The 55140-nt window shown below is 59.5% G+C and carries 55 protein-coding genes, 3 tRNA genes and 1 pseudogene; 35 read left to right on the top strand and 24 right to left on the bottom strand.

What is annotated here, in order from left to right; all coding sequences use genetic code 11:
- Positions 1 to 390: 390 nt before the first annotated feature.
- From AC1MEK_RS07705 to AC1MEK_RS07625, 17 genes are all read left to right on the top strand, one after another.
- Positions 391 to 687 (top strand): integrative conjugative element protein, RAQPRD family, encoded by a 297-nt coding sequence (locus AC1MEK_RS07705; protein WP_480395675.1) that lies wholly within the window; start codon positions 391 to 393, stop codon positions 685 to 687.
- On the top strand, positions 684 to 923 hold the full coding sequence (locus AC1MEK_RS07700; RefSeq protein WP_480395655.1) for a TIGR03758 family integrating conjugative element protein: 240 nt from the start codon (positions 684 to 686) through the stop codon (positions 921 to 923). Before AC1MEK_RS07705 ends, AC1MEK_RS07700 begins: the two co-directional genes overlap by 4 nt.
- Before the next feature lie 17 nt (positions 924 to 940).
- Positions 941 to 1279 carry a TIGR03745 family integrating conjugative element membrane protein gene (locus AC1MEK_RS07695; protein ID WP_480395654.1) on the top strand — a complete coding sequence of 113 codons (339 nt, stop codon included), beginning with the start codon at positions 941 to 943 and terminating at the stop codon, positions 1277 to 1279.
- Positions 1280 to 1291: 12 nt separating this feature from the next.
- Positions 1292 to 1672 (top strand): TIGR03750 family conjugal transfer protein, encoded by a 381-nt coding sequence (locus AC1MEK_RS07690; RefSeq protein ID WP_480395653.1) that lies wholly within the window; start codon positions 1292 to 1294, stop codon positions 1670 to 1672.
- Positions 1669 to 2325 carry a PFL_4703 family integrating conjugative element protein gene (locus AC1MEK_RS07685; protein WP_480395652.1) on the top strand — a complete coding sequence of 219 codons (657 nt, stop codon included), beginning with the start codon at positions 1669 to 1671 and terminating at the stop codon, positions 2323 to 2325. Before AC1MEK_RS07690 ends, AC1MEK_RS07685 begins: the two co-directional genes overlap by 4 nt.
- Complete coding sequence (locus AC1MEK_RS07680; RefSeq protein WP_480395651.1) at positions 2322 to 3188, top strand: TIGR03749 family integrating conjugative element protein; 867 nt, start codon at positions 2322 to 2324, stop codon at positions 3186 to 3188. The genes AC1MEK_RS07685 and AC1MEK_RS07680 overlap by 4 nt, the downstream gene beginning before the upstream one ends.
- The gene (locus AC1MEK_RS07675; protein ID WP_480395674.1) at positions 3178 to 4647 is read left to right on the top strand and encodes a TIGR03752 family integrating conjugative element protein; all 1470 of its coding nucleotides are present in this window, start codon (positions 3178 to 3180) and stop codon (positions 4645 to 4647) included. The genes AC1MEK_RS07680 and AC1MEK_RS07675 overlap by 11 nt, the downstream gene beginning before the upstream one ends.
- Positions 4625 to 5068: a TIGR03751 family conjugal transfer lipoprotein gene (locus tag AC1MEK_RS07670; protein ID WP_480395650.1), complete on the top strand. Its 444-nt coding sequence runs from the start codon at positions 4625 to 4627 to the stop codon at positions 5066 to 5068. The genes AC1MEK_RS07675 and AC1MEK_RS07670 overlap by 23 nt, the downstream gene beginning before the upstream one ends.
- A complete protein-coding gene (locus AC1MEK_RS07665; RefSeq protein WP_480395649.1) occupies positions 5068 to 7998 on the top strand; it encodes a conjugative transfer ATPase in 2931 nt (976 codons plus the stop codon). Before AC1MEK_RS07670 ends, AC1MEK_RS07665 begins: the two co-directional genes overlap by 1 nt.
- 11 nt (positions 7999 to 8009) lie before the next feature.
- Positions 8010 to 8315, top strand: a complete 306-nt coding sequence (locus AC1MEK_RS07660; RefSeq protein ID WP_480395648.1) for a hypothetical protein — start codon at positions 8010 to 8012, stop codon at positions 8313 to 8315.
- A 156-nt stretch (positions 8316 to 8471) separates the two neighbouring features.
- Positions 8472 to 9425, top strand: coding sequence for a hypothetical protein (locus tag AC1MEK_RS07655; RefSeq protein ID WP_480395647.1), 954 nt, complete (start codon positions 8472 to 8474; stop codon positions 9423 to 9425).
- Between the two features lie 20 nt (positions 9426 to 9445).
- Positions 9446 to 9772: a hypothetical protein gene (locus AC1MEK_RS07650; protein ID WP_480395646.1), complete on the top strand. Its 327-nt coding sequence runs from the start codon at positions 9446 to 9448 to the stop codon at positions 9770 to 9772.
- A 125-nt stretch (positions 9773 to 9897) separates the two neighbouring features.
- Positions 9898 to 10329 carry a TIGR03757 family integrating conjugative element protein gene (locus AC1MEK_RS07645; protein WP_480395645.1) on the top strand — a complete coding sequence of 144 codons (432 nt, stop codon included), beginning with the start codon at positions 9898 to 9900 and terminating at the stop codon, positions 10327 to 10329.
- 38 nt (positions 10330 to 10367) lie between these two features.
- The gene (locus AC1MEK_RS07640) at positions 10368 to 11267 is read left to right on the top strand and encodes a TIGR03756 family integrating conjugative element protein (protein WP_480395644.1); all 900 of its coding nucleotides are present in this window, start codon (positions 10368 to 10370) and stop codon (positions 11265 to 11267) included.
- A 22-nt stretch (positions 11268 to 11289) separates the two neighbouring features.
- The gene (locus AC1MEK_RS07635; RefSeq protein ID WP_480395643.1) at positions 11290 to 12648 is read left to right on the top strand and encodes an integrating conjugative element protein; all 1359 of its coding nucleotides are present in this window, start codon (positions 11290 to 11292) and stop codon (positions 12646 to 12648) included.
- Between the two features lie 10 nt (positions 12649 to 12658).
- A complete protein-coding gene (locus tag AC1MEK_RS07630; protein ID WP_480395642.1) occupies positions 12659 to 13039 on the top strand; it encodes a hypothetical protein in 381 nt (126 codons plus the stop codon).
- The gene (locus tag AC1MEK_RS07625; protein WP_480395641.1) at positions 13036 to 14571 is read left to right on the top strand and encodes a conjugal transfer protein TraG N-terminal domain-containing protein; all 1536 of its coding nucleotides are present in this window, start codon (positions 13036 to 13038) and stop codon (positions 14569 to 14571) included. Before AC1MEK_RS07630 ends, AC1MEK_RS07625 begins: the two co-directional genes overlap by 4 nt.
- Positions 14572 to 14599: 28 nt before the next feature.
- Here AC1MEK_RS07625 and AC1MEK_RS07620 read toward each other — a convergent pair whose 3' ends face one another.
- Positions 14600 to 14977 carry a hypothetical protein gene (locus AC1MEK_RS07620; protein ID WP_480395640.1) on the bottom strand — a complete coding sequence of 126 codons (378 nt, stop codon included), beginning with the start codon at positions 14975 to 14977 and terminating at the stop codon, positions 14600 to 14602.
- 460 nt (positions 14978 to 15437) lie between these two features.
- Here AC1MEK_RS07620 and AC1MEK_RS07615 point away from each other — a divergent pair, with 460 nt between their 5' ends.
- Positions 15438 to 15728, top strand: a complete 291-nt coding sequence (locus AC1MEK_RS07615; RefSeq protein WP_480395639.1) for a type II toxin-antitoxin system ParD family antitoxin — start codon at positions 15438 to 15440, stop codon at positions 15726 to 15728.
- 2 nt (positions 15729 to 15730) lie between these two features.
- Positions 15731 to 16087: a type II toxin-antitoxin system RelE/ParE family toxin gene (locus AC1MEK_RS07610; RefSeq protein WP_480395673.1), complete on the top strand. Its 357-nt coding sequence runs from the start codon at positions 15731 to 15733 to the stop codon at positions 16085 to 16087.
- A gap of 114 nt (positions 16088 to 16201) precedes the next feature.
- On the opposite strand, the gene AC1MEK_RS07605 is transcribed toward AC1MEK_RS07610, so the two are convergent.
- Entirely contained in the window at positions 16202 to 16462 is a 261-nt protein-coding gene (locus AC1MEK_RS07605; RefSeq protein WP_480395638.1) for a hypothetical protein, read from the bottom strand.
- Between AC1MEK_RS07605 and mobH the strand changes: the two genes are divergently transcribed.
- Together mobH and AC1MEK_RS07595 are read left to right on the top strand one after the other, a co-directional pair.
- Positions 16461 to 18317 (top strand): MobH family relaxase, encoded by a 1857-nt coding sequence (mobH, locus tag AC1MEK_RS07600; protein ID WP_480395637.1) that lies wholly within the window; start codon positions 16461 to 16463, stop codon positions 18315 to 18317. The two genes, AC1MEK_RS07605 and mobH, sit on opposite strands and share 2 nt — an antisense overlap.
- On the top strand, positions 18314 to 19630 hold the full coding sequence (locus AC1MEK_RS07595) for a site-specific integrase (RefSeq protein ID WP_480395636.1): 1317 nt from the start codon (positions 18314 to 18316) through the stop codon (positions 19628 to 19630). The genes mobH and AC1MEK_RS07595 overlap by 4 nt, the downstream gene beginning before the upstream one ends.
- 375 nt (positions 19631 to 20005) lie before the next feature.
- On the opposite strand, the gene AC1MEK_RS07590 is transcribed toward AC1MEK_RS07595, so the two are convergent.
- From AC1MEK_RS07590 to AC1MEK_RS07510, 17 genes are all read right to left on the bottom strand, one after another.
- A tRNA-Lys gene (locus AC1MEK_RS07590) sits at positions 20006 to 20081 on the bottom strand.
- 63 nt (positions 20082 to 20144) lie between these two features.
- Positions 20145 to 20819 carry a 7-cyano-7-deazaguanine synthase QueC gene (queC, locus tag AC1MEK_RS07585; RefSeq protein WP_480395635.1) on the bottom strand — a complete coding sequence of 225 codons (675 nt, stop codon included), beginning with the start codon at positions 20817 to 20819 and terminating at the stop codon, positions 20145 to 20147.
- A gap of 16 nt (positions 20820 to 20835) precedes the next feature.
- Positions 20836 to 21483, bottom strand: coding sequence for a 7-carboxy-7-deazaguanine synthase QueE (gene queE / locus AC1MEK_RS07580; protein WP_480395634.1), 648 nt, complete (start codon positions 21481 to 21483; stop codon positions 20836 to 20838).
- Between the two features lie 179 nt (positions 21484 to 21662).
- A complete protein-coding gene (gene ybgF, locus AC1MEK_RS07575; protein WP_480395633.1) occupies positions 21663 to 22493 on the bottom strand; it encodes a tol-pal system protein YbgF in 831 nt (276 codons plus the stop codon).
- A 6-nt stretch (positions 22494 to 22499) separates the two neighbouring features.
- On the bottom strand, positions 22500 to 23000 hold the full coding sequence (gene pal / locus AC1MEK_RS07570; RefSeq protein ID WP_074752666.1) for a peptidoglycan-associated lipoprotein Pal: 501 nt from the start codon (positions 22998 to 23000) through the stop codon (positions 22500 to 22502).
- Positions 23001 to 23053: 53 nt separating this feature from the next.
- Positions 23054 to 24355, bottom strand: a complete 1302-nt coding sequence (gene tolB, locus AC1MEK_RS07565; protein WP_480395632.1) for a Tol-Pal system beta propeller repeat protein TolB — start codon at positions 24353 to 24355, stop codon at positions 23054 to 23056.
- The gene (gene tolA / locus AC1MEK_RS07560) at positions 24352 to 25422 is read right to left on the bottom strand and encodes a cell envelope integrity protein TolA (RefSeq protein WP_480395631.1); all 1071 of its coding nucleotides are present in this window, start codon (positions 25420 to 25422) and stop codon (positions 24352 to 24354) included. The genes tolB and tolA overlap by 4 nt, the downstream gene beginning before the upstream one ends.
- Positions 25422 to 25877 carry a protein TolR gene (gene tolR, locus AC1MEK_RS07555; RefSeq protein ID WP_274134464.1) on the bottom strand — a complete coding sequence of 152 codons (456 nt, stop codon included), beginning with the start codon at positions 25875 to 25877 and terminating at the stop codon, positions 25422 to 25424. The genes tolA and tolR overlap by 1 nt, the downstream gene beginning before the upstream one ends.
- 23 nt (positions 25878 to 25900) lie before the next feature.
- Positions 25901 to 26596 (bottom strand): protein TolQ, encoded by a 696-nt coding sequence (gene tolQ / locus AC1MEK_RS07550; protein WP_480395630.1) that lies wholly within the window; start codon positions 26594 to 26596, stop codon positions 25901 to 25903.
- On the bottom strand, positions 26586 to 27056 hold the full coding sequence (gene ybgC, locus AC1MEK_RS07545) for a tol-pal system-associated acyl-CoA thioesterase (RefSeq protein ID WP_480395629.1): 471 nt from the start codon (positions 27054 to 27056) through the stop codon (positions 26586 to 26588). Before ybgC ends, tolQ begins: the two co-directional genes overlap by 11 nt.
- 137 nt (positions 27057 to 27193) lie before the next feature.
- Positions 27194 to 28249, bottom strand: a complete 1056-nt coding sequence (ruvB, locus tag AC1MEK_RS07540; protein WP_480395628.1) for a Holliday junction branch migration DNA helicase RuvB — start codon at positions 28247 to 28249, stop codon at positions 27194 to 27196.
- Positions 28250 to 28858 (bottom strand): Holliday junction branch migration protein RuvA, encoded by a 609-nt coding sequence (ruvA, locus tag AC1MEK_RS07535; RefSeq protein ID WP_480395627.1) that lies wholly within the window; start codon positions 28856 to 28858, stop codon positions 28250 to 28252.
- Between the two features lie 113 nt (positions 28859 to 28971).
- Positions 28972 to 29496 carry a crossover junction endodeoxyribonuclease RuvC gene (gene ruvC / locus AC1MEK_RS07530; protein ID WP_480395626.1) on the bottom strand — a complete coding sequence of 175 codons (525 nt, stop codon included), beginning with the start codon at positions 29494 to 29496 and terminating at the stop codon, positions 28972 to 28974.
- A gap of 126 nt (positions 29497 to 29622) precedes the next feature.
- The gene (locus AC1MEK_RS07525) at positions 29623 to 30369 is read right to left on the bottom strand and encodes a YebC/PmpR family DNA-binding transcriptional regulator (RefSeq protein WP_480395625.1); all 747 of its coding nucleotides are present in this window, start codon (positions 30367 to 30369) and stop codon (positions 29623 to 29625) included.
- A gap of 132 nt (positions 30370 to 30501) precedes the next feature.
- Positions 30502 to 32277, bottom strand: a complete 1776-nt coding sequence (aspS, locus tag AC1MEK_RS07520) for an aspartate--tRNA ligase (RefSeq protein ID WP_480395624.1) — start codon at positions 32275 to 32277, stop codon at positions 30502 to 30504.
- A gap of 276 nt (positions 32278 to 32553) precedes the next feature.
- Positions 32554 to 32895, bottom strand: coding sequence for a ribbon-helix-helix domain-containing protein (locus AC1MEK_RS07515; protein ID WP_480395623.1), 342 nt, complete (start codon positions 32893 to 32895; stop codon positions 32554 to 32556).
- 406 nt (positions 32896 to 33301) lie between these two features.
- Positions 33302 to 33775: a Dps family protein gene (locus AC1MEK_RS07510; protein WP_480395622.1), complete on the bottom strand. Its 474-nt coding sequence runs from the start codon at positions 33773 to 33775 to the stop codon at positions 33302 to 33304.
- Positions 33776 to 34242: 467 nt separating this feature from the next.
- Here AC1MEK_RS07510 and AC1MEK_RS07505 point away from each other — a divergent pair.
- Positions 34243 to 34566: pseudogene (locus tag AC1MEK_RS07505) on the top strand (cold shock domain-containing protein membrane protein); the annotation flags it as partial.
- Between the two features lie 48 nt (positions 34567 to 34614).
- Positions 34615 to 34848 (top strand): cold shock domain-containing protein, encoded by a 234-nt coding sequence (locus AC1MEK_RS07500; protein ID WP_480395672.1) that lies wholly within the window; start codon positions 34615 to 34617, stop codon positions 34846 to 34848.
- 51 nt (positions 34849 to 34899) lie between these two features.
- Here AC1MEK_RS07500 and AC1MEK_RS07495 read toward each other — a convergent pair whose 3' ends face one another.
- Together AC1MEK_RS07495 and AC1MEK_RS07490 are read right to left on the bottom strand one after the other, a co-directional pair.
- The gene (locus tag AC1MEK_RS07495; protein WP_480395621.1) at positions 34900 to 35106 is read right to left on the bottom strand and encodes a SlyX family protein; all 207 of its coding nucleotides are present in this window, start codon (positions 35104 to 35106) and stop codon (positions 34900 to 34902) included.
- 2 nt (positions 35107 to 35108) lie between these two features.
- Entirely contained in the window at positions 35109 to 35534 is a 426-nt protein-coding gene (locus tag AC1MEK_RS07490; protein ID WP_480395620.1) for an HIT family protein, read from the bottom strand.
- A gap of 983 nt (positions 35535 to 36517) precedes the next feature.
- Between AC1MEK_RS07490 and AC1MEK_RS07485 the strand changes: the two genes are divergently transcribed.
- The 3 genes from AC1MEK_RS07485 (at position 36518) to AC1MEK_RS07475 (ending at position 40774) form a co-directional block, all read left to right on the top strand.
- Entirely contained in the window at positions 36518 to 37840 is a 1323-nt protein-coding gene (locus AC1MEK_RS07485; protein ID WP_480395619.1) for an OprD family porin, read from the top strand.
- 172 nt (positions 37841 to 38012) lie between these two features.
- Entirely contained in the window at positions 38013 to 39728 is a 1716-nt protein-coding gene (locus tag AC1MEK_RS07480) for a proline--tRNA ligase (RefSeq protein ID WP_480395618.1), read from the top strand.
- 95 nt (positions 39729 to 39823) lie between these two features.
- Positions 39824 to 40774: a hypothetical protein gene (locus AC1MEK_RS07475; protein WP_480395617.1), complete on the top strand. Its 951-nt coding sequence runs from the start codon at positions 39824 to 39826 to the stop codon at positions 40772 to 40774.
- Between the two features lie 6 nt (positions 40775 to 40780).
- On the opposite strand, the gene dinB is transcribed toward AC1MEK_RS07475, so the two are convergent.
- Positions 40781 to 41839 (bottom strand): DNA polymerase IV, encoded by a 1059-nt coding sequence (gene dinB / locus AC1MEK_RS07470; RefSeq protein ID WP_480395616.1) that lies wholly within the window; start codon positions 41837 to 41839, stop codon positions 40781 to 40783.
- A 240-nt stretch (positions 41840 to 42079) separates the two neighbouring features.
- Here dinB and AC1MEK_RS07465 point away from each other — a divergent pair.
- The 4 genes from AC1MEK_RS07465 (at position 42080) to AC1MEK_RS07450 (ending at position 46764) form a co-directional block, all read left to right on the top strand.
- Positions 42080 to 42156: transfer RNA gene (locus AC1MEK_RS07465), tRNA-Met, on the top strand.
- Between the two features lie 254 nt (positions 42157 to 42410).
- A tRNA-Met gene (locus AC1MEK_RS07460) sits at positions 42411 to 42487 on the top strand.
- 333 nt (positions 42488 to 42820) lie between these two features.
- Positions 42821 to 45463, top strand: a complete 2643-nt coding sequence (mprF, locus tag AC1MEK_RS07455) for a bifunctional lysylphosphatidylglycerol flippase/synthetase MprF (RefSeq protein ID WP_480395615.1) — start codon at positions 42821 to 42823, stop codon at positions 45461 to 45463.
- A complete protein-coding gene (locus AC1MEK_RS07450; protein ID WP_480395614.1) occupies positions 45463 to 46764 on the top strand; it encodes a virulence factor family protein in 1302 nt (433 codons plus the stop codon). Before mprF ends, AC1MEK_RS07450 begins: the two co-directional genes overlap by 1 nt.
- An 830-nt stretch (positions 46765 to 47594) precedes the next feature.
- On the opposite strand, the gene AC1MEK_RS07445 is transcribed toward AC1MEK_RS07450, so the two are convergent.
- Positions 47595 to 49493, bottom strand: a complete 1899-nt coding sequence (locus AC1MEK_RS07445; RefSeq protein ID WP_480395613.1) for a potassium transporter Kup — start codon at positions 49491 to 49493, stop codon at positions 47595 to 47597.
- A gap of 271 nt (positions 49494 to 49764) precedes the next feature.
- Here AC1MEK_RS07445 and rimO point away from each other — a divergent pair, with 271 nt between their 5' ends.
- Positions 49765 to 51102: a 30S ribosomal protein S12 methylthiotransferase RimO gene (gene rimO, locus AC1MEK_RS07440; RefSeq protein WP_480395612.1), complete on the top strand. Its 1338-nt coding sequence runs from the start codon at positions 49765 to 49767 to the stop codon at positions 51100 to 51102.
- A gap of 164 nt (positions 51103 to 51266) precedes the next feature.
- Positions 51267 to 51722, top strand: coding sequence for a GNAT family N-acetyltransferase (locus AC1MEK_RS07435; RefSeq protein WP_480395611.1), 456 nt, complete (start codon positions 51267 to 51269; stop codon positions 51720 to 51722).
- A 148-nt stretch (positions 51723 to 51870) separates the two neighbouring features.
- On the opposite strand, the gene AC1MEK_RS07430 is transcribed toward AC1MEK_RS07435, so the two are convergent.
- Positions 51871 to 52893 (bottom strand): alpha/beta fold hydrolase, encoded by a 1023-nt coding sequence (locus tag AC1MEK_RS07430; RefSeq protein ID WP_480395610.1) that lies wholly within the window; start codon positions 52891 to 52893, stop codon positions 51871 to 51873.
- Between the two features lie 162 nt (positions 52894 to 53055).
- On the opposite strand from AC1MEK_RS07430, the gene AC1MEK_RS07425 reads away from it, so the two are divergent.
- The 3 genes from AC1MEK_RS07425 to tsaA all read left to right on the top strand — a co-directional run bounded on the left by AC1MEK_RS07425 (position 53056) and on the right by tsaA (position 55014).
- Entirely contained in the window at positions 53056 to 53766 is a 711-nt protein-coding gene (locus AC1MEK_RS07425; protein WP_480395609.1) for an rRNA pseudouridine synthase, read from the top strand.
- A gap of 66 nt (positions 53767 to 53832) precedes the next feature.
- Positions 53833 to 54294 carry a YehS family protein gene (locus AC1MEK_RS07420; protein ID WP_480395608.1) on the top strand — a complete coding sequence of 154 codons (462 nt, stop codon included), beginning with the start codon at positions 53833 to 53835 and terminating at the stop codon, positions 54292 to 54294.
- 15 nt (positions 54295 to 54309) lie between these two features.
- Positions 54310 to 55014, top strand: coding sequence for a tRNA (N6-threonylcarbamoyladenosine(37)-N6)-methyltransferase TrmO (gene tsaA, locus AC1MEK_RS07415; protein ID WP_480395607.1), 705 nt, complete (start codon positions 54310 to 54312; stop codon positions 55012 to 55014).
- Positions 55015 to 55140 lie beyond the last annotated feature (126 nt).

Genomic DNA, 55140 nt, shown 5'->3' with positions numbered 1-55140 from the left:
CGGTGAAAAAATACCTATCTCAAGTTCATGCCCGAATCTTAAAACTTCAAATCTAGTCCTATCTGCGCTAACAATTATGTCGCCGCCTAACCCAGCCTCACTCGGCCGAGCATGATCAGAGATAATATAAATTGCGACCTAAAACTTATTCCGTATATATGATACATCTCCAGCTATGAAACACTGGGTCAGCAGTCCTCAATTCTTCAAGCATCCTTTATTAGCCGGAATCAAAGGGTAGAAAAATCATATGCCTATCCGGCACAGATTTATTGCGGCAATCCTGTACCGAGCTCGGCACCCTGCTCTCAACAGCGATAACCGAGCCGCGCCGTGAACCATTATCAGCCCCAACCTAGTGCCGTCCTTCGCCTTGCCCAAGCAGGCGCAATCACTCTGATCGCGACTTGGGCTCAGCCCCCCCTGGCCCTCGCCTCATCAGCCTCCGAACACACCAACGTCGAAGTCATGATCCGCCAGCTAAACGCCCTGGAGGACACCGCTCGCCGCAGCTCAAAAATCGCCGATGAACCCGGCAAGCGGTTCTTCCTCGACTACCAGCGCCTCACCGATGACATCAAGCGTATGCGCCTTGGCCTTGAGGGGTACCTGACCCCAAGCCGCGCTCAGCCGCGCGATCCGGAGGAGATTTCCGAGAGTTACACCAAGCAGAAGGGTGGCTCATGAGCATGAGTGGCGCGCAGTCGTCGGCCTTTCAGGCGGCGGCAGGGTTTGCGCCTGCGGGAGGCTACACGCTGTTCGCGGGCTTCGCGTTGGGCATCACTTTTCTCTGGGCCGCGTGGGCGGTTTACAGCTGCTACCGGGGCTGGGCGACGGGGATTCTGGATCGGGTGATTGCGTTGCCATCGACGATTCGGACGGTGCTGCTCTGCCTGATCCTCGCCCTCTTCGTTCTTAGTTAATTCAATGGAGTTGAAACATGTCTCGTAACTTGAGAAACCGCTGCGTCGTAGCGTCGGCGACCGTTACCCCGCAGTTGGCACTGGCCGGCCTTCCGCAAGCGCAGGCGCCCAGCCGAGGTGAAGGAAGCAACATTCTTCAGACCATCCAGAACTGGGGCTATGACGGTTTCATGCTGATCGGCCTGATCGTGCTCGGGGTGATGTTCACGGGCGTGGCCTGGCACGCATTCGGGGTCTACCACGAGATCCACGATGGCAAGAAGAAATGGCGCGACCTGGGCGCGACCGCGACTGTCGGCGTCGGGATCCTGGGGGTGGGCATTTATCTGGTCACCAAGGCCACCGGCATCCTGTGAGAGGTATTGATCATGGCTGATGTTTTGGAGGATGGAACCCTCAGCTTCCTGCCGGTGCGCCTGAACACTCAGCCAGTTGTGATGGGTGGCCTGACTGCAGACGAGATGTGGGCCACGGTCGGGCTTAGCGCTGGCGCTGGTCTGTTGCTTGGCGTGCCGGTCGCGGGACTCTTCAGTAACTGGGCGTTGATCATCGTCGGCGGGCTTGTGGGTGGCGTCCTTGGACTGACTGTCGCGAGCCGCGCGCTGCGTCGCATTAAACGCGGCCGCCCGGAAACTTGGGTGTATCGCCAACTGCAACTGAATATCGCCCTGCACTTCCCGACCTGGAATTCCGCCAACCTCATTACTCGAAGCGGCGCATGGACCTGTCGTCGTACGGAGGGCGCATGAGCTACCGTAAGAAAGTCGACTCTCAGCAGGCGCACATCTACAGCCTGCGCCTGGTCATCGGGTTGTTGATCCTGCTGGGCTTGTACATGGCCTACGGCTGGCAGAGTGCACCGCGGGATCTGACGATTCATGTGCCGCCGGATCTGCGCTCAGGCAGCACGCGCAAATGGTGGGACGTTCCGCCCGAGACGGTCTACTCCTTCAGTCTCTACATCTTCCAGCAGATGAACCGTTGGCCGGTCGATGGCGAACTGGATTACGAGGACAACATCGCTCGACTCGCCAGCTACCTCACGCCCAGCTGCAGGACCTACCTGGAGAAGGATTTTCAGCTACGACGCAACAGCGGCGAGCTGCGCAGGCGCGAGCGCGGTGTTTCGGAAATCCCGGGACGCGGGATGGACGATGGCAATGAGCAGCACATCGAGCAGCACAGCATCAATGACTGGACCGTCCACCTCGACATCGTCGCGGACGAGTACTACGGCGGCGAGCGGGTCAAGCGAGCCTTTGCCCGGTATCCGCTGCACATCCTCAGGTCCGATACCGACCCGGAAAAGAACCCCTTCGGCCTTGCCTGGAACTGCTACAGCAGCAGCCCCCAACGCATAGAGATACCTGACTTCCCCGTGAAAACCGGAGGCAACTCATGATGCGGACCTTCATTCGCGGCTTGACCCTGTCCATGTGTGTGACAGGGATCGCCGAGGCCGTTGAAATCCAGCGTTGGGAGCGTATCCCCTTGGCTTTGCCCTTGATCGTCGGATCCGAGCGAATTGTCTTCGTGGATCAGAACATACGCGTCGGGGTCCCCAAATCGCTGACAGGAAAGCTGCGAGTCCAGAGTACTGGTGGCGCGATTTATCTGATGGCCAGCGAGCCGATTCCCCCTACCCGCGTGCAGCTGCAGAACATGGCCTCCGGCGAGATCATGCTGATTGATATAGCGGCGCGAGCCGGCGAACCGAATCAACCTGCGCTTGAAGACGTGAAGATCGTCGTCAGCCAAAAAGTAGACAGTCGCTACGGGAAAGCGCTCGCATCGAAACCGGCGAAGCAAACAACCGACCCGGCAGAAGTCATGAGCAAGCATGAAACGCCGCTACCGGTTGTGCTCACCCGCTACGCCGCGCAGATGCTGTACGCGCCGCTGCGGACGGTCGAGCCCGTAGCGGGCATCTCTCAGGTCCGTGTGAATCGCCGCCTGGACCTCTCGACGCTCATCCCGACCCTGCCTGTCAAAGCTTCCGCACTGGGCACTTGGCGCATGGAAGGCTACTGGGTAACGGCGGTGAAACTTCAAAACACCAGCGCGCAGCATCTGACCCTGGACCCGCGCGAGCTGATGGGCGACTTGGTGGCAGCCACTTTCCAACACCCTACTCTGACCGCAAACGGAGACGCCGGCGATACCACCGTTGCCTATCTGGTGACTCGTGGCCATGGCCTGGCCCAATCGCTTCTGCCATCGCAGGTCGCTCGGATCGACCCGAAAGGAGGGAAGCATGAAAAATAACCCACTCCTCAAATACCTGGTCGTCCCTTTTGTCGTGCTGGTCGTGGTCCTGGTATTCAGGATGTCGAGCTCATCGACTGCACAGAAACAACAGGGCGAAGGCGGCCCTACCCTAACTGAAGATCAGGCCAAGAAGCTTGGCGTCGACGGTGACACTGCCAGTGACACTCTGCGCACGATCGTGGCCGAGAGCAAAGAGCTCAAGGCACAGATCGGCAAAGCACTGCAGGGAAACGATGATCTGAAGCAAGAGAATCAGGAGTTCAAACGCCGTCTGCAGACTGTTGATCAGGCGGTGGAGACGCGCATGCAGAACGTTCAGAACAGCTTGCGCCAGGAGGTTCAGCAGCAGGGCCAAACACTGGTCGACACCCTGAAACAACAGCTCGAATCACTGACGAGCAAGCAAACCACTGCTCAGGAAACCGACCTGCCTATTGGCTTCGGCGTACAGCCAGGCGATGGTCAGAACTTCAAGGGTGCTCCGGATCTGGAATTGATCTGGATTGATCCTCAGGACGCCGTGCCGATCGATGCCAACGGGAAGCCAATCCCCACTGGCTCGACTCAGACGGCAAACGGCTTCAACTTTCCGACCTCGTTCGGCGCTGCGCTCGATCGCGGTCAGAACGTCCTCAACACCGGCGGCCAGGCAGTCGCGACTGAGCCTACGGCGCAAGAAGCACGCAAACAGGTACGCAAGACCTACACCCTGCCCCAGAACTCGACGTTGATGGGATCGGTAGCGATGTCAGCACTGATCGGGAGAATCCCTATCGACGGCACCGTCAACGACCCCTACCCGTTCAAGGTACTGATCGGCCCGGACAACCTTACCGCCAACGGGATCGATCTGCCTGATGTTGCCGGCGCAGTCGCCAGTGGCAGCGCGACAGGCGACTGGACGCTGTCATGTGTACGCGGGCAGATCCGTAGCCTGACCTTCGTATTCAACGACGGCACCGTCCGGACCCTACCTGCGCCAGCGGGTGAGGCGAATGGCAATGCCCCCCAGAACAGCGGCAACCAGCAGAGCATTCAGGGTGGGTTGGGCTGGATCAGCGACCCATACGGCATTCCCTGCGTCAGCGGCGATCGCAAGAGCAACGCCTCGCAGTACATCGGCTCACAGATGCTGATTACGGCTGCCGGCGCGGGCGCTGCGTCATTGATCAAATCAGACGGCAATGGCACCTCGATCATCTCGACGCCAGGCGGAACAGTGACGACAGGCATCACCGGCAGTGAAGCCATGGGCAAGATCATTGGCCAAGGTGTCAATGACATCTCCAGTTGGGTCAACAAGCTCTATGGCCAGGCCTTTGCCGCCGTGTATGTGCAACCCGGGGCGAAAGTGGCCGTGCACCTGGACCAGCAGCTGACCATCGATTACGAACTCAAGGGCCGCAAGGTCGACTACACGTCTGGAGCCGAACATGCCTCTACTACTCTCGATTAAGTGGACGCAGCGCGCCCTCATCAGCCTGAGCATTGCCCTGCTCCTGTCCGGCTGCGCCACGAGCAAAGACGAGTTGCTGCCCTATGGCAACAGCACGATGCAGGATATCTGGGATCAAGGGACGACGGGCTCCCAAGGAAGCGCCCGCGGCAGACAGCTTCTCGATGCGCGTCTGGAGCTGAGACGGCCGCTGACCGCTGAGCACCCCGCCGCTTCTGAGGAAAACAACGCGTTTTCACGCACCGCGCAGAACGAGATCTACAGCCAGTTCAAGCGCCTGCCGAACCCAGACCTGGTGATGTACGTGTTCCCCCACCTTGCAGGCTCCGATCCCGCTCCGATTCCGGGATACAGCACGGTGTTCCCGCTCTACCAGCGGGTGCAGTACGCGATGCCGGGCGAGCGGACGGAGAACTACTGATGAATCTGTTTGAAGGATTGAAGGCTCGCGTCCTTGGCTTCCGTGCCGGCGGGGATGATCTGCCTGAAGAGCATCTGGACGCGTCAGCAGCCGAGCAGCGCGAGGCGGCCGCCATGCGTTATTTCAACCGGCTCGAGGCACTTGGAATACCTTCTCCCGAAAGCTGGAAAACCCCGAAGCACAAGCCCGCCAAAACGTCAGATGAAGCCAGGCTTTACGACGTCAATCCGTCGTTCGTGGATCTGCTGCCCTGGGTCGAGTATCTGCCTGATGAACAGGCCATGGTTCTGGAAGATGGCGTCTCGCGAGCCGCCTTCCTCGAGCTCACGCCCATCGGAACCGAAGGCCGTGATCCCGAGTGGCTGCGCAAGGCGCGGGACGCGCTGGAGAATGCGCTGCAGGATTCCTTCGACGAGCTGGAGACGTCGCCGTGGGTGATCCAGATGTATGCCCAGGACGAAACGAGCTGGGATGAATATCTGCAGCAGTTACACGACTACATCCAGCCCCGCGCCAAGGGCACTGCCTTCACCGAGCTGTACCTGAAGCTGTTCAAGCAGCACCTTGAGGCGATCTCCAAGCCTGGCGGATTGTTCGAGGACACCAAGGTCAGCCAACTGCCGTGGCGAGGGCAGCAACGCCGCGTTCGAGTCGTGGTTTATCGGCGTGCCAAACATGGCGGCGAGGTTCGCGGCCAGGAACCGGGCCCTTACTTGAAGATCATCTGCGATCGCTTGATCGGCGGGCTGGCCAACGCAGGCGTTAAGGCCAGACAGATGGACGGCCGCGCAATTCGCCACTGGCTGATTCACTGGTTCAACCCACACCCTGACCACTTGGGGCCCAGCGACGAGGATATCCGACGATTTTACGAGCTGGTATGCGGCGAGCGCTCGGTCACTGACGACGGTGATATCCCGCTCGCAAGCGGTACCGATTTCGCGCAGAACCTCTGCTATCGCGAGCCGCTCTCCGACATGAAGACCGGGCTGTGGAGCTTCGACGGTATTCCCCATCGAGTGGTCATGCTCGATCGCCTGCGCGAGCCGCCGAAAACTGGACACCTTACCGGCGAAACCCGCAAAGGCGGTGATGCACTCAATGCGCTGTTCGACAAGATGCCGGAAGACACCATCCTCTGTATGACCTTGGTGATCACTCCACAGGACACGCTTGAACGCCACCTCGAGCAGCTGTCGCGCAAGGCCGTCGGTGATACGCAGGCCTCGATCCTCACCCGCGAAGATGTGGAAACGGCCCGGCGATTACTGGGGCGCAAGCACAAGCTCTATCGGGGCAGCATCGCTTTCTTTCTGCGCGGGAAAGATCAGGGCCAACTGCAGGAGCGCAGTCTGCAGCTCAGCAATGCGCTGCTGGGAGCCGGGATGGCACCCGTGGAACCGCAAGATGAGGTCGCGCCGCTGAACAGCTACATTCGCTGGCTGCCGGCGAATTTTGATCCGGGCCAAAAACGAGCGCTGGATTGGCACACCCAACTGATGTTCGCCCAGCACATCGCCAACCTGGCTCCAGTCTGGGGTCGCTCGACGGGCACCGGGCATCCGGGTATTACGCTGTTCAATCGAGGTGGCGCGCCGCTGACGGTCGATCCCCTGAACAAGCTGGATCGGCAGATGAATGCGCACCTGTTTGTGTTCGGCCCAACCGGCGCCGGCAAATCCGCGAGCCTGAACAACATGGTCAATCAGCTCATCGCGGTGTATCGCCCGCGCTTGTTCATTGTCGAAGCGGGTAACAGCTTTGGCCTGACGGGCGACTTCGCCCAACGCCTGGGATTGAGCGTCAACCGCATCAGGCTTTCGCCGGGCTCGGGGGTTAGCCTGGCGCCATTTGCCGACGCCGCCCGATTGGTGCAAGCACCGGATCAAGTGAAGATCCTCGATGCCGAGGATCTGGATTCTTCAGATGCTCACCTTGAAAGCCACGAAGATGATCAACGCGACATCCTGGGCGAGCTCGAGATCGTCGCGCGCTTGATGATCACCGGCGGTGAGGAAAAAGAAGACGCTCGCCTGACCCGCGCCGACCGCAGTGCCATCCGCCATTGCATTCTCGAAGCCGCCCGAACCTGTGTGGCCAGCCAACGAACGGTGCTGACCCAAGACGTACGTGATGCCCTGCGGGCAGCAGGCATGCAGGAGGGAATGCCGGAGCCTCGCCGCAACCGGATGCTTGAGATGGCCGAGGCCATGGACATGTTTTGCATGGGCGCCGATGGCGAAATGTTCAACCGCGAAGGCACGCCTTGGCCAGAAGCGGACCTGACCATCGTCGACCTGGCGACCTACGCCCGCGAGGGCTACAACGCGCAGCTGTCGATCGCTTACATCTCACTGCTCAACACCATCAACAACATCGCCGAGCGCGACCAGTTCAAGGGCAGGCCGATCGTCAAGCTGACCGACGAAGGCCACATCGTCACGAAGAACCCTCTGCTCTCTCCCTACGTGGTGAAGATCACGAAGATGTGGCGAAAACTCGGTGCCTGGTTCTGGCTCTCCACTCAGAACATCGACGACTTCCCGCCAGAAGCAGCGTCCATGCTGAACATGATCGAGTGGTTGATGTGCCTGAACATGCCGCCTGACGAGGTCGAAAAGATCACCCGTTTTCGCGAGCTGACGCCCTCACAGAAAGCCCTGATGCTCTCCGCCCGCAAGGAGAGCGGCAAGTACACCGAGGGCGTGATTCTGTCCAAGAGCATGGAGGTCCTGTTTCGGGCAGTTCCCCCGAGCCTGTACCTGGCGCTGGCCATGACCGAACCAGAAGAGAAGAAACAGCGCTACGACGTGATGCAGGCCACCGGCACCGACGAACTCGGCGCGGCCATCCAGATCGCTGCAGATCTGGATCGAGCACGTGGAATCGAGCCCCACATCATTACCTTTCCAGAGCAACCCAAACCCTAGGAGCACCAGGCATGAGAACACTGAACTCCCTGACCCAGAGCCTGATCGAGAGCCTGATCGAGAGCCTGACCCAGCTGCTTCAACAGCCTGAGGAGGATGCTTTGGAGTCATTAAAGATCTGTGCGCCGGTGCTGATTGAGCAGCTGCAGCAGGTCTTGGTTCGAGCGGTTGACCGTCGTGATATCGAGGAGCAGCTCCGTGCAGTGCTGGGGGAGTGGTTACAGGAGCACCCGCAACCTGAAGCAGCTGAACACGACTTGTTAGCAGCATTTCGCGTGAACACGCTGATCAATGCGATTCCTTCTACGCATGCCTAAAAATATCCGAAGAAAACTCGAAAGCAATCGTTTTTTCTGGGCGCCTCGACAGGCGATAAAACCCGGCTAATCTCGGGAGTGGCAGCTAGCCAAACCCGCATCCAGCCACGAAGTAGAGGTGATGCCTAAAGGTAAGATAAATGATGGAGCATATTGATGAAAGGACAGGTGACAGACCTCAAATACCTCGCCATTCCCCTAATGCTGTTCAGCTTGGGAGGCTGCGGTACAACCGTATCGCTCAGCCAGGTGAATCAGTTTGGTACCGCTTCAACAGATCTGACTGACGACGCAAAAAAAGCATTTACCTTGATCGATCAAGTAACTGTAGACCGGCAGCTATACGACATTGCCTCGAATCCTAAAACTGGCCCTAATGACAAAAGCTTCGATGGTGTGTTCAAAGTAGCCAACAGTGATCCCTTGGCCAAAGAAAAAGCTAATCGTCTTCAGGAAAATCTCGACAGATTAGAGGCTTTATCAGGTTATTCAGCCGCGCTAAAAAGAATAGTCGAGGCGGATGTAGGCTCAGATGTAGACAGCGCTTCAGTGGAGCTCAAAACCTCGCTTGACGAACTTAACACCTATGCAAAAACCTCTGAAAAGAAGGGCATGATCGATAATGAGACGATCAATACTCTTAGCGCCGCAGTGAATGCGATAGGAAGGGGCGTAGTTGAAGAAAAAAAACGTTCGGCTATAAAGAGGATTATCATCAGCACAGACTCTGCGGTCCAACTGATTGCAACGACAATTAGCAGAGACTTGGGTAGCGGCACAGATTTGGCCAAGTATACCTACAGTTCGCTATATAACACTAGAGGCTCTATTCAAACTGCATACAACAGAGAGAGGGTCTCCAACAGTTTTGACGCGCGCTATGCGTTGCTAATGCGTGCCAAGGACATCAACACAGCAGAAAATTCAGTTGGTAGCTTTTTTGACGCAGTCAGCAAAGGGGCGGCTGCCCTCGCTAAAACCCATGCATCAATGAAGAAAACAGTGGAGCAGGACCAGTTCTCTTCGATAGCAATTGCCGAGTCACTTGCCGAGCTGCAAAAACAGGCAAAATCCGTTAAGGAATTCAAACAATCGCTTCAAACCAAGTAACTCTAGCAGGAGACTGATTTATGGCAGCAACTATCAGAGGTGGAATTAGCGACACCGTCAACAAGCTCAACAAGCTTAGAAACAACACCACGGACGCAGATGAACAAACACGCCTGCAAAAAACAATAAACCTTTACTTCTATCTTTGGCAGCAGGTCATTTATGATCAACTAGACGCTTCATCGAAAGAATACAAAGACTCGATAAGAGCGCTCAAAGCTGCAGAGAAGGCAGCCGATGATGCCCTTGCTGACATCAAGAAAATAGCCGAGGCGATTGAAGCCGCAGCCAAAGCGGCTCAAGTGATTGGTAGTATCATCGGAGCGGTTATTGATATAGGTATCTGATCCGTTCGTCCCCTGATGTTTGCTATAGGGGTCACCAAAATCCCGGCCTACGTGCTTCCTATTTTTTGCTGCGCCTGCATTGTCGTTAGGTTCTGCTTTACCTGAACTCATTCAGGTAAAGCACCATGACTCCTCCGCTCTCTCCCACTCATCGAATCGTTGGGAAGCGCCTGCTGACAGCCTCTCTCTGCATTTGCATCCCTGCCCAAGCCGACACATGGGTGATCACCGATCAATCCCATCCGATAACCAACACCCCGACAGCACGAGTAGTCTTTCTAGATCAGCAGCAGCACCTCGAAGAACAACTGACCTCTATCCTTCCCTCGGACCTGAGTCAGGCCCCCGCCAGCATCCAGGCCTACCTCGCAAGCCCCAACGGCATGCGTCTACAGCGTGAACTCGCGCAGGCCCAGCAGGGCGTAACCGATGCCTGGAGCATCGGGGTAGAGAAGATCCCGGCGGTGGTGGTGGATCGCAAGTATGTGATCTACGGCGAGTCCGACGTAGGCAATGCCATCGAAAAGATTCGCCAGGCGCGGGAGGCAGCCCAATGACGCCCCTCTTACGACTACCGCGCCCGGCGCTATTCGCCATGACCATGAGTCTGTCCTTCTCTGCCTCGGCCGCCATCACGACCGCTGCAATCGTCAGCTCCACGACTTCCCCGCAGTGCATGGAATACAAGGTCGTGGGCATCTGCTACTGGCTGCTCTGCACGCCGCTCGGGTGCAAGGTGAAGACATCGACCAAGGTGCATCACTATGTTCCGGATGCGGTGGTGACCGCGTACTCCAGCACAGGTGCAAGCCCCTGGATCGAGATGTCCGGTTTGGGGTCGCCCACGCCGATGGCCCAAGCCGGCGGCGACGGCACCAATGGTCATGCCAGCGAACACGACATCATCAAATTCAAGGAAGCGGATGTCATCGGGCACCCAGGTGGCGCGACTTTCAGCCACTTCGCCAGCGCATCAGGCTACGTTTGCCAAGGCGCGGGGCTTCCGATGGTGCCGTACTTTCTCAGCAGCAAAGATCCTCTCGCCTGGAGAAATGGCGTACCCGAGTCGGTGTATCCCGAAGCAGTAGTCCCAGGCATGCGCGAAGTCGGAAGCACGTTACTGGCCAATTATTGGGGAAATCTCTACCCCCGCAGCGGCTTTCTTACTCAAACGGACGACTACAAGACCGCGGCGGTGATCGCCCAGCGCGCCGGCGATATCACAACCCGCGTCGGGCAGATCCATGTCTATCTGCCAATGCTCGCTTTGCCGTACTGGGGCTACTGGCCCGCAGGCCCGCTGTGGGAGGGCAACCCGCTGTCAGGCAAGTGGCAGGAGCTGTCGCCAATGATGAGCCCATCCTGCGCCACGTTCCCGAGCATAGCCCCTCGAGTCGACTCGCTGGATGGCGGTTATGCGTGGGCGCTATGGAGGCCCTATTCCTGCTGCCAGCCGCGCGGACAGACCTTCCTGGGCAGTACCGACTTCCAATGAAAACGACCGACCGGAGCACGCTATGAAACTCAAACATTGGGCGATCGGTTTCGTCTGCAGTGTCGCTAGCACGCTAGCTACAGCCACTGATCCCATTAACGCCTCGTCCGCGGGGAGTGTCATCGGCGATGACGTCCTGTACAGCATTGGCGGCGGCAGCGCGGTGACGATGGGCAGCGCCGGCAACATGGACAGCATCTCGGTGGGAGGCGGCTGGAGCAGCAACCCGATCTGCGGAAACATGAGCTTGAGCAACACCCTTGAGAACCAGCTGAACGGCGCGACAGCCGGGTTTCAGAACATCATGACCTCGGTGGTTTCAAACGCCACCGGCGCCGTGGCCTCCCTTCCCGCCTTGATTCTTCAGCGCGCCAACCCTGCGCTCTACAACCTGATCACCAACGGTATCCTGCAGGCCAGGCTCGACTTCGATCGCTCCAAAGGCACCTGCAGGGCGATCGCCGACAAGATGGCTGACGTCGCCGGCAATCAGATGGGCTGGGGCAAGCTCGCTGAGGGTCAGGCCATGACCCAGACTCTGGCGAACAACACTGATGCAGTTTCCGCAATCGAGCAGGTCGAAAAGAAAGGCGGCAACGACGGGGTCACCTGGGTGGGTGGTGATCGAGCAGGCGGCGCTGGCCAAAAGCCCATACGTATCGTCGGCGACGTGGCCAAGGCCGGGTACAACCTGCTGAACAAACGCACCTCCGGCGACAACTCCTCTATCAGCAAGGAAACCTGCAACAACGGTCTGATCTGCAATGTGTGGAGTTCTCCCGAGGAGGCAACCACATTCGCCAATCGCGTCTTGGGAGAGCAGCAACAACAGACCTGTGACAGCTGCCAAAAAACGGTGACATCTGCCGGCGTGGGCCTCACCCCGCTGATTCAGGAAACCTACGACACCAAGCTGAAAGCACTGCAAGAGCTGCTCACCGGTAGCAAGGCCATGTCCGTGGACAACCTCCAGGCCGCCAGCAGCAATTCGCTTCCCATCACCCGAGGCGTCATCAGCGCATTGAAGGACGAGCGGGATCAGGATCTTCTCGCCCGCAGGCTCGCCTCAGAGATCGCCCTCTCGGATGTACTGGAGAAGGCCCTCGCGCTGCAGCGCACGATGATGGCCGGCAGCAAGGAGCCCAACGTCGCTGCCAATGACCTGGCCGTGCAGGCTGTGAGCCAACAGAGCGCCGTCCTCCAGCAGGAAATCGGCAATCTCAAGATCGAGCTCGATATGCGCCAGCAGCTCGCGCAGAACTCGCCAATGAAGATCATCGAAAGGAGCCAGTCCAGATCCGAGAGCTCGCGAGGCGTGTTTCAGGGTGACCCCGAGACGGGGCGTCTGAATCAGCTGCAATCACCTAAGCCGAGCCATTGAGGGGCCGCTCATGATCGAACCTGAAAACATCTCCGTTAAGCACACAGGGCACCGGATCCGGGCACTGGCGGCCGGCACTTTGAAGACTGTCCTCGTGCTGCTGGTCCTCAGCGCTGTGGCCATCGTGTTCACGGTAGCCCTGCTTCGCGTATTTGGAAGCATGGACGCATGGCAGCAGTGGCGCACCGACCATTACGCATTCCTGCTCATGTGGCGTCTGATGCTCTACACCGGCCTCGTATTCGCCTGGTACAAACTGAAATCGCGTCTCCCCGAGCAGGCGAGGCACAACCATGACAAACGCCTGCGCAGGGTCGAAATCCTTGTGGCGTTAGTGGTCGCACTGATCGAAGTGAGCCGACTGGCGTTCCTGCCCGGAGTCCTCTCATGACGCTCTATACCAACGACTACCTGGAGTATTACCTCACCCTGGTCGGCTGGATCATCAATAACGGCATCTGGGCAATGATTCAGGACACCGGACTGTTCGCCGTTCCCTTCTGCATCATCGTGCTCAGAGAGTGGCTGAAAGCCCGTGGTGAAGGCGCCGACGAGGGCAACAAAGGCGTCCTGTCTCTGGCCCGCATCGAAACCAGCGTCTACGTTGGCTACGTGGTGGTCGCGCTGTGCGGCGTCCCGGCAGTGAACGTCAGCTTCGACACCCTGCAGTTCGATCAAGCCCGGGCCCAGCAGTGCCAGTACCTCCTGCCTTCACCCGCCGACACCGGGTGGAACACCACATTCAGCAGCCTTGCCGGCAAAAGCGCGCAGATGCCAGTGTGGTGGGCGTTCATGCATGCGCTGTCGAAGGGGATTACCAACGGCGCGGTGGCCGCGATTCCCTGCGGTACGGATCTTCGCCAACTGCGGATGGACGTCGACAACACCCGTATCAACAATCCGCTCCTGGCACAGGAAATCGCCGACTTCACCCATGACTGCTATGGACCTTCCCGAGCGCGAGTGTTCATGCGCCAGCCGGAGCTTGGCGGGTCCGCCAACTTCGACATCATGCAGATCGATCTGAACTGGATAGGCTCACGCTTCTTTCTTCAAACGCCCGGGTATTACGACACCGACTACTCCAAGACTCCTCGCGCTCTGTGGCCATACGATGCCGGGCGCGATGTGGGTCTTCCCAAAGTCTCGGGAGGTGGCGGCTACCCGACATGCAAGCAGTGGTGGTCAGATACCGGGACCGGGCTCAAGTACAGGATTCAGGATCAGATCGATCCAGGCGTTACCACGAGGGTAATGGCCTGGGCCAAGTGGCTGCCCACTGACGATGTCAACGATGCCCTGGTCAGGCAGCTTGCATCCCCCTCAAAGCAGAAACTGGGGGACGTCTACACCGACTATGGTGGTCAGGTGGGCGGGACAATCTGGAACGGACTGGCGCGCGCCGGCGGCGCTCTTGGCGTTGCCGTGGGATCGCTGGCCTATTTCCCGGCAATGGATATGGTGCGCCAGGCCCTGCCTATGATCATGGCGTTTGTGAAGATGGCGATGGTGATCTGCATCCCGTTGGTATTGGTGATAGGGTCTTACCAACTCAAGACGGCGATGACCATGACCGTGGTGTTCTTCTCGCTGATCTTCGTCGACTTCTGGTTTCAACTGGCCAGGTGGATCGATAGCACCATTCTGGACGCTCTGTATGGTGTCGGCTCCCCGCATCTCAGCTTCGATCCGGTGATGGGGATCAACACGGCGACACAGGACGCGATTCTGAACTTCGTGATGGCCACTATGTTCGTGATTTTTCCAGCATTCTGGATCACAGCTCTGCTGTGGGCTGGGGTGAGTGCCGGGAATCTGATGTCTGCACTTTCAGAAGGAAGCAAATCTGTGCAGCAAGCTGGAAGCAGCGCAGGAGGCATGGCCCAGAAGGGTATAAAGTCAATCGCAACCGGCAATGAGTAAGTACGCGCTGGAGGGCCTGGACAGGCCCTCAGTCCCGACTCTCCCAGTTGAAGTCGCTTTCGCGAAGCAGAGGGTGATTGAGGTCATTTTGCGCATAGGGATCGTTACTCGACGTACAGGAGTCATCAAGGTCCTCAACAGGCTCGTAGATATCAGAGTCCACCGATCCGCAGGTGGGGCGGTCGCGAGTGATGGCCAACACCACCAATGACAGCACTAACATCGTCACGATCACTTCCGCCATTGCGCGGCCGAGGTAGCTCAACACAAAGAAGACCAGGCACGCACCGATCCCACGCTTGATCCATCGCAACGCTGCGTGATCACCCGAAATGAAAAAGGCGACAGTTGAACCAATGCCGTGGCCTACTGCTGCAGCGAATCCACGGGAAGTTTTGACACTCATCTCTGTTCCTCCATCAACGCATGCGCATCAAAGCCAACGCCGCGACGAGTACGCTGAGTTTGAGAACTGTGAATAAGCGCTTCGCGGTCCCGGCCGTGAGCCCACTATGGGTCAACGCATCCACGAACCCCTTCTCCACCGGCGCCATCTTCCAGATCCTCCCCAGGAACTCTCCCAAGGCAAACGCACCAGCCCCATCGTATGGATTGAAGTCTTTGTAGATCTGCCCACAGAAAGGACAAATCGAGTGAGAGGGCTGACCTTCCGAGAAGACTACCCTTGGCACCATCGAGTGATGGCAGCTCTGGCATTCAGCCTGACTTTTGTTCGTTCCCAACGTTGCCTCCACGCAATCCTTGCGAAATTGGATCCTATATACGTCGAGAATGGCGTCTGCGCAACCCGAATGGCATAATCTGCCAACCAGATCCAATTCTCCATCAAGCGCGCGGAGCACATCATGGCCACCCGAAACGTTGTCCTTACCGAGCACCTGGAGCAGGTCGTCAATGACTTGGTCCTCTCCGGCCGTTATCAGAACGCCAGTGAGGTATTGCGCGAAGGCCTGCGGCTGCTGGAGCGGCGCGAGGCAGAAGAGACTGCCAAGCTTGAAGCTCTGCGGCGCGCTGCTTCGACGGGTCTGTTGGATCTGGAGCAGGGGCGTTTCACCGAGGTGAGCGGTGAGGAGCTGGGGGACTTCCTGGACGAGCTGGGCAACCACGCCGCAGCATTGGCTGGAGAGAAGCATTGAGCATCCCGCGATACCGCGTATCTCATACCGCCCGCTCCGACATCACCGACATTTTGCAGTACACCCAGGCCGAATTCGGTACCACAGCCCGGCTTCGCTATCAGCATCTACTCCGCACCGCATTTGAGGATCTGGCCCGTGCACCGGGCCGGATCGGCAGCAGCATGCGAGACGAAATCTGCCCAGGCTTGAGAAGTTTTCATCTGACTTACTCCAGAACCCGTGCACAACCCCTGCATGGGTTGGTACAAAATCCGCGGCATTTCGTCTTCTATCGCCTCGCGGACGATCAGGTAATGGAGGTCGTTCGGGTACTCCACGATGCAATGGAAGCCAGGCTTCATCTGCCTGACGCGTGAAATGGTGAAGGGCCCGGAATCAAAGGGTTTCCAAGCGAAGGGAATGGATGAACAAGGGTAAAAGCCCTATCCAAAAGGGCTGAAAACGCAAAAGGCTACGGTGTTTCAGACCCACTATATGCTCGACGGAAATCCGGTGACATTTCTGATTTCTCCGTAGGAAAAATACCGGCCGAAGCCGTGCAGCGCGTAGGAAATGCCCTTCAACTTTTTCAGACCGTCCCCGACATACGCCACGATTCGCCTCGCTCCAAAATTGAACAAATGGGCAGCGCTCACAAAATCCACGGTGTCGCGAGAACAGTTTTCTCGTTGAATCCTTCCCGGCGGATAGAAGAAAAGCCTGCCCCAGAATTCGATTTTGGAGCTGGCCATGTTCACCCTGTTCCGCCGAAACAAACCGATAACCCAAGACGCGTCATGCCCCGGCGGGTTTCTGAAACCGGAACAGAGCACCACCCTTCTCGCCTCCCCACGGCGCCAGGCGTTGCTGGAAAACATCTGGCAGCGGGCTTCTCTCTCGAGACAGCAATTCACCGAGCTGTACCGCAAACCGCTGCAGCGCTATGCAGAGTTGGTCCAGCAACTACCTGCTTCGGAAAACCATCACCATGCACACCTTGGCGGAATGCTCGATCATGGGCTGGAGATTGTCGCCTACGCGCTGAAGATCCGTCAGACGTATCTGCTGCCGATCGGTGCGCCGCCCGAATCACAATCCGCACAGGCCGAAGCCTGGACTGCCGCAGCGGCATACGGTGCCTTGCTACACGACATCGGCGAGATCGCTGTCGACGTACACGTCGAATTGCAGAGCGGTAAGGCTTGGCATCCGTGGCACGGCCCCATCAAAGATCCATATCGCTTCAGGTACGCGAAGGGACGCGACTACCAGCTGCACGGAGCGGCCGCAGCCCTCACTTACACGCAAATTCTGTCACCCGAGATCCTGGACTGGCTCAGCGGTTTTCCCGAAGCCTGGTCGCAGCTGATATTCGTGTTGGCGGGTCAGTACGAACACGCCGGCATTCTGGGCGAGATCGTGGTGCAGGCCGATCGCGCATCCGTCGCACAGGAGCTTGGCGGGAATCCATCCCGAGCCCTCGCGGCGCCCAAACAATCGCTGCAGCGAAAATTGGCGGATGGTTTGCGCCACCTGGTGCGCGACAAGTTCAAACTCAATCAGCCTGATGGCCCGTCGGATGGCTGGCTCACCGACGATGCGCTGTGGCTTGTGAGCAAGCCCATCGCAGACCAGTTGCGAGCTTACCTGCTGACCCAGGGCGTCGAGGGCGTACCCAGCTCCAACGCTCCTTTCTTCAACATGCTTCAGGATCAGGGAGTCATCCAGGTCAATGCCCAGAACAAAGCGATCTGGAAGGCCAGCATCGACAACGGCAAGGGCTGGACGAACACATTCACGCTTCTCAAGCTCTCTCCAGCGCTGATCTGGACGGATGCCAAGGATCGCCCACTCGCGTATCAGGGGATGATTACAGCGCAGGAGACCAGTGCCGACGAGCCCACTGATGCTAAGTCGATGCAGGTGCCAGACGCACCACAGCCAGTGGCAAACGCCTTACCTACCTCGAGCGAATTGCCCGCCCCAATCACTGCACCTGCAGATGCCGCACCTGCCGATATTGCAGCATTACTGGATCTTCTGGACAACGTAGCAACCTCACCAGAAGCCCCTGTCGAGAAGGGTCGCGCGAATGAGCCAGCGACTCCGGATGAGCCCGGAGAGCCATACGTGGGCTCTCCCGCGCGGGACGAACAGCCCCACACGTCCAACCCCGTCCCCACCGATACGAACGCCCCACTGGACCTGGGCCCCACCTTCGTGGAATGGCTCAGGGAGGGCCTCATCAGCCACCGGATCATCATCAACGACACCAAGGCCTTGGTCCACACAGTCTCTGGCACCGCGATGCTGGTAACGCCGGGGATCTTCAAACGCTTCGTGCAGGAATTTCCCGCCATGGAGGCCCAGGCCAAAGCGCGCGACATCGACGCTTGGCAATTGGTGCAACGAGCTTTCGAAAAACAAAAACTACACCTCAAAACGGAGAGAAGCTTGAACATCTGGACATGCAAAGTGACCGGTCCACGGAGGACCAAACAACTGCGGGGATACCTGCTCAAAGACCCGCTGACCATCTTCACTGAGGTGCCTTTCGACAACCCGAGTCTGAGCGTGGAAGCCAATAAAGCGGGGGATGTTGAATGACCGCCCCAATGGATATCGCGAACGATTACATCATTACTCATGTCCTCCGAGAGTCCAGCGAAAAGACCTACCTGGCTGCCACACGCGCTCTGCTTCGACACTTCGGAGACGACTGTTGCGCAACCTCGGTTGATCATCGTGCCGTGCTCGGATGGCGTCGCAAGGAGCTCGTCAGGGGGCTTACAAAGGTGAGTTGGAACACCTACTCCAGCCACCTTCGAACCCTCTGGGGTTATGCGATGGAGCACGGGGCGCTGCTCCATATCACGGCCAACCCGTTCAAGAAAACTGCTGTTGTGCCTCCAAAGCGCCCAAGCAAGACCGTACAGCGCGACGGCATCAAGCTGGCACGGGTCTGGCTCAGGTCATTGGTGACAGAGGAACGCACAACGAAAAACCGCGCCCGAATAACGCCGGCGTGGTTCTGGCTAGTCGTCTATGAAATGTTTTACTACACGGGTATCCGGCTGAACGCGCTGCTGATGCTGCGCTACCGCGACGTGGACTGGCCCAACAAAGTCATCATCGTCCAGGCTGATACAGAGAAAACCCATCAAGAGTTCACAATCCCCATCGCGCCGGGGCTTGAAACACACATCTCGCGATTGCTGGAAGCCGCTCGCGATGCAGGGTTCGAACCTGACGATCAGCTGTTCAACGTCAACCGTTTTTCCCGGTACTACCGTCGGCAGGTCATGAACATTGATCAGATCGAGGGGATGTACAAGAAGCTGACCCAGCACGTTGGCATTCGCATGACGCCCCATCGCTTCAGGCACACGATCGCAACCGACCTGATGCGACAACCCGAACGCAACATCCACATCACCAAAAGCTTGCTCAACCATTCGAACATCGCCACGACGCTGAGCTACATCGAGGTCGACTACGAGCACATGCGCACGGTGATGCATGAACGAAGCGTGACTCAGGGGGCGATCCTCTTTGAGCAGCGGGTAGACGATCAGGTGCCTGTGGAGCTGGACTCCCCACAGCCCCCACTATTAGCGCTTCCCGCGCCAACCTCCTCTCAGCAAGATCGAGCTTCAAAGCTCCTCAGCAGCTCGCTCAGGAATGTCGACCCGACTCAGCCAAGGCAAGTATCCGGCGCCGACTCGGAACGCGACGCGCTGGAGCAGGCAATGCTGCCGGCCGGAACGGGACTGAGTCATGAACTGCCGTGGGATGGGCCGGGAACCTGGTGGGAAGACCTAGCCCTCCCCTCTGCCCCATCAGAAGATGAATACTCCGAGCATTCAGTTTTGCTTGAGCTGATGGCCAGGAGAGTGGGGATCAAATCTTACTCTTGGTAACAATTTCAGATCGGCCGATCTTAAAGTTTTGCATGTGGTGAACGTGTCACCCAACGGCACGCGACAGGGATGCCCAGACAGAGAGGCGAGCCCTGAAGATATCGGCCTGGCGTCAAGTTGGACCAGTGATCCATTACTCAATTCGGCGGTTTGGAAGGCGGCAATTTCGTTGACTTCCGGTTACGGGGTCGTCCCTGTAAGCGCCGGAATCAATATTGACATCACACCCACCCGAAACTACTGTTCGCCTCAGACGGCTGCATGTCTGCACGTTGGCGAAAGCCCTAACCACAGCTCAAACCCGCGCCCCGCTTTGCTTCAGACGAAAAAAAACCCAAGAATTCACACTTGCGTGGACCTCTCGGGTTTTGAAGATGGTGGGTCGTGTAGGATTCGAACCTACGACCAATTGGTTAAAAGCCAACTGCTCTACCAACTGAGCTAACGACCCGCTTCGTGGTGGCGCGTATATTACTGTAATTTCTCAGTAATTCAACACCTTAACGAAAAAAAGTTAAAAATAATTTGTCGGGTCCTGCAAACCGGCGGCGGCGAAGCCTTCTGCGCGCAGGCGGCAGCTGTCGCATTTGCGGCAGGCGCGGCCTTGATCGTCGGCTTGGTAGCAGGAAACGGTGAGGCTGTAGTCGACGCCCAGGCGGGTGCCGGCCTTGACGATATCGGCCTTGCTCATCATTTGCAGCGGTGCCTGAATGGTGAAGCCCTGCCCTTCCACGCCGGCCTTGGTGGCCAGGTTGGCCATGCGTTCGAACGACTCAACGAACTCGGGGCGGCAGTCCGGGTAGCCGGAATAGTCCACGGCGTTGACGCCGATGAAGATGTCACGGGCGCCCAGCACTTCGGCCCAGCCCAGGGCCAGGGACAGGAACACGGTATTGCGCGCCGGCACGTAGGTCACCGGAATGCCTTCGCCCGGGGTTTCCGGAACGGCGATGCTGCTGTCGGTCAGTGCCGAGCCGCCGATGCCGTTCAGGTTCAGGCCGATGACTTTGTGCTCGACCACGCCCAGATCTTTCGCAACACGCTCGGCCGCTTGCAGCTCGGCGCGATGGCGCTGGCCGTAGTCGAAGCTCATGGTGTAGCAGGTGTAGCCATCGGCCTTGGCCATGGCCACCACGGTGGCGGAGTCCAGGCCGCCGGACAGCAGGATTACCGCTCTTTTCTCAGTCATGGTTTGCTCACTCATGTCAGCGCCCTGGCTCGTCGTCCCAGAGGATTTTGTGCAGTTGCAGTTGCATGCGTACCGGCAGGTTGTCAGCCACGATCCAGTCGGCCAGATCCCGCGGACGCAGATCATGGGCGACCGGTGAAAACAGCACCTCACCGGCGCGACGTTCCAGGCCGTACTGGATCAGCTTGGAGACGGCCCAGTCGTAGTCTTCGCGCGAGCAAATGACGAACTTGACCTGGTCGTTAGGCGTCAGCAGCTCGATGTTTTCGTATCGATTGCGCGCGACCTCCGTCGAGCCGGGGGTTTTAAGGTCGACGACACGACTGACCCGCGGATCAACTTTGGAGATGTCCAGCGCGCCGCTGGTTTCCAGGGAAACCTCGTAGCCGGCGTCGCACAGGCGCTTGAGCAGCGGGATGGCATTGGGCTGGGCCAACGGCTCGCCGCCGGTCACACAGACATAACGCGGACGGTAGCTGGCCACTTGCTCCATGAGCGAGTCCAGGGTCTGGATGGTGCCGCCGCTGAAGGCGTATTCGCTGTCGCAGTAGCCGCAGCGCAAAGGGCAGCCGGTGAGGCGCACAAAAACGGTAGGCAAGCCTGCCGTGCGCGTTTCACCCTGCAAAGAGTAAAAGACTTCGGTGATGCGTAATGTGTCTTGCATAGGGGCCACGGGCGTAACGGCTAAACAGGCCATCCGCCTCCGTCAGGCACTTTTGTACACCCTGCGCTCGCAGAATCTACAGAAGCGTAATCAATACCGGAATTTCGGGTGCAAGATTCTAACGAAAAAAGCCGCGCAACGCGCGGCTTTCTTGAATCCGTGGTCAAGCTGACCGGCAATCAGAGACGCTGAAGGTCCCGCTGAGCCAGCTGAGCGGCCGAAGTACCCGGGTACTGGGCGACGACCTGCTGCAGAATGCCCTTGACCTTGTCGGTGTGACCCAGACGGCGTTCGACATCTGCCAGCTTGTAGAGCGAGTCAGGCACCTTGGCGTGCTTGGGGTACAGCTGGCTTACTTTGGCGAAAGCCTGGCCTGCGCCTTGAAGGTCGCCCTTGGCCAGATTCACTTCGCCCAACCAGTACTGGGCGTTACCCGCGTACTGGCTGTTTGGGTATTTGCGCAGGAACGCCGAGAACGCCTGGCTGGCCTTGTCGAAATCCTTGGCCTTGATCAGGTCGAAAGCAGCATCGTAATAGAGCTTTTCTTTCGCCGGATCGCCGGGTTCGGTGCTGGTCTGCGGTACTTGACCACCAGCGCCTGCGGCAGGTGCTGCGGGTGCTCCGCCGGCATTGATGCCGCCGTCGGAAGCTGAATTGTTGGCAGCTGGTGCGGCAGGTGCGCCGCCAGCTCCGATGCGGGAGTCCAGGTCCTTGTAACGATCCAGCGCTTCTTGCTTCATCTGCTGGATATCGTTCTGCTGGACTTCGACGATTCCGCGCAAGCGCGAAATTTCATCCTGCATTTGCTGCAACTGCATGAACAGCTGACCTTGCGCCGAAGGCTGGGTCGTAACCCCGCCTCCGGCGTAGGCGCCCGCCGTACCATAACCCGATGGCGGATAACTGCTGCCAGCGGAGCCAGAGTTGTCATCGACCACAGGAACCGCACCCATCGCTGCAAGAGGAAGGGTGAGAGCCAAAACGGTTAAAGCACGGCGGCACGTTCGCATGTCAAATTACTTACGCAGTTCGACGCGACGGTTTTGAGCCCAGGATTGCTCGTCGTTGCCGGTAGCAACTGGACGCTCTTCACCGTAGGAAACCAGTTCCAGCTGAGCTGGCGAAACGCCTTGCAGAACCAGGTAGCGTTGAACGGCTTTCGCACGACGCTCGCCCAGTGCCAGGTTGTATTCGCGAGTACCGCGTTCGTCGGTGTTGCCTTCCAGAACGACGCGAGCGCCGTTGGCTTTCAGGTCCTTGGCGTGAACGTCCAGAGCGCGCATGGCTTCTGGCTTCAGGTCAGAACTGTCGTATTCGAAGTAGAAAGTGGTGATTGCGCGCAGAGCAGCTTCTTCGCTCAGGGAGCCATCAACTGCACCAGTGTTGGCGCCGTAACCAGCGTTTGGATCGACAGCAGCGCCTTGACCGGCATTGTCGCCGCCCTTGGACGAGCAACCTACAGCTACAGCCATGGCCAGAGCCAGCGCAGCGAATTTACCAAACTTCAGCATTTCCATCGTGAAACTCCTAATGAACCCCAATTGTGTTAAGTACAACGTAAAGCGCCGCGTCAGTTCAGGTAAGGGGACCAGGAAGGTTCTCTGACTTCGCCTTGAGCGGTAGGAAGCGGGAGCCTTACGCGTCCATTGATGGACACGAGCATCAAGACTCCCCGGCCCTGCTGGCGGGTGGCGTAGATTACCATGGTGCCGTTGGGCGCAACAGTAGGTGACTCATCAAGGTTACTGTCTGTAAGGATTTTTACGCTACCGCGTTGCAAATCCTGAGCCGCTACCTTGAAGTTGGTGAAGCCATCCTGACGATGGATCATCACCAGCGTCTTTTCATCAGCCGACAACTTAGGGTTGGCGTTGTAGTTGCCGATGAATGTGACGCGTTCGGCACCACCACCGTTAATGCTCGTTTTATAGATCTGCGGCTTGCCGCCACGATCGGATGTGAAGTAAATGGTCGAGCCGTCTTTACCGAAGAAAGGTTCGGTATCGATGGACGAATCATTGGTGACCCGCGAAAGCTGACGCGAAGCCAGGTTCATCACATAAATTTCCGGGTTGCCGTCTTTGGACAGCACCATGGCCAGCTTGCTGCCGTCCGGAGACCAGGCAGGCGCGCCGTTCAGGCCTTCGAAGTTGGTGATCTGCTCACGACGGCCGGTGTCGATGTGCTGGACGAAGATGCGCGGACGCTTCTGTTCGAACGACACATAGGCGATGCGCTTGCCATCAGGCGCGAAACGCGGCGACAGAATCGGCTCGCGGGATTGCAGCAGGGTTACTGCGCGGGCACCGTCGTAGTCCGAGCGCTGCAGGGTGTAGCGCGTGTTGTTGCCACCGAAACGCTCGGCAGTGACGTACAGCATGCGCGTGGAGAACGCACCCTTGATGCCGGTCAGTTTTTCGAACGACTGGTCGGAGATGTAGTGCGCCATGTCACGCAGCTGGTCGGTGGTACCCGACACGTTGCCGGTCAGCACTTGCTGTTCGGTCGCCACGTTGAACAGTGCATACGAAACCTGCAGACGACCGCCCGATGGCACGATGTTGCCGACCATCACGTACTGGGCACCCAGCGCTTTCCAGTCACGGAAGATGACTTCGCTGGCCTGGCTCGGCTGGCTGATCATGTTTTCCTTTGGAATAGGCGAGTAGTAGCCCGAGTTCAGCAGGTCATTGCTGATGATCTGGGCCATGTCTTCAGGCAATACACTACCGCCCTGCAAGCCGAAAGGCACGACTGCGATAGGCGTGGCACGGTCACTGCCGCTTGTGACCAGAATGTTCTTTTCGTCGGCAGCGGCGAAACCCGCTGCGCAACAAAGAACGACAAGCAATCCTCGAAGAAGGTTAATCACAAGGCTAGATCCTCAGGTGTGAATGTCATCTTGAATGAACGATAAGGTGCGAAATCCGAAGGTTTCAGCCCCTGCATCTCTGTCAAACGACCAATATTCTTGACCGCCGCTACCGCCGAACTGTCAAAAGGTCCATCGCCGCTGGACTTGCTCACGCTTACCGAAGTAATGGTGCCGTCCGGCAACATGCTGATCTGCAGCACGACCGCCATGCCCTTGCGTGCTGAAGGCGGACGAGCCCAACCTTCGGAAGCGCGAGAACGAATCAGGTCGTCGAAGTTACCAGCAACCTCGTCGCCACGCTCATCGGCCAGCGCCTGTTGGCGTTCCGGCTTGTCGGAGAGCAGGTCGGCCAGTGCTTGCGCCTTCTTCTCTTCCGCCGATTTGCGGGCAGCATCCTGGGCCTTCTTCTTGGCGTCGTCAGCAGCCTTTTTCTTGGCATCCTCAGCCGCTTTTTTCTTCGCGTCTTCGGCAGCCTTTTTCTTCGCGTCTTCAGCCGCCTGCTTCTTGGCATCCTCGGCAGCCTGTTTCTTGGCTTCCTCGGCGGCCGCGCGCTTGGCGTCTTCCTCGGCTTTTTTCTTGGCGTCGTCCTCAGCCTTCTTCTTGGCTATATCAGCCAATTGTTTCTCTTCGGCGGCTTTCTTGGCATCTTCCGCCTTCTTGGCTTCGGCTTTCTTCGCGTCGTCGGCCTTTTTCGCCTCTTCCGCTTTCTTCGCTTCCTCAGCCTTCTGTTCTTCGGCCTTTTGAGCGGCATCGGCTTTCTTTTGTTCCGCCGCCTTTATCGCCTCTTGCTCGACTTTCTTCTGTTCCATCTGCTCGACTTCAGTCTGTCGCGCAGCGGACTTCTTGGCCTCGCCAGCCAGCTTCTGGTTGGTCTGGGTGGTTGCCTGGCTCTTGGACTTCAACTGATAGAGCGTTGCCTGGACGATGGGCCTTGCTTCAGGCAGCTCCGGTGTCATGGCAAAACTGACGAACAGCAGACCAAAAATCAGGACGTGCAGAGCCACGGCCCAGACAGACGGCCAGAAGTAGCTTTCCGAGGCTGACGGCTCTCGAATCGGCTGCATCAGGGCGCCTCGGTAATCAGACCAACGTTCCCGACCCCGGCCTTCTGCAATCCGCCCATCGTGCCCATCACGGCGCCGTAATCAACGGATTTGTCGCCACGAATGAACACCTGGGTCTGCTTGCCGGCTTCGCGACCGGCGGCAATGATCTTGGTCACGGCGCTGGTCAGCTGAGGCAGGGTCATGGCCTTGTCCATCTGCTTGTCGGTATCGACTTCACTGCCAAGGTTCCAGTAGTAGGTCTTGTCAGCCTTGATCGAAATGGTCAGGACCTGATTGTTGTTGTCCTGCGGCAAGGCCTCGCTGGAGACCTTGGGCAGATCGACTTTCACGCCCTGGTTAATCATTGGCGCGGTCACCATGAAGATGACCAGCAGTACCAGCATCACGTCGATGTACGGCACCACGTTCATTTCGGCGACCGGCTTGCGTTTGCCGCGTCGGCCGCGAGCGATTAAAGCCATTGGGAAATACCTGCTCAGTCTTCGCTGGTGTGCACTTTACGGTGCAGGATCGCCTGGAATTCGTCGGCGAATGTGTAGTAACGGCCAATCAGGTTCTCGCCGCGGGCGGAGAAACGGTTGTAGGCAATTACAGCCGGGATTGCGGCGAACAGACCGATGGCGGTCGCGATCAGTGCTTCGGCGATACCCGGCGCCACGGTAGCCAGGGTGGCCTGCTGTGCAGTGGCCAGGCCGCGGAAGGAGTTCATGATCCCCCACACGGTACCGAACAGACCGACGTACGGGCTGGTGGAACCGACGGTGGCCAGAAACGGCAGGCTCTGCTCGAGCTTCTCTTCCTCGCGGGAGATGGCCACGCGCATGGCACGGGCCACGCCTTCCATCACGGCATCAGGGTCGACGCCCGGTTGCTGACGCAGACGGGAGAATTCCTTGAAGCCGGCACGGAAGATCTGCTCGACGCCGGAATCCGGGTCTGGGTTGCTGCCCGCCTGACGATACAGCTTGGACAGGTCGATGCCCGACCAGAAGCGTTCCTCGAAGGTGTCCAGCGCACGACGGCCGGCACGCAGCATGGAGCTGCGCTGAAAAATCATGATCCACGAAGTGACCGATGCGGCCACCAGGATCAGCATCACCAACTGAACGACCACGCTGGCATTGCTGACCAAACTCCACATGGAGGTATGGTCGACGACGTTAGCTTCCACGCTGTATCTCCTGCTCTGAATGTGTACCCGCGCCACTCTGGCCGGCAAGGGCCGCGCGCAGAGTTTCGGGAATGGCCCGGGGTCTGAAACTGTCGGCGCGTACGCACGCCACCAAAAACTGCCCTTCGCAGAGCAGTACATTATCCGCAGCCCGCCTGACGCTTTGCTGAAAGCGCAGGCTGACGCGGTTCAATTCGATCACTTCGGCGCTGACCAGCAGCTCATCGTCCAGCCGCGCCGGGCTGTGATACCGCGCCTCACTGGAATGCACGACAAACAACAGGTTCTCGTCCCCGGCCAGCGCAGACTGGGCGAAGCCCAATTCCCGCAGACGCTCGGTTCGAGCCCGTTCCATGAATTTCAGATAATTGACGTAGTAGACGACGCCGCCAGCATCAGTGTCCTCGTAATAAACGCGACAGCGATGTGCGAACGACTGAGCCCCGTTTTGCGCGCGCATACTCTAGTGCTTACTCCTCAGGTTGCCAATCCGGCCAGGCAACTGTTTTTCATGGTTTTTACCACAACATTGGCATCACTTTGCCGTGACTGCCCGTCAGACCACCAAACGCCTGAATAAATCAGTCGAGCCCGAATTTATTCGTCGGTATCGTCAAGCGGCTCGCCCTGCCCTGCCCGCTCGCCCATTCGCGAGGGAATGTTCAGGCCAAAGTGCAGGTAGGCATGGCGCGTGACCATGCGCCCACGTGGCGTGCGCATCATATAACCTTGTTGAATCAGGTACGGCTCCAGCACGTCCTCGATGGTGTGGCGCTCCTCGCTGATCGCTGCAGCCAGGTTGTCGACACCCACCGGGCCACCGTCGAACTTCTCGATCATGGTCAATAGCAGACGCCGGTCCTGGTGATCGAACCCGCGCTCGTCGACATCCAGCAGGTTCAACGCCTGATCGGCGATGGCCTTGGTGATCTGGCCCTTACCACGCACCTCGGCAAAATCCCGCACCCGACGCAGCAGACGGTTGGCGATTCGTGGCGTACCACGTGCACGACGGGCAATCTCGAATGCGCCTTCGTCCTCGATCGGCAAACCCAGAATCCCTGCCGAGCGGGACACGATGGTTGCCAGGTCAGCGATGCTGTAGAACTCAAGACGCTGCACGATACCGAAGCGGTCACGCAGAGGATTGGTCAGCATGCCGGCGCGGGTTGTCGCGCCCACCAGGGTAAACGGAGGCAGATCGAGCTTGATCGAGCGCGCCGCCGGGCCTTCGCCGATCATGATGTCGAGCTGGAAATCTTCCATTGCCGGATAAAGCACTTCCTCGACAATCGGCGACAGGCGGTGGATTTCGTCGATGAACAGTACGTCGTGCGGCTCGAGGTTGGTCAGGATCGCGGCCAGATCCCCCGGGCGCTCCAGCACGGGGCCCGAGGTGCTCTTGATGGAAACGGACATTTCCTGGGCAATGATGTTGGCCAGGGTGGTTTTACCAAGGCCGGGCGGGCCGAAGATCAGCGTGTGGTCCAGCGCTTCGTTGCGTCCGCGGGCAGCCTGGATGAACAGCTCCATCTGCTCGCGAACGGTCGGCTGGCCGATGTAGTCGGCAAGGCTCAGCGGGCGAATGGCCCGGTCCAGTTGCTCGTCTCGGTCGCGCCCGGTGGCGGCGATCAGGCGGTCGGCTTCGATCACTTACAGCATCCCCTTGAGTGCGCGGCGAATCAGGTCTTCGCTGCTCAGGTTCTTGTCTTTGATGGCGGTGACCGCCTTGCTGGCTTCCTGCGGCTTGTAGCCCAGGGAGATCAGCGCGCTGACCGCATCGGATTCGGCCGTCGCCACCGGCAGCGGAGCACCCGGGCCGTCGGAAACCAGCGCAAAAGTACCCGGCAACGCGTCCCAGGCCTTGAAACGGTCCTTGAGCTCGACCAGCAGACGCTCGGCAGTCTTCTTGCCAACGCCTGGCACACGGGTCAGCGCTGAGGTGTCCTGAGCCTGAACACAACGCACCAGCTCATCAACCTCAAGCGTGGACATCAACGCCAGCGCCAGCTTGGGGCCAACGCCATTGAGGCGGATCAGCTCGCGAAACATCTCGCGGTCACGCTTTTCATAGAAGCCGAACAGCAGGTGCGCGTCCTCGCGAACCACCAGATGGGTGTGCAACGTCACCGTCTCACCAACATGAGGCAGACGATAAAGGGTGGTCATGGGCACTTCGACCTCATACCCCACGCCGTTGACATCCAGCACCAGGTGCGGCGGCTGTTTCTCGACCAACGCCCCGCGTAAACGTCCAATCACGTATCAGATCCTTTCCGGTAACCCGTCACTGCCAGAGACAGGGTGAACCCTGGCCGCCATCTTTGCAGGACTCGTGTGAGCTGCAAGTAAAAATTCATGAGCGAATGATGCTATCAGAGCCGCAAGCGCCCACCACGGCTACGCGCGGTATTCAGGCCATGGGGAATCAGGCTGGAACGCGTATGAGCATGGCACAATGCGATCGCCAGTGCGTCAGAGGCGTCCACCTGAGGCTTCTTGGTCAACTTGAGCAGGTGCATGACCATCATCATCACCTGATCCTTGTTCGCGCCACCTGTCCCGGCCACCGCCTGTTTGACTTGGGTCGCGGTGTATTCGGCGATCTCCAGGCTTTCTTCGGCGCAGGCCACGATCGCAGCCCCCCGCGCCTGTCCCAGCTTGAGCGCCGAGTCGGCGTTGCGCGCCATGAACACCTTTTCGATGCCCATGGTCACCGGCCCGTAGGTCTGGACCACCTCGCGCACGCCGCGATAGACGATCTGCAGCCGCTCATGCAGCAGACCGCTGCCGGTGCGGATGCAGCCCGAGGCCACGTATTCGCACCCGCGCCCAGTGTCACGCACCACACCGAAACCGGTGATTCGCGAGCCTGGGTCGATACCTAGAATAAGAGTCATAACGCCTGCAGCTTGAAGAGTGACGCGCACAATTGCACGCAGCTTAAAGGCAGAAGCCGGAGGCCGACAGCGCTGATTGAGTCAGCGCCCCGTGCCTCCGGCCTCAAGTCCAGACAAAGGTGACGGTCAGCCAAGCTGCTCCATCACCTCGTCAGGGATTTCCGCGTTGGAGTAGACGTTCTGCACATCGTCCAGATCCTCGAGCATGTCGATCAGCTTGAGCACCTTCTCGGCCATTTCGAGGTCCAGCACTGCGCTGGTGGTCGGCTGCATCACGATCTCGGCGTCTGCAGCCTTGAAACCGGCCGCTTCCAGCGCGTTGCGAACGGCGTAGAAACCGGCGAACGAGGTGAACACGTCGATCGAGCCGTCTTCATGGGTGACCACGTCGTCGGCATCAGCCTCCATCGCCGCTTCCATCAGTGCGTCTTCGTCGACGCCCGACGCGAAGGAGATCTGCCCCTTGCGCTCGAACAGATAGGAAACCGAACCGTCCGTGCCCAGATTGCCGCCGCACTTGCTGAACGCATGGCGCACGGCCGCAGCGGTGCGGTTGCGGTTGTCGGTCATGGTTTCGACCATGACGGCCACGCCTCCTGGACCGTAGCCTTCGTAACCCAGCTCGACCATGTCGTCGGCATCGGCGGCGCCAGCACCACGGGCGATGGCGCGATCGATGATATCGCGGCTCATGTTGGCGCCCAGCGCCTTGTCCTGCGCCAGGCGCAGACGCGGGTTGGACGCCGGATCGCCACCGCCCTGTCGGGCAGCGACGGTCAGCTCACGAATCCACTTGGTGAAGATCTTGCCTTTCTTGGCATCCTGACGCTCTTTGCGGTGCTTGATGTTCGCCCACTTGGAATGACCAGCCATAACACGCTCCAAACCTTGAAACACGCACGCACCTGCCGATCGCTCGAACAGGGACGCTTCACTCGAATTCTTGCCCGACTCGGGCGTAGGAATCCGGGTGGACTCTCGCAGGAATCCACCCGGTCCTGTGTCTTACTCGGCCTTCGGCGCTTCGCGCAGGCGGATGTGCAGCTCGCGCAGCGCCTTGGCGTCGACCACACCCGGCGCCTGCGTCATGACGTCGGCAGCGCTCTGGGTTTTCGGGAAGGCGATGACTTCACGAATCGACTGGGCGCCGGTCATCAGCATCACCAGACGATCCAGACCGAACGCCAGACCACCGTGCGGCGGAGCACCGTACTTCAGCGCGTCGAGCAGGAAGCCGAACTTCTCCTGCTGCTCGTCTTCGGCGATGCCCAGCAGACGGAAGACCGCCTGTTGCATTTCCTTGCGGTGGATACGGATCGAACCGCCACCCAGCTCGGTGCCGTTGAGCACCATGTCGTAGGCACGGGACAGCGCGGCGGCCGGGTTGGCTTCCAGTTCTTCCGGGGTGCACTTGGGCGCGGTGAACGGGTGGTGCAGCGCGCTGAAGCTGCCGTCGTCGTTTTCTTCGAACATCGGGAAGTCGACGACCCACATCGGCGCCCACTCGCAGGTCAGCAGGTTCAGGTCGTGACCCAGCTTGATACGCAGGGCGCCCAGCGCCTCGCTGACGATCTTGAACTTGTCGGCACCGAAGAACACGATGTCGCCGTCGACCGCACCAACGCGATCCAGGATCACGTTCAGGTTGGCTTCAGGGATGTTCTTGACGATTGGCGACTGCAGGCCTTCGACGCCCTTTGCACGCTCGTTGACCTTGATGTACGCCAGACCACGTGCGCCGTAGATGCCGACGAACTTGGTGTAGTCGTCGATCTTGCTGCGCGGCATGCTCGCGCCGCCCGGAACGCGCAGGGCGGTCACGCGGCATTTCGGATCGTTGGCCGGGCCGCTGAAGACCTTGAATTCGACTTCCTTGAGCTGGTCGGCAACGTCCACCAGTTCCAGCGGGTTGCGCAGGTCAGGCTTGTCGGAACCGTAGCGGCGCATGGCCTCTTCGAAGGTCATGTGCGGGAATTCGCCGAACTCCAGGTCCAGCACTTCCTTGAACAGCTTGCGAATCATGCCCTCGGTCAGGCCCATGATGTCTTTTTCGTCGAGGAAGCTGGTCTCGATGTCGATCTGGGTGAATTCAGGCTGACGGTCGGCACGCAGGTCTTCGTCGCGGAAGCACTTGGCGATCTGGTAGTAACGGTCGAAGCCGGCGACCATCAGCAGCTGCTTGAACAGCTGAGGCGATTGCGGCAGGGCGAAGAAACTGCCAGCGTGGGTACGGCTCGGCACCAGATAGTCACGCGCGCCTTCAGGCGTGGCGCGGGTCAGGATCGGGGTTTCGACGTCCAGGAAGCCGTTGCCATCCAGGAAACCACGGATGCTGGTGGTGATGCGCGAACGCAGACGCAGCTTCTCGGCCATTTCCGGGCGACGCAGGTCGATGAAGCGATAGCGCAGGCGAGTCTCTTCACCGACATCGGAGTATTCGTTGAGCGGGAACGGCGGGGTTTCCGACTCGTTCAGCACTTCCAGCTCGTAGCCCAGCACTTCGATGGCGCCAGAGGCCATGTTCGGGTTGACCGCACCGGCCGGACGCGCGCGCACCTTGCCGGTCAGCTTGACCACGTATTCGCTGCGCACGCGGTCGGCGATGGCGAAGGTGTCGGCGCGATCAGGATCGAACACCACCTGAGCCAGGCCCTCACGATCGCGGATGTCGAGGAAAATCACCCCCCCGTGGTCGCGACGGCGGTGGACCCATCCGCAAAGGGTAATTTCCTGACCTTCCAGGCTTTCGTTCAGTTGGCCGCAATAATGGCTGCGCATCATGGTCGTGTGTTCACTTCTCGTAATTCGGAATTCGGTGGAGCTCTCGCCCGTCGCCAGAGCGCAATGGTGCAGGAGCCTTGGCATGCAGTTCAACCCGACGGTCAGATTCTGCCTTCCATAGTGAGGCGGGGGATTATATAGGGTTAATCAAGGCTGTGCAGCCGCACCGGCCTCTGGAATGAAGAAGTCGCCCGCAACGGGCTTCGTTGCCGGGCGACTGTCGTCGGTTGCGGGGCCGCAGTGCGCGTCCCAGCGGAATCTAGGGTCTTGCCGGGATCACGCAGGCGACAGCTGCAAGCCGTCGGCTTCCAGCAGGTGTGTCACGCACACCACGCGAATCAAGCCACTGAAATTTTTCACACCGCCGTAGCGCAGATGAACCTCCCGATCGACATACGACAGAACAGCATTGATCGAGCAGCTGTTGCAACTTGCGATCTCGGAGAGGATGTTCCAGTAAACCCCTTCCAGGCGCAAACACGTTGCCAGCCCGCTGAGCCTCACCGAGCGCGCTTGTGGTTGTGCTAGATCCATGTTGAAGCTTTCGACAAATGGAACATGCTGAACCTTGAGACATCGATGCGCATCTCTGATCCCCCGTGTGGCATTTTGACTCATGACAGTTCTCCTTCAAGTTGCCGGAGCACGACAACTGAAACATTTGAAAATCAAATAAACAGCCCGTGTATCAAGCCCTATTCACCTGGGTGAAACCAGCAGAAACAGGGCGTTCAGGCCGTAGGAGAACACCTCAAATGCGGGACGAATTACGAGAGATGAGCGCGGAAAATGCTCAATCCAAAAACGGGTGGTAAATATGTATTTTTTATTAGCCTGGAACAGATAAAGAACTGCACCACGAACACGAAAGTTCCACCGTAATCACGTGAGGAAAATCGTTTCAGCCAAACAGATTACATCAAGAACTGGAAAAAGAAGGGGTTTGCAGGAAGCAAACAGCGCAGACTTTCACGGCACTCAGGCAAAGCCGAGTGGGCAGCAACGCTGCCACCCACTCACGCAATCACTTGCCTTCGAGCATCGCGCGCAGCATCCACGCGGTCTTTTCATGCACCTGCATGCGCTGGGTCAGCAGGTCGGCGGTCGGCTCGTCACTGACTTTGTCCAGCAACGGGAAGATGCCGCGAGCGGTGCGGGTCACTGCTTCCTGCCCCTGAACCAGCGAGCGGATCATGTCTTCGGCAGCAGGCACGCCTTCTTCTTCCTTGATTGAGGACAGACGGGCATACGTCGAATAGGTGCCCGGCGCCGGGAAGCCCAGCGCGCGGATACGCTCGGCGATCGAGTCGACCGCCAGCGCAAGCTCGGTGTACTGCTCTTCGAACATCAGGTGCAAGGTGCGAAACATCGGCCCGGTCACGTTCCAGTGGAAGTTGTGGGTTTTCAGGTACAGCACATAGGTATCTGCCAGCAGATGAGAAAGGCCGTCCACGATGGACTTGCGATCTTCTTCGCTGATACCGATATCGATTGCCATGTTTCGTCCTCTTTATATGATGATGTTTCTATTAATGATCGCCCAACACTCTAGCAAGCCGTAACCCGCCACGCAGCCATCCCTGCGTATGACACCCGCACCGCCCTGCGTCCGCCCCCCCCCCCGTGAACCAGAGCCCTCACGAGCATAATCACAGGCGCTCGAACAGACCATAACGCTTGTGCGATTGTAAAAATACGGCAGACAGCTCTGGGACAAGCCTTCTGACCCGGCTTGCGAAGATGTGACGAATTGCCATCATCGCCTTCGATCAACCGGGCTAAGCGCTTGATTTGAGTAGATCTCACCTTTGCTGTTAAATACGGTTGTGTGCTGTCGACAAGCCCTTTGGCTGTAGCGCACAGGCTGATTCAACGCTCGTGCATCACGCCTTCCTTTTGTTCTGAAGCGTACCGAACGTTGTCAGTTGTTTCCTTCTTGTTCCATCTTAAATGTGAGTCATCGAAATGTTGAAAATAGTCCACCTGCTAATGGGCGCAGCCGCCCTGCTGCTGTCATTCATACCCAGCCTGGGTAGCGACGCCTCGTCGTCCTACCTGTCCCAACCGAATGCGCTTTACCTGGCATTCATCGGCCTGATCAACCTGGCGTATGCGCCAGTCATTCCGTACTGGAACAAAGGGCCGCGTCATCAACTGCAAAATCTGGTCAGTGCGTTGCTGGTGCTGGCTGTCGTGCTGCAAGTGCTCACCCTCCTTGTCCCGCTGGAAGCCCTCGCCGGCCAACCGGCCGTGCTGGTCAGCCTGCTGGCGGTGGTGATCGCTGTCGCCGTGCACCTGGCCGTCAGCTTCTACAAGTCCTCTCCTTCGTCAGCCCCTGTGCAACACGAACCGGGTCAGCGCGATACGGGCACCGTGAAGTGGTTCAACACGTCCAAGGGCTTCGGCTTCATTTCCCGCGATTCGGGTGACGATATTTTCGTGCACTTTCGCGCCATTCGCGGCGAAGGCCATCGTGTACTGGTCGAAGGCCAGCGCGTAGAGTTCTCGGTGATGAATCGTGACAAGGGCCTGCAGGCCGAAGATGTGATCGCCGCGCTCCCGCGCCGCTGATCGCAAGCAAAAAAAACCGCGCCTGATGCGCGGTTTTTTATGGGTGCCACTTTAATAGTGCGGTGGCGGCGCTTCATCCTCGGAAATCCCGAACTGCCCCACGATTTCTTCCTGGCGCTTGATCAGTGCAGCAATCTGCAGTTGCAACAGCTCGACGCTGCGCTGCTGTGCGACCAGTACATCATTGAGCGCCTGAATGGTGTCGTCCTGGAACGCCAGACGCGTTTCCAGCTCCATCACCCGATCATCCAGATTCATGCTCAGGCCTCCAGGAAGTTGAAATCGTCAGTAAGCACCGTCTTGAGTCGAGCAACGACCTCGGCGACCTGATCCTGAGCATACGGCACCGCAGGATGCTTGCCCCAGACCGGCGCAGGCCAGGCCGGATCACCCTTGTGGCGAACGATGACATGCATATGCAACTGGCTGACGACGTTGCCCAGGGCGGCGACGTTCATTTTATCCGCCTGAAACAGTTGCCCAAGCACTTTGGACAGCAGGTTCGTCTCTCTCCACAACTGTGCCTGATCCGCCTCGGACAATTGGAAGACCTCGCTGATATCCGCCCTGCGCGGAACCAGGATAAACCATGGATACTGCGAGTCATTGGACAGTAACAGCCGGCACAAAGGAAAGTCGCCTACTGGCAAAGTGTCATTTAACAAACGCTGATCCAAAACGAACACGCATTAACTCCTGATCGCGGGGTTAAGTTTTCGACGCTTCACGCTCGCCAAAAAACTCTTTGATTAGGCCGAGCAGGATACTCGGGAATACAACGGGAATCACGTCCAGCCTTCATTTTGCGCACAGTTTGCGCAACAGCTGTTGAATCTGGAGCAGCAGCACGCCTGCATTCGAGCCCCGGATGCTCGCACTGACATGACGCAGCGCCATGACCACCCAAGAAGATGAAAATACATCTCATTAACTGAGTTTTACCAATAACATCAATGAGTTGATCTCACTGCTATCGACGTCCAGCAGCATGTCATAGCGGCGTGCCATTTTTTGTCAGTAATGGCCGTGCCATTTTCAAGCGGTGACAGAGGCAAATGCACCAAAACGACTCACTCCCGTGACGCTTGCTACAACACCTATCCGCCTTTTACTCACTCGCCGACGGTAACAGGTAACGCCAGTGACATTTTTGAGCGGTAACCTGATTTTAAACAGCGCTTAACGGCTTTTTTTCTTGAATTTTTTTACCTTTAAAATCAATAGCTTGCATTGCAAACCAGAAGTCAGCCGACACATTTCCACATTTTTTTCAGATTCCCGGGAACTTTGTGCACGGTTGTTGCTTTGTCACACACAGGGTCGAAAAGCGCGGATCTGTGGTCTACGCTGCGACCGATAAGAAAAAATGGCGAGCAAGCTCCTGGGGGCGTTCGGGTTGACAGGGTTCTCATCACTGCGGGTGCGGGCCCTGGCTATCGAAAAGTACTGCGGTAGTTGTACGTCTGATGGATATGGAGCTGTTCAATTACGACCTGGACAGAGCAAATTGCGACAGGGCCGTAAAGAAATCGAAAGGATGGGTGCGTAACTATCGCCAATAATGTCAGCGTGCTATAAGTTTCGCCGACACCAAAAAGAAAGAAGCCGGCCAGATAAAAAAACAGGTGGACGGCAGTACTCTTCTTAAAACCAAAGGAGCAAAGTCACGATGAGAGTGATGAAGTGGAGCGCAATCGCACTGGCAGTAACTGCAGCCAGTACCCAATTGGCATCGGCTGCGGCATTCGTAAGCGATCAGTCCGAAGCAACTGGTTTTGTTGAAGGCAGCAAGCTGGATCTGAAAGCTCGCAACTACTATTACAACCGTGACAAGAAAGCCGGTGCAGTCGACGATAAAGACTGGACCCAGGGCTTCTGGGGTGTGTTCAGCTCCGGCTACACCCAAGGTCTCATCGGTGTGGGTGTCGATGCATTCGGTTACGCCGGCTTCAAGCTCGACGGTTCCGACAAGTACTCAGGTTCCGGCAACCTGGTCACCGACAGCCAGGGCCGCAACGAAGACAGCTTCGGCAAGGCCGGTGGTGCTGTTAAGTTCCGCGTTTCGAAAACCGAACTGAAAATCGGCGACATGCAGCCACAGAACCCTGTGTTCGCAGTCGGCGGTTCCCGTCTGTTGCCACAAACCGCAACCGGCGTGACCTTGCAGAGCAGCGAGATCAAAGGTCTGGACCTGGAAGCAGGTCGCTTCACTTCCGGCACCAGCCAGGACGAAACCAACCGTGACGGTGACATCTGGGCTACCTACGCTGGCGTGACCTCCAAATCCTCCACCTATGGCGGCGGCAAGTACTCCATCACTGACGATCTGGGCGTAGGTTTCTACTACAACAAGCTCGAAGACGTGTGGAACCAGTACTACGGCAACGTGAACTACACCCTGCCACTGGGCGGCGACCAGTCGTTGGCATTCGACGTCAACTACTACAACACTCAGGACACCGGCAGCAAGAAAGCGGGCGACATCAGCAACAACACCTACTCGCTGTCGGCTGCTTACTCGTTCCTGGCCGCACACACCCTGACCCTGGCTTTCCAGAAGGTCAACGGTGACACGCCATTCGACTACATCGGTATCGGCGACAACAACCGCGGTGGCGACTCGATCTTCCTGGCCAACTCCATCCAGTACTCTGACTTCAACGGTCCTGGCGAGAAATCCTGGCAGGCTCGCTACGACCTGAACATGGCTCCGTATGGCGTTCCTGGTCTGAGCTTCATGACCCGTTACATCAGCGGTACCGACATCGACGGCACCCACACTCCATCGAACAGCACCTACACCGGTCTGTACGGTGCTGACGGCAGCCACCACGAGACCAACCTTGAAGCCAAATACGTCGTCCAGACCGGTCCTGCAAAAGACCTGTCGTTCCGTATTCGTCAAGCCTGGCACCGTGCCAACACCGATCAGGGCGAAGGCGATGTCAACGAGTTCCGTCTGATCGTCGACTACCCGATTTCGGTTCTGTAATCGCGCTGTCTAACACTCGTTACTGAAAAGCCCGGCCTTGTGCCGGGCTTTTTCATGCCTGCAATATCCGAAATCCGACAGACTGTAGCGCCCGCCCGCCCTGTACTCGACCGTATCACCCCCGTACAATGCCAGGTCATTTCCCAGTCATAGCAACCGACAACGGCCGACCATGCGTACCAGTCAATATTTGCTTGCCACCCAAAAAGAAACGCCAAACGATGCGGTCGTGATCAGCCATCAGCTGATGCTGCGTGCCGGCATGATCCGCAAACTCGCGTCGGGCCTCTACACCTGGCTGCCGATGGGCCTGCGCGTATTGCGCAAGGTCGAGAACGTCGTGCGCGAGGAAATGGACGCGGCCGGCGCGCTGGAAGTCTTGATGCCCGGCATTCAGCCGGCCGAGCTGTGGCAGGAATCGGGCCGCTGGGAACAGTACGGGCCTGAACTGCTGCGCCTGAAGGATCGCCACGATCGCGACTTCTGCGCAGGCCCGACCCACGAAGAGGTCATCACGGATCTCGCCCGTAACGAGTTGAGCAGCTATAAACAGCTGCCGATCAACATGTACCAGATCCAGACCAAGTTCCGTGACGAGATCCGTCCACGCTTCGGTCTGATGCGCGGCCGTGAGTTCATCATGAAGGACGCCTACTCCTTCCATGCGACCCAGGATTCCTTGCAGGAAACCTACGACCGCATGCACCAGGCGTACTGCAACGTCTTCACCCGCCTGGGCCTGAACTTCCGCCCTGTGGTCGCGGACAACGGTTCGATCGGTGGCGCCGGCTCCCACGAGTTCCACGTACTGGCCGCCTCGGGCGAGGACGATATCGTGTTCAGCGATACTTCCGACTACGCCGCCAACATCGAGAAGGCCGAAGCCGTTCCACGGGAAAAATCCCGCGCCGCGGCGACCGAAGAGCTGCGCCTGGTCGACACCCCTGACGCCAAGACCATCGCCGCGCTGGTCGAGCAGTTCGGCCTGGCCATCGAGAAAACCGTCAAGACGCTGGTGGTGCACGCTGCCGAAGAAGGCAAGCTGATCGCGCTGATCATTCGTGGCGACCACGAGCTCAACGAAATCAAGGCCTCCAACCATCCGCTGGTGGCCAGCCCACTGGTCATGGCCAGCGAAGCCGAACTGCGTGCCGCCATTGGCGCTGGCGCAGGCTCCCTGGGCCCGCTGAACCTGCCGCTGCCTTGCATCATCGACCGCTCCGTCGAGCTGATGAGCGACTTCGGCATCGGCGCCAACATCGATGACAAGCACTACTTCGGCGTCAACTGGGAGCGTGACCTGCCAGTGCCTGAAGTGGCTGACCTGCGCAACGTTGTCGAAGGCGACCCAAGCCCGGACGGCCAGGGTACCGTGGTGATCAAGCGCGGCATCGAGGTCGGTCACATCTTCCAGTTGGGCACCAAGTACAGCGACGCGATGAAGTGCCAGGTGCTGGGCGAGAACGGCAAGCCGGTCACCCTGACCATGGGTTGCTACGGCATTGGCGTTTCCCGCGTGGTGGCGGCGGCCATCGAGCAGAACTACGACGACAACGGCATCATCTGGAGCGACGCCCTGGCGCCGTTCCAGATCGCCCTGGTACCGCTGCGTTACGAGACCGACGCCGTGCGCGAGGCCACCGACAAACTGTACGCAGAGCTGACTGCCGCCGGTTTCGACGTGCTGCTGGACGACCGTGACAAGAAGACCAGCCCGGGCATCAAGTTCGCGGACATGGAACTGATCGGCATCCCGCACCGCATCGTGGTCAGTGACCGCGGCCTGGCTGAAGGCACCCTGGAATACAAGAGCCGCACCGAGAGCGAGGCCCAGGCCTTGCCAGTGGCCGATGTAGTGTCCTTCATCAAGGGCCGGATCAAGCGCTGAGTCGAGGGTGCGCCCGCCACACGCAGGCGCACCTTCACTTTGATCGCAGTCCGGCTTGCCCAGGCGAGTCCGCCAAACCTGCAAACAGAGATCTCATGTCAAAGCGAAGTCCCCTCGCAGGCGCCGTGTTGTGCGGCACGCTGCTCGTCAGCGGTTGCGCCAACCATCTGTCTCAACGCAGCGAGCACGAAGAACGCGTCGAGCGCAAATTGCTCGATCACAGTTTCCAGATCGACGTCGGCGAGCCCAAGACGCTCGAATTGCCGCAACGTCGTGTCCGTATCCACGAGCTGAAGACATTCGACATCACCGAATTCGAAGTCACTCGTCACTACGACCGCTATACCCCCTATCAACCCTGGCGCGAGATCTACGAGATCCCGCTGGGTGCCGTGGCCATCGTCGCCGGTGTCGGCGCCAACGTGGTCAATGTGCTGACCTTTGGCAGCCTGCCCGACAGCGTGACCAAGGACTGGCTCAGCTACGGCATCGCCGGCATCAACCCGTTCATGAACGCCCCGTCCCACGGCCGGGCGCAACAGAATCTGGCGAGCATCGATGAAGTGCAGCGCGACCATCGCGTCGAGCACACCAGCCTGCCGTGGAGCGAAAGCCCGGTGCAGGTCAAGGCCGGCAAGGACACCAACGAGCTAAACACCGACCGCAATGGCGTGCTGCGCCTCAACCTGCTGGACAGCCCGTTTGCCGAGCAGGACCTGAGCCACATCACCCAGCTGAACATCAAGGTCGAGGACGAACAGACCAACGTGCAGGCCAGCACCAGCCTGCCACTGAGCAAGTCCTTGCGCGGCAAGCTGATCGAAGCACACGACCTGATCTACGACGACCTGGAAGACGACGAGGTCAGCCAGTGGGTGCACCGGGTCAAGCGCCTGTCGGAACTGGGCCTGGAAGAAGAAGCCAGTGACCTGGAGCAGTCGCTGATCGAAATGACCCGCAACGATCCACAGCTGCAGCACGAGTTTCTGCGCGCGCTGGCCAAGGATGCAGGTCGACTGGTGGCGGTTCCCGTCGGCAGCGAATGACGCCCGTCAGTTGAACAATTGAAGCTGTTCGTGTGCGGCGTGCAGGTCATGCAGCCGCACACCAATCCCCAAAAGCCGCACCGGCTTGCTGCCCCGTGCGAACGCCTGCGTCAGCAGCTGCTCGTAACTTTCCAGATCCCGCCCTGCCCCGGCCTGCTCCAGCGTGGTCTGGGTGAAATCATGAAACTTCACTTTCACGAACGGCTTGCCTGGCCGGTACAGGGTATCGATTCGCGCAATACGGCCGTTGAGGCTTTCCAGCAGCTCGGGCAACCGCGCCAGGCAACTGGCCAGATCCGGCAAATCCGTGTCGTAGGTATTCTCGACACTCACCGATTGGCGACGGCTGTCGTTCTGCACCGGACGTTCGTCGATGCCATGGGCCAGGTTCCACAGCCGCTCGCCGAACGAGCCAAACTCGCGCGCCAGCGCCAACTTGCTCCAGCTTCGCAGGTCCAGACAACTGAGAATCCCCAGCCGACCGAGCTTGTCGGCCGTCACCTTGCCCACGCCGTGCAGCTTGGACACCGGCAGCTCCGCCACAAAATCCTCGACCTGATCCGGGGTGACCACGAACAGCCCGTTGGGCTTGCGCCAGTCGCTGGCGATCTTGGCCAGAAACTTGTTCGGCGCAACACCGGCCGACACCGTGATGTGCAACTGATTGGAGACTCGCCGACGAATATCCTGGGCGATGCGCGTGGCACTGCCGGAAAAGTGCTCGCACTCGGAAACATCCAGGTAGGCCTCATCCAGCGACAACGGCTCGATCAGGTCGGTGTAATCGCGAAAGATGGTATGGATTTCCTTCGACGCTTCCTTATAAGCGTCCATGCGCGGCTTGACGATGGTCAGGTCCGGGCACAGCGACAGCGCATGGCGCGACGACATCGCCGAACGCACGCCATAAGCCCGGGCCTCGTAATTGCAGGTCGCGATGACCCCACGCCGCTCCGCCGAACCGCCCACCGCCAGCGGCTTGCCGGCCAGGCGCGGATCGTCGCGCATTTCGATGGCGGCATAGAAGCAATCACAGTCGATGTGGATGATTTTGCGCTGCGGCATGACGACGGTCGTAGGATTGGGGTTGCGCAGTATCTCACCCGGGCCTGCGTCTGACACGCTCCAAGTCATTTCGGCCACACGCCTTCCCAAGGTCGCTGACTGCCTTGTCAGCCCCGTCCTACGGGCCCTGCGCGTTGACCGGCACTGACATCAGGCGCTAACCATTTGAAGAAAAAGCAGTTTTTTCAGGCGTTCTGCTTGACACCCGAGAATTGGTCTGTAGAATGCCGCCACATCAGACGCGGGATGGAGCAGCCTGGTAGCTCGTCGGGCTCATAACCCGAAGGTCGTCGGTTCAAATCCGGCTCCCGCAACCAGATATCGAAAAAGGCCACTTGAAAAAGTGGCCTTTTTTATGCGCGTTTTTTACCCCTCCCCGCTTCACGCCTCCTTCATACGCCTGAAACATTCGCCCTTGATGATGGCCATCTGCTGAACGCTGGCTGTTGTGATAAAAGCCTTGTCCGACCGTCACTTAGCCGTTTCACCCGATTGACTGTGGTTAATTTGTCGCACCTTCGCATTAAAGGTTGACACGCTGGCGTTCGGCTGTAGAATGCCGCCTCACAGACGCGGGATGGAGCAGCCTGGTAGCTCGTCGGGCTCATAACCCGAAGGTCGTCGGTTCAAATCCGGCTCCCGCAACCAAACGTCTGAAAAAGGCTACTCGAAAGAGTGGCCTTTTTTTTGCCCTGACGAAAGTCACCGAATGACAGAGATAAACCCTTGTCACATTTCATTGTCGAAATCGCCGGGCCCTGACGTAGCTTGTTACCCTGTGTTACCGGGCACGACAGTTTTTTGCCCTCGTGCCGATACGCTCGCCAGTAACTGAACCTAGACTGAACAGTCACCGAGACGTAACTGCCGTATTCGCCCGTTAGACGTTGAAGCGCTAACATCCTGAATTATTTTTTGCGTAGGGATTGGTAACTTGGCTGTATACCCCCATCCTGTCGCGCACGATCCAAGGAGTGATTGATGCGCGCCAACCCATCCGACACCAACGAAGCAGCTCCAGAGAATCCTCCGGTTTCCCCTGCCCGACCGCGCCTGCGCGAGCTGGTGAGCAAATATCGTCAGCCCATCGGCGTAGCGGTCACCATTCTGCTGTTCGCCCTGGCATTGATCGCCTGTCGTCACATGCTCATGGAGCTGGACATTTACGCCCTGCAGGATTCCCTGCTCAGCGTGCCTCTGCCTTCGCTGGGCGGCGCCGTGCTGGCGACGATCATCGGCTTCACCATTCTCTTGGGCTACGAATGGTCGGCGAGCAAATACGCCAACGTGGACCTGCCGCCCAAGTCTTTGGTCATGGGCGGTTTCTGCGCGTTCGCCATCGGCAACGCCGTGGGCCTGTCGATGCTGTCTGGCGGCTCGGTCCGCTATCGCCTGTATTCCCGGCTTGGGCTGGGGGCTGGCGAAGTCGCCCACATGACTCTGTTTGCCAGCCTGTCGCTGGGCTGCGCATTGCCGCCGCTGGCGGCGCTGGCCACTCTGAGTGACCTGCCCGCCGCGTCCCTGGCTCTGCACTTGTCGGTACCGGTGCTTGCCACAGTGGCTGTCGCAGTACTGGCCCTGAGCCTGATTCTGGGTATCGCGGTCTATCGCCGTCGCCTGCCGGAACAGACCATCCCGCACAATCTGCTGGTCCGTGCCGGACGTCGCACCCTGCGTCTGCCAGGCCTGCGCCTGACCCTGATGCAACTGGTGATCACCGCACTGGACGTCGCCGCCGCAGCCGCCGTGCTGTACCTGCTGCTGCCGTCGGCGCCGCCGTTCGGTGCGTTCCTGCTGGTTTACCTGCTGGCCCTGGCCGCCGGCGTGCTCAGCCACGTACCGGGCGGGGTCGGGGTATTCGAAGCGATTCTGCTGACCGCCTTTGCCGACGAACTGGGCGCTGCACCGTTGGCCGCCGCGCTGCTGTTGTATCGCCTGATCTACGTGCTGCTGCCGTTGCTGATCGCCTGTCTGGTGCTGCTGTTCAGCGAAGCCAAGCGCCTGCTGTTCGCCCGCCAGGCCATTCGCGTGGCCTCCGGGCTGGGCGCGCCGATCCTGGCGCTGCTGGTGTTTCTGTCCGGTGTGGTGCTGCTGTTTTCCGGTGCGACCCCGGAGATCGACACGCGCCTGGAGAGCCTGGGCTTTCTGATCCCGCATCGCCTGATCGATGCATCGCACTTCGGCGCCAGCCTGATCGGCGTGTTGTGCCTGCTGCTGGCTCAGGGCCTGCGTCGTCGCCTGTCTGCCGCCTGGATGCTGACCACGATTCTGCTGTTCGCAGGCTCCATCCTGTCGATCCTCAAGGGTTTCGACTGGGAAGAAGCCAGCCTGCTGCTGCTCACGGCCTGTCTGCTGGCGATCTTCCGCCGCTCGTTCTATCGCCCGAGCCGCCTGTTCGAACTGCCGTTCTCGCCGCTGTATCTGGTGGCCAGCATCTGCGTGCTCGGCGCCTCGTTCTGGCTGCTGCTGTTCGCCTATCAGGACGTGCCGTACAGCCATCAGCTGTGGTGGCAATTCACCCTGGACGCCGACGCCCCCCGCGGCCTGCGCTCGGCGCTGGGCAGTGCGGTGCTGCTGGTGATCGTCTCGCTGACCTGGCTGCTGCGCACCGCGCGCCCACAGATCGACCTGCCGGACGAAGCGCAACTGGCCAAGGCCGCCGAAATCATCAAGGCGTCCAACCAGCCCGATGGCGGCCTGGTGCTGACCGGCGACAAGGCCGTGCTGCTGCACCCGGAGGGCAACGCCTTCCTGATGTATGCCCACCGCGGCCGCAGCCTGGTGGCGCTGTACGACCCTATCGGCCCGACCCAGCAGCGCGCCGAGCTGATCTGGCAATTCCGCGACCTGTGCGACGTGCACCACGCCCGTCCGGTGTTCTATCAGGTCCGCGCCGAGAACCTGCCGTTCTACATGGACATTGGCCTGACCGCCATCAAGCTGGGCGAGGAAGCGCGGGTCGACCTGCTCAAGTTCGACATCGACGCCAAGGGCAAGGAAATGAAAGACCTGCGCTACACCTGGAACCGAGGTGGTCGCGACGGTCTGTCGCTGGAAATCTACGAAGTCGGCCAGGCGCCGATGGACGAGCTGAAAGTGATTTCCGATGCCTGGCTCACCGGCAAGAACGTGCGCGAGAAAGGTTTCTCCCTGGGCCGTTTCAGCCTCGACTACCTCAAGCATTTCCGCATCGCCATCGTGCACTTTCAGGGCAAGCCGGTTGCGTTCTCCAACCTGCTGGAAACCTCGCGCAACGATCTGGCGAGCCTCGATCTGATGCGCTCGCACCCCGATGCGCCGAAGCTGACCATGGAATTCATGATGGTCGGCCTGATCCTGCATTACAAAAAGGAAGGCTACACCCGCTTCAGCCTGGGCATGGTGCCGTTGTCGGGCCTGCAGCCACGGCGTGGCGCCCCGCTGACCCAGCGTCTGGGTTCGATGGTGTTCACCCGCGGCGAACAGCTCTACAACTTCCAGGGCCTGCGCCGCTTCAAAGACAAATTCCAGCCTGACTGGGAACCTCGTTATATGGCCGTGCCCGCCGGACTCGATCCGCTGGTGGCACTGGCAGACACCGCCGCCCTGATCGCGGGCGGCCTGACTGGATTGGTGAAACGCTGATGATTCAACGCTACTGGCGCTTTTTGCTTGCTGCCCTGGTGATTTTGGTCGTTGCACTGGGTTTCTGGCTGTGGAACCGCCCTGCCGCCCAACCGACCCTGGAACGCTTTACGCTGGACGACGGCTCGGCGCTGATTCGCGCCACCCCGTCGACCAAGGTCAAGACCCATGTGGCCCTGGCCGTGACCACCGAAGATGCGCTGACCGAGAAACAGGTCCTGGCCCTGAGCTATGACGCCTCGGCCCAGATGATTCAGGTCGTACTGCCAAAAGACGACTGCCAACTGCAGGACAAGACCTTCAAGGCCGCCCTGCAGAAGCTCGACGGCACGCCGGACGTGGTTGCCGGCATCAGTGCCGGCGGCTCGGTGGCGTGGGACTGGCTGGCCAATCAGACCAACGACAAGGCCCAGGCGATTTCGGTCAACTTCGTCCTCAATCAGCCTGACTGCAAGGTCCCGGCGCCGAAGGCCGCCGCCCATGGCAAGTGGACCGTGGCCTGGAACGATGGCCCGGATGACGAGACCGCCGTGTTCGTTCGTGACACGCCCAATGCCGAAACCAAAATCAGCGACTACGACATCAAGTACCCGCAGATCCTCAACACCGAAGTCCGCCATCTGCTGATCGCCGACGATGCCAGCGGCGGCCTGAACATCCCGGTGGTTGAAGTGCCATCGAGCCAGCCTTCGGACACCGTTACCCTGTTCCTCTCCGGCGATGGCGGCTGGCGCGACCTGGACAAGGACGTGGCAGGCGACATGGCCAAGTCCGGCGGCTACCCGGTGGTCGGCATCGACACCCTGCGCTACTACTGGGAGCACAAATCCCCCGAGCAGACCGCCACCGACCTGAGCGAGCTGATGGCGCACTACCGGCAGAAATGGGGTGCCAAGCACTTCGTCCTCGCCGGCTACTCGTTCGGCGCCGACGTGCTGCCAGCGGTCTACAACCGCCTACCGGAAGAAGACAAGGCGCGCGTGGACGGCATCATCCTGCTGGCCTTCGCCCGTAGCGGCAGCTTCGAGATCGCCGTGGAAGGCTGGCTCGGCGCCTCAGGCAAGGAAGCGGCCACCGGCCCGGAAATGGCCAAGCTGCCGGGTGACAAGGTGTTCTGCGTCTACGGCGTGGAAGAAAAGGACGAAAGCGGCTGCACCGAAGCCACCGCCCCCGGCCAGAAACAACAGCTGCCCGGCGGCCACCACTTCGACGAAGACTACCCCGCTCTGGCCAAACGCCTGATCGCGGTCATCGACAAGTGGAAAGGCAAGGAAGCAGCGGAGTCGGCCAGCGCCGAGTAAAACGGCCTGCACAAAAAAATCCCCGCACTCTCACGACTGCGGGGATTTTTATGGGGTCAAGATCAAGAGCGTTCTTCCTAACGTCAGATCTGTTTCGACTTCGTCGAGTTACTTGAAGGGACCAAGTAACCAAGTCCTTCTGCTCCTGGTTTGGCCCGACTTCGTCGGGTTCCCTCCCTCCGGCGATGCTCCGTGGGCCCGGCGCGAATGGGCCATCCATGGCCCCGCGCCTCGCGCGGCATCCTGCCGCTTGACCCACTCCACATCGCCTGCGTTCGGCCTGCACCCAAGTCGCGATTTGTGGTGTCTGAGCCATCGCGCATGAAGATCAACATCAAAATCACGAGCAAACCTCGACCGTAGCAGTCCGGCTTGCCGGCGTTCTGCCGCGAAGCGGCAGCAGATCCTGCGCACGCGGTTTACCTGACACGGCCAAGTCGCCTGATTTTACTGCCGCTTCGCAGCAGAACGCCGGCAAGCCGGACTGCTACGGTCGAGGTTCCTCATGATGTTGCCGTTGCCGTTGCCGTTGCTTTTGATCTTCGTACGCCAAGCTTGCAAGCGCCACAAAACGCGACTTGGGTGCAGGCCGAACGCAGGTCTCGTGGAGTGGGCCGAGCGGCATGGATGCCGCGAGAGCCGCATCGCGCCATGGATGGCGCGTTTGCGGCGGGCCCACGGAACGAGACCGGAGTGAGGGAACCTCGACGAAGGAGAGGCCCAACCAGGAGCAAGGACACTTGGTTACTTGGTGTCTTTTCAAGTAACTCGACGAAGTCGAAACAGATCTGACGTTAGGAAGAACGCTCTTGATCTTGCCCCTGAGTCAATTACATCTCCACCTGCGTCCCCAGCTCGATCACCCGGTTATACGGCAGCTTGAAGAAGCGCAGGTTGCCGTTGGCGTTCTTCAACATGAACGCGAACAGGCCTTCGCGCCAGCGGGCCATGCCGGCCAGTTTGGTGGAGACCACAGTCTCGCGGCTGAGGAAATAGGTGGTGCGCATCGGGCTGAAGTCCAGGTCCGGCAGATGGCACAGTTTCAAGGCCGCCGGGACGTCCGGCTCGTCGATGAAGCCGAAGTGCAGGATCACCCGGAAGAAGCCCTCGCCATAGGCCTCGACTTCAAAACGCTGGCTGGCTGGCACCCGCGGCGCGTCCTCATAGACCACCGTCAGCAGCACCACCTGCTCGTGCAGCACCTGGTTGTGCAGCAGGTTATGCAACAGCGCGTGGGGGACGGCATCCGGGCGTGCGGTCAGGAACACCGCCGTGCCTTGAACGCGATGGGGCGGCTGTACGCTGATGCTGCTGATGAAGATCGGCAATGGCAGGCCGCCTTCGTCGATGCGCTCGACCAGCAGCTGTTTGCCTCGCTTCCAGGTGGTCATCAGGATGAACAGGGCGATACCGGCCAGGAACGGGAACGCACCGCCCTGCACCACTTTCGGTACGTTGGCGGCGAAGAACATGCCGTCGACGAACAGGCAGCCGGCCAGAATCGGCACAGCGATGAAAGGCGGCCATTTCCACGCCAGCAGCATCACCGAGGCCACCAGAATGGTGGTGCACAACATCGTGCCGGTCACTGCCACGCCATAGGCCGACGCCAGTGCGCCGGAAGACTCGAAACCCAGCACCAGCAGGATCACGCCGACCATCAGCGTCCAGTTCACCGCGCCGATGTAGATCTGGCCCTGAGCGTCGCTTGAGGTGTGCTGGATGTACATGCGCGGGATATAACCGAGCTGGATCGCCTGCAGCGTCATGGAGAACGCACCGGAAATCACCGCCTGGGACGCGATAATGGTCGCCAGCGTGGAAAGGCCGATCAGCGGCAGCAGTGCCCAGCTCGGCGCCAGCAGGTAGAACGGGTTACGCACCGCTTCCGGGTTCTCGATCACCACGGCGCCCTGGCCAAAGTAATTGAGTACCAGCGCGGGCAGCACCAGACCGAACCAGGCGCGGGAAATCGGCTTGCGGCCGAAGTGGCCCATGTCGGCGTACAGCGCCTCGGCGCCGGTCAGCGCCAGCACCACGGCGCCCAGTATCGCCACGCCCATGCCAGGGTGATCGATGAAGAAGCGCAGCGCCCAGATCGGGTTGACCGCGTTGAGCACTTCAGGCTGCTGGACGATCCCGTGGATGCCCAGTACGCCCAGGGTCACGAACCAGAGCACCATGATCGGGCCGAACATCACGCCGATCCGCGCCGTGCCGTGACGCTGGATCAGAAACAGCGCCACCAGCACGATCAGCGCGATCGGCACCACCCAGTGCTCCAGGCCGTCGAACGCCAGCTCCATGCCTTCGACCGCCGAGAGCACCGAGATCGCCGGGGTGATCATGCTGTCGCCGTAGAACAGCGCAGCGCCGAACAGACCGAAGACGATCATGGTCGCCTGCAATTTCGGGTACCTGGCAGACGCTCGCCGGGCCAGCGCCGTAAGCGCCATGATCCCGCCCTCGCCGTCGTTGTCGGCGCGCAGCACCAACGCCATGTACTTGAACGACACGACCCAGACCAGCGCCCAGAAAATCAGCGACAGGATCCCCAATACCGCATCGTGACCGACCTGCACGCCGTAACCGCCGACAAACACTTCCTTGATGGTATACAGCGGGCTGGTGCCGATATCGCCGTATGCCACCCCGACCGCCCCCACCAGCAAACTCAAGGGTTTGACTGATGAATGATCGCCATCGGCCTGACTGGTTGCGTGACCCATTAACTACTCCTGAAACCCTGTCTCGAATGCTGCGATGCGCAGCCTTGGGATGGACCCGCCGCGCACCGGTAAATTCCGATGTTCCCGGCACGCGAGGGCTGCCGGGTTCAACGCCGCGAAGCATAGCGCAGCACTCGTCGTAATTCTCGGTTTAACGCTGGTCAATCGCCTCGCTCATCGCTAGAATTGCGCACTTTTTGATCAGAGGCGCCTCAAGCGCCCAGTCAATGCCTCGGCCACACGCCCAGGCATATCCAAGCCGAGGTTAGTCATGTCCACCGTTACCACGCCAGCCGCCCCCAAGGTCGGCTTTGTCAGCCTTGGATGCCCGAAGGCGCTCGTCGATTCGGAGCGCATCCTCACTCAGCTGCGCATGGAAGGCTATCAGGTCGTGCCGACCTATGAAGACGCCGATGTGGTGGTGGTCAACACCTGCGGCTTCATCGACAGCGCCAAGGCCGAATCGCTGGACACCATCGGTGAAGCCATCGCCGAAAACGGCAAGGTGATCGTCACCGGCTGCATGGGCGTGGACGAGAGCGTGATCCGCAACGTGCACCCCAGCGTACTGGCCGTCACCGGCCCGCAGCAGTACGAGCAGGTGGTCAACGCCGTGCACGATGCCGCGCCGCCGAAACTCGATCACAACCCGCTGATCGACCTGGTGCCGCCGCAAGGCATCAAGCTGACCCCGCGCCACTACGCGTACCTGAAGATTTCCGAAGGCTGCAACCACAGCTGCAGCTTCTGCATCATCCCGTCCATGCGCGGCAAGCTGGTCAGCCGGCCGGTGGGCGATGTGCTGGACGAGGCCCAGCGTCTGGTCAAGGCCGGCGTCAAGGAGCTGCTGGTGATCTCCCAGGACACCAGCGCCTACGGCGTGGACGTCAAATACCGCACCGGTTTCTGGAACGGTCAACCGGTCAAGACGCGCATGACCGAACTCTGCGTGGCCCTGAGCTCGCTGGGCGTGTGGGTGCGCATGCACTACGTCTACCCGTACCCGCACGTCGACGAAATCATCCCGCTGATGGCCGAAGGCAAGATCCTGCCGTACCTAGACATCCCGTTCCAGCACGCCAGCCCTAAAGTGCTGAAGCTGATGAAACGCCCGGCGTTCGAAGACAAGACCCTGGCACGCATCAAGAAATGGCGCGAGCAGTGCCCTGACCTGATCATCCGCTCGACCTTCATCGTCGGCTTCCCGGGCGAAACCGAAGAAGACTTCCAGTACCTGCTGGACTGGCTGACCGAAGCGCAGCTGGACCGCGTCGGCTGCTTCCAGTACTCGCCGGTCGAAGGCGCACCTGCCAACCTGCTGGACGCGCCGATCGTGCCGGACGACGTCAAGCAGGAGCGTTGGGACCGCTTCATGGCTCATCAACAGGCCATCAGCGCCGCGCGCCTGCAGATGAAGATCGGCAAGGAAATCGAAGTGCTGATCGACGAAGTGGACGAGCAAGGCTGCGTCGGCCGCTCGTTCTTCGATGCGCCGGAAATCGACGGCAACGTGTTCATCGAAACCGACCGCGACCTCAAGCCGGGCGACAAGATCCTTTGCCGCGTGGTCGATGCCGATGAGTACGACCTGTGGGCCGAGCCGGTCTAAAAGCTTCGCGAGCAAGCTCGCTCCCACAGGCTGTCTGTTTTCTGCTCTTCGCGAGCCAGATAAACCGTGTTTGCTGCCAACCCCGCCCTTGAAACGGCGGGGTTTGTTTTTTCTGGCTATCGTCTCCAGATAGGGACAATCAGAAGAACAGGAGACGCGGCGACATGACCCACCACTCGGTCATCTACCTGCCCAAGAAGTACGACTACGCCGAACTGACCCGGGTCTGGGAAGCGTCAGTGCGGGCGACCCATGACTTTCTGCCGGAAAACTACATCACGCTGCTGCGCAACCTGCTGGAAACCCAGTATCTGGACGCCGTGAACCTGTTCTGCACCCGCGACTCGCGCCTGCACATCACAGGCTTCGGCGGCACCACGCCGGGCAAGCTGGAAATGCTGTTCATCGCCCCCGACTACCGCGGCATGGGGCTGGGCAAGAAGCTGCTCAACTACGCCATCGACAACTACCGAGTGACTGAGCTGGACGTCAACGAGCAGAACCCGCAGGCGCTGGGGTTCTATGAAAAGCAGGGCTTCGAGATTGCCGGGCGATCGGAGGTGGACGGCCTGGGCAGGCCGTATCCGATGTTGCGGATGCGGTTGAAACAGCAACGATAGCCAGCAGATACATCAGATCGCGCGGGATGAATTGGGACCTGTGGGAGCCGGCTTGCTGGCGAATGCGGTGCGTCATTCAACATTGCAGTGTCTGACCTGACGCATTCGCCAGCAAGCCGGCTCCCACAGGGACGTTACGAGCCTGCGATCAGCGCTTCAGGCTATCCAGAAGCACCTTGTTGAACTGCTGCGGATCCTGAATCTGCGGCGCGTGGCCCAACCCTGCGAACTCGACCAGTGTCGCCTGCGGGATCCGCTTGGCCACCGCCTTGCCCAGCTCCGGATAATTGCCCAGGGTCTTGCGCAGTTCCTCGGGCGCTGCGTCCTTGGCAATCGCCGTGTTGTCTTTCTGCCCGATGAACAGCACGGTCGGCATCGTCAGTTTCTCGAAGTCGTAGAACACTGGCTGGTTGAAGATCATCTGGTAGGTCTGCGCCGAGGCCCGCGCCACCTCTTCCTTGCCCTTGCCGTTGAACATGCCGGCCTGCATGTCGACCCAGTGATCGAACTCCGGCCGCCACTGGTTGGCGTAGTAGGTCGACTCTTGATACTTGCGAATGCTCTGGGCGCTGGTTTTCAGCTCGCGCGCGTACCAGTCGTCGAATCTGCGGTCCGGCACGCCCTTGGCTTTCCAGTCTTCAAGACCGATGGGGTTGACCAGCAGCAGCTGATCCACCTGCTGCGGGTACATCAGCGCAAAACGCGTCGCCAGCATGCCGCCCATGGAATGCCCGACCACGGTGACGTGATCGATGCCCAGGCTGTCCAGCAGCGCTCGGGTGTTCTGCGCCAGTTGCTCGAACGAGTACTTGTAGTCCGCAGGCTTGCTGGAGCGGCAGAAGCCGATCTGGTCCGGCGCCACCACCCGGTAGCCAGCCGCAGTCAGCGCCTTGATGCTGCCTTCCCAGGTCGCGCCGCAGAAGTTCTTGCCGTGCAGCATCACCACGCTGCGGCCGTTCGGTGTAACGGTGGGCTTGATGTCCATGTAGCCCATCTGCACCTGCGCGCCCTGGGATTGGAAGCTGAAATTCTGTGCCGGATACGGGTAAGCGAAACCCTCCAGTTGCGGGCCGTAGGACGGTGTCTGCGCGGCCATCAAAGGCAGGCTCGCTCCCATCAACGCAGGCATCAGCAAGGCAGGCATCAGCACGGCGGGTAGCCATTTGGTCATGAAAACGCTCCAGACAAAGTGGGAATTGAGAGCAGAGTTGAGCCGCCCCCGGAAAATTCCCTCGAATGGAGTCTTATTCAGCCTGCATTTTCAATGTTGCCGCGATTAACGGTGCTTGCACGGGTACAATAGGCGTCTTTCCCTTCTGTTACGGCTTTTCTCATGACTGACCCCATTCGCCTCTCCAAACGCCTCATCGAGCTGACCGGCTGCTCACGCCGCGAAGCCGAGCTGTTCATCGAGGGCGGCTGGGTCACCGTGGACGGCGTGGTCATCGACGAGCCGCAATTCAAGGTCGGCGCTCAAGCCGTGGTGCTGAGCCCCGAAGCCCGCTCGGACAAGCCCGACGCGGTCACCCTGTTGCTTAACGTCCCGGCGGGCTTAAGCCCCGAGCAAGCGCTGCAGTTGATCAACCCCGCTTCCCTGTCGGCCGAACACAGCCTGGGCAAGCGCCCGCTCAAAGGCCATTTCCTGCGCCAAGAAGCGATCTCCAGCCTGCAGGCCAACGCCAGCGGCCTGATGATCTTCAGCCAGGACTGGCGAACCCTGCGCAAGCTCAAGGACGACCGCAGCAAGATCGAACAGGAATACGTGGTAGAGGTCGACGGTGAAATGGCGCCCCACGGCCTCAACCGCCTGAACCACGGCCTGATGTACAAGGGCAATGAACTGCCCAAGGTCAAGGCCAGCTGGCAGAACGAGACCCGCCTGCGCTTCGCCATGAAGAACCCGCAGCCGGGGATCATCGCCCAGCTCTGCCAGGCGGTCGGGCTCAAGGTGGTGTCGATCCGGCGGATTCGCGTCGGCGGCGTCTCCATCGGCAAGGTGCCCGAAGGCCAGTGGCGCTACCTGAGCGACAAGGAAAAGTTCTAAGCCTCTTTTCGGCGCAGCGCATCCAGCGCGCTCGCCCCTGCACGATTTGATCAGGAAACACGCATCATGATGAACAACGACGTACTGCGCAGCATTCGCTACATGCTCGATATCCACGAAACCAAGGTGGTGGAGATCATCAAGCTTGGCGGTCTGGACGTCACCAAGGCACAGATCGCCGCCTACCTCAAAAAGGATGAAGAAGAAGGCTTCGAGCCCTGCCCCGACCAGGTCATGGCCTACTTCCTCGACGGCCTGGTGTTCTTCAAGCGCGGCAAGGACGAAAGCCGTCCGCAGCTGCCGGTCGAGCTGCCGGTGACCAACAACACCGTGCTCAAGAAGCTGCGCGTGGCCTTCGAGCTGAAAGAAGACGACATGCACGACATCCTCAAGGCCGCCGACTTCCCGGTTTCCAAGCCCGAGCTCAGTGCACTGTTCCGCAAGGCCGGCCACAACAACTACCGCCCGTGCGGCGATCAACTGCTGCGCAATTTCCTGCGCGGGCTGACTGCGCGCATTCGCGGTTAAGCGCCCGGCCTGCCAATGACCACCGCTTACAGCGTCTCGCCCATCGGTTTCGTGCGCTCCTGTTTCAAGGAGAAATTCGCCATCCCGCGCCAGCCACAACTGGCGCCTGCCGCCCGCGGCGTGCTGGAACTGGTCGCGCCGTTCGATCAGGGCGAAGCAGTACAAGGGCTGGAGCAGGTCAGCCACGTCTGGCTTCTGTTCCTGTTTCACCAGGCGCTGGAAGACAAACCGCGGCTCAAGGTTCGCCCTCCTCGCCTCGGCGGCAACCAGTCCATGGGCGTGTTCGCCACCCGCGCAACGCATCGCCCCAACGGCATCGGCCAGTCGGTGGTGAAGCTGGAAAAGGTCGAGGCTGGTCGGTTGTGGCTTTCCGGCATCGACCTGCTGGACGGCACGCCGGTGCTAGACGTGAAACCCTACGTGCCTTACGCCGACAGCATCTCTGACGCCAGCAACCGCATGGCTGCGGCTGCGCCGGAGTTGATTGCGGTGCAATGGGACGACGCCGCGCTTGCGCTGGGCCGTGAGCACGGCTTGCGCCTGGGTGAGCCGCTGATCGAGCTGATCGAGCAGTGCCTGGCCCAGGACCCTCGCCCGGCCTATCAGGTGCCTGCGCCGGAACGCCGCTACGGCGCGCAGTTCTGGGATGTCGACGTGCGCTGGCATTACCCGCAGCCTGGGTTGATCACCGTTCTTGAAGTCGCCCGCACCTCGAACTGACGACACCAATCCCGCCCACAAAAAAACCGCCTGGTCCGTGACCTCCAGGCGGTTTTTTTCAGACCCCAGATTACTGGTGCCTGTACTGACTCGATCGCAGTCACACCGGTGCTCGTTCAAGCGCCG

Source organism: Pseudomonas sp. 2, assembly GCF_056627435.1.
Note: the sequence above shows the minus strand (reverse complement) of the source record. Positions and strands in the feature narration are given on the sequence as shown.

Bases quoted from the DNA above. Each gene is read 5' to 3' on its own strand.
- ruvC (WP_480395626.1), bottom strand. From the start codon at position 29,496: ATGACTCTTATTCTAGGTATCGACCCAGGCTCGCGAATCACCGGTTTC.
- pal (WP_074752666.1), bottom strand. From the start codon at position 23,000: ATGGAAATGCTGAAGTTTGGTAAATTCGCTGCGCTGGCTCTGGCCATG.
- AC1MEK_RS07630 (WP_480395642.1), top strand. From the start codon at position 12,659: ATGATCGAACCTGAAAACATCTCCGTTAAGCACACAGGGCACCGGATC.
- AC1MEK_RS07695 (WP_480395654.1), top strand. From the start codon at position 941: ATGTCTCGTAACTTGAGAAACCGCTGCGTCGTAGCGTCGGCGACCGTT.
- AC1MEK_RS07430 (WP_480395610.1), bottom strand. From the start codon at position 52,893: ATGACCAAATGGCTACCCGCCGTGCTGATGCCTGCCTTGCTGATGCCT.
- tolA (WP_480395631.1), bottom strand. From the start codon at position 25,422: ATGCAGCCGATTCGAGAGCCGTCAGCCTCGGAAAGCTACTTCTGGCCG.
- AC1MEK_RS07650 (WP_480395646.1), top strand. From the start codon at position 9,446: ATGGCAGCAACTATCAGAGGTGGAATTAGCGACACCGTCAACAAGCTC.
- AC1MEK_RS07605 (WP_480395638.1), bottom strand. From the start codon at position 16,462: ATGGCCAGCTCCAAAATCGAATTCTGGGGCAGGCTTTTCTTCTATCCG.
- AC1MEK_RS07615 (WP_480395639.1), top strand. From the start codon at position 15,438: ATGGCCACCCGAAACGTTGTCCTTACCGAGCACCTGGAGCAGGTCGTC.
- AC1MEK_RS07655 (WP_480395647.1), top strand. From the start codon at position 8,472: ATGAAAGGACAGGTGACAGACCTCAAATACCTCGCCATTCCCCTAATG.
- queE (WP_480395634.1), bottom strand. From the start codon at position 21,483: ATGCAAGACACATTACGCATCACCGAAGTCTTTTACTCTTTGCAGGGT.
- AC1MEK_RS07700 (WP_480395655.1), top strand. From the start codon at position 684: ATGAGCATGAGTGGCGCGCAGTCGTCGGCCTTTCAGGCGGCGGCAGGG.
- AC1MEK_RS07485 (WP_480395619.1), top strand. From the start codon at position 36,518: ATGAGAGTGATGAAGTGGAGCGCAATCGCACTGGCAGTAACTGCAGCC.
- AC1MEK_RS07495 (WP_480395621.1), bottom strand. From the start codon at position 35,106: ATGAATCTGGATGATCGGGTGATGGAGCTGGAAACGCGTCTGGCGTTC.
- AC1MEK_RS07595 (WP_480395636.1), top strand. From the start codon at position 18,314: ATGACCGCCCCAATGGATATCGCGAACGATTACATCATTACTCATGTC.
- ybgC (WP_480395629.1), bottom strand. From the start codon at position 27,056: ATGCGCGCGCAAAACGGGGCTCAGTCGTTCGCACATCGCTGTCGCGTT.
- AC1MEK_RS07445 (WP_480395613.1), bottom strand. From the start codon at position 49,493: ATGGGTCACGCAACCAGTCAGGCCGATGGCGATCATTCATCAGTCAAA.
- AC1MEK_RS07645 (WP_480395645.1), top strand. From the start codon at position 9,898: ATGACTCCTCCGCTCTCTCCCACTCATCGAATCGTTGGGAAGCGCCTG.
- aspS (WP_480395624.1), bottom strand. From the start codon at position 32,277: ATGATGCGCAGCCATTATTGCGGCCAACTGAACGAAAGCCTGGAAGGT.
- AC1MEK_RS07685 (WP_480395652.1), top strand. From the start codon at position 1,669: ATGAGCTACCGTAAGAAAGTCGACTCTCAGCAGGCGCACATCTACAGC.
- AC1MEK_RS07475 (WP_480395617.1), top strand. From the start codon at position 39,824: ATGTCAAAGCGAAGTCCCCTCGCAGGCGCCGTGTTGTGCGGCACGCTG.
- ybgF (WP_480395633.1), bottom strand. From the start codon at position 22,493: ATGCGAACGTGCCGCCGTGCTTTAACCGTTTTGGCTCTCACCCTTCCT.
- AC1MEK_RS07620 (WP_480395640.1), bottom strand. From the start codon at position 14,977: ATGAGTGTCAAAACTTCCCGTGGATTCGCTGCAGCAGTAGGCCACGGC.
- mobH (WP_480395637.1), top strand. From the start codon at position 16,461: ATGTTCACCCTGTTCCGCCGAAACAAACCGATAACCCAAGACGCGTCA.
- AC1MEK_RS07420 (WP_480395608.1), top strand. From the start codon at position 53,833: ATGATGAACAACGACGTACTGCGCAGCATTCGCTACATGCTCGATATC.
- mprF (WP_480395615.1), top strand. From the start codon at position 42,821: ATGCGCGCCAACCCATCCGACACCAACGAAGCAGCTCCAGAGAATCCT.
- AC1MEK_RS07690 (WP_480395653.1), top strand. From the start codon at position 1,292: ATGGCTGATGTTTTGGAGGATGGAACCCTCAGCTTCCTGCCGGTGCGC.
- AC1MEK_RS07675 (WP_480395674.1), top strand. From the start codon at position 3,178: ATGAAAAATAACCCACTCCTCAAATACCTGGTCGTCCCTTTTGTCGTG.
- AC1MEK_RS07665 (WP_480395649.1), top strand. From the start codon at position 5,068: ATGAATCTGTTTGAAGGATTGAAGGCTCGCGTCCTTGGCTTCCGTGCC.
- AC1MEK_RS07680 (WP_480395651.1), top strand. From the start codon at position 2,322: ATGATGCGGACCTTCATTCGCGGCTTGACCCTGTCCATGTGTGTGACA.
- AC1MEK_RS07670 (WP_480395650.1), top strand. From the start codon at position 4,625: ATGCCTCTACTACTCTCGATTAAGTGGACGCAGCGCGCCCTCATCAGC.
- queC (WP_480395635.1), bottom strand. From the start codon at position 20,819: ATGACTGAGAAAAGAGCGGTAATCCTGCTGTCCGGCGGCCTGGACTCC.
- AC1MEK_RS07525 (WP_480395625.1), bottom strand. From the start codon at position 30,369: ATGGCTGGTCATTCCAAGTGGGCGAACATCAAGCACCGCAAAGAGCGT.
- tsaA (WP_480395607.1), top strand. From the start codon at position 54,310: ATGACCACCGCTTACAGCGTCTCGCCCATCGGTTTCGTGCGCTCCTGT.
- AC1MEK_RS07640 (WP_480395644.1), top strand. From the start codon at position 10,368: ATGACCATGAGTCTGTCCTTCTCTGCCTCGGCCGCCATCACGACCGCT.
- AC1MEK_RS07660 (WP_480395648.1), top strand. From the start codon at position 8,010: ATGAGAACACTGAACTCCCTGACCCAGAGCCTGATCGAGAGCCTGATC.
- dinB (WP_480395616.1), bottom strand. From the start codon at position 41,839: ATGCCGCAGCGCAAAATCATCCACATCGACTGTGATTGCTTCTATGCC.
- AC1MEK_RS07425 (WP_480395609.1), top strand. From the start codon at position 53,056: ATGACTGACCCCATTCGCCTCTCCAAACGCCTCATCGAGCTGACCGGC.
- AC1MEK_RS07435 (WP_480395611.1), top strand. From the start codon at position 51,267: ATGACCCACCACTCGGTCATCTACCTGCCCAAGAAGTACGACTACGCC.
- AC1MEK_RS07515 (WP_480395623.1), bottom strand. From the start codon at position 32,895: ATGAGTCAAAATGCCACACGGGGGATCAGAGATGCGCATCGATGTCTC.
- AC1MEK_RS07480 (WP_480395618.1), top strand. From the start codon at position 38,013: ATGCGTACCAGTCAATATTTGCTTGCCACCCAAAAAGAAACGCCAAAC.
- AC1MEK_RS07510 (WP_480395622.1), bottom strand. From the start codon at position 33,775: ATGGCAATCGATATCGGTATCAGCGAAGAAGATCGCAAGTCCATCGTG.
- AC1MEK_RS07625 (WP_480395641.1), top strand. From the start codon at position 13,036: ATGACGCTCTATACCAACGACTACCTGGAGTATTACCTCACCCTGGTC.
- AC1MEK_RS07450 (WP_480395614.1), top strand. From the start codon at position 45,463: ATGATTCAACGCTACTGGCGCTTTTTGCTTGCTGCCCTGGTGATTTTG.
- AC1MEK_RS07635 (WP_480395643.1), top strand. From the start codon at position 11,290: ATGAAACTCAAACATTGGGCGATCGGTTTCGTCTGCAGTGTCGCTAGC.
- rimO (WP_480395612.1), top strand. From the start codon at position 49,765: ATGTCCACCGTTACCACGCCAGCCGCCCCCAAGGTCGGCTTTGTCAGC.